The following is a 57,671-nucleotide window of genomic DNA, read 5'->3' on the forward strand; positions in this document are numbered from 1 at the left end:
GGATCTTCGACAGCCCGAGCATCGCGGTGCCCGCCAACCAGAACGGCGGGAAGATCCCGCCGAACAGCAGGGCCCGGCCGGCGACCTCGAAGCCACGCTGCGCTTTGATGATCCGGCGGATATAGGTGGCGTCACGCTCGCCCAGATCGGCGATGACGCGCTCCTTCAGCGCGTCGAGTTCGCGACCGAAGGCCTCGGCCTGCTCGGCGGTCAGGGTCACCTTGCGGCCCGCGACGGTCTTCTCGAGGGTGGGCTTTTCGGTGCTCTGCGGTGCTGAAGTCAGGACAGTCATGTCAAACTCCTTCGCTCTCAGAGCGCGAGGTCGACGTCACCGACCGGCACGGACACGCAGATCTGCACGTCCTCCGCATCGGGACCCGACACCGCGCCGGTGGTCAGGTTCTTCACCACGCCGCGGGTCTTGCGGCGCGTACAGCTGTGGCAGATGCCCATACGGCAGCCGCTCTCCGGAGTGAGCCCGGCAGCCTCCGCCTGGTCGAGCAGCGGACGGCCGTCGTCGGTGACGGTGAGGCCGCTGTCGGCGAAGGCGACGATGCCCCCGGATGCCGCCGTCGGCGTGCTGAACGTCGGTGGCACGAAGCTCTCCGACGTGACAGTGGGATGGTGGCGCCGCACCGCGTCAGCGAGTTCCGGTGGGCCGCAGACATAGACGGGCGTGTCGGCGTCCAGTCCGGGCATCGCCGCGGCGAGGTGCGCGGGATTGAACCGGCCGTCGAGGTCCGAGCCTGCCGTCGACCGCGTGTAGCCGTGCAGCACCTGCACACCGGACATCGTGGCGAGTTCGTCGCGGTAACAGGCGTCCTCCACGCAGCGGGCGTAGTGGATGAAGGCGACCTCGCCGTCGAAGCGCTCGGCTCGCAGAGTGCGCAGCATCGACATCACCGGGGTGATGCCGGAGCCGCCGGAGACGAACACGATGCGCCGTGGCCGGTCGGCGGGCAGGACGAACTCTCCGCCGACGTTGTCCAGCCCGACGGTCATGCCGGGATGGGCGTGGTCGTACAGGTAGTTCGACACCAGGCCGCCGTCGTGCCGTCCCACGGTGAGCTCGAGGATCCGGGTGCCCTCGGCATTGGCGGGCGAGTACGGGCGGACGCGGCGGCGGCCGTCGATCTCGACGGCGAGGTTGATGTGCTGGCCGGCCCGGAAGCCGGCGAAGGCGCGATTGGGTAGGAGGCCGAGCGTGACGCTGCGCGGCGTCTGGCGCCGTACGGCGACGATCTCGGCGCGTGCTTCGCCCTGCGTCCACGTCGGGTCGATGAGCTCGGTGTAACGGTCCACCCCGTGCGGACCGGTCAGCAGGTCGACCAGCGGGGACCGTAGCACCCGGCGAGTCAACGTTTCAGTGAACATATGTACACCGTGCGCCGCGTCAGACCGTTCGTCAATGCATAAATCACCGTTTGTGGTGGGCTTCACATCAGTGAACGGTTGTATCGGTTTCTTCACACCGGCGCCTACCGCCGCCCATGACTGACCCCCGGCTTGGTTTGCCAGCGCCGCTCAGGAGCATTGCGGTTGCAAGGAACCGCTAGCGGGCTCAGTGAGCGGCCGATGGATGGTGGCAAAGCGGGCGCCGCTGTCGGCGCGCGGCACATAACGGCAGCGCCGGTTTCCTCTGGTCGCGGGCCTGAGCAGCGGCGGCGCAGCTAGTCCGACAGTTCATGCCCGGGCGGCGGACTCACGGAAGGCGTCCGGATATGGACACGGAAGCAAATATATGCTCTACTAATTAACGAGATCGTAAAATTTGCTGGCTCGTTCCTTGAGCAACAACGATACGAGTGTACCGGGAATAGCCGCCAGCTGAGTGCAGAACCGCCCCGGGGGCGTCGAGCGGTGGGAGAGACACCTTGACCCGTGTGACTGGACCTCGTCCCGACCGCACCGTGGCGCGTCACCGAAAGAGCAAGACCCTCCCCCAGGCGACATATCCGGCCTTCACACTCGGTGCGGACGGCCGCGTGCCGGGAGTGTTCGAGCCCGCCACCGCGACGAACTACTCGCGATACGTCGGACGGGTCGGTGCGCTGGCCGTGGCGCTCGGCATCGGTGCCGTGGTGAGCACCGGCCACGGGCTGGGGGTCGCGCACGCCGAGACCGACACCACGTCCGACAACGCGACGTCGCCAGACAATGCGTCCACGACCGCCGAGTCGACGGACCCGACCGACCCGACCGACCCGCCGGCGCCGGCGTCGTCACAGCCGAGCGGCTCGACCACCACGACCTCCGGGGCTGACGAGCCCACCGACAACGACACCGGCGGCATGCAGGTCGGCAGCTCCGGCGGACTGAACAACTCGACCAACGATGCCGGACAGGCCACCGATCAGACCGACACGGCGGAAACTTCGTCGCCGACAACCGAACCGGAACCTGAGACCACGCCACCGACGGACCCGGTCGCCGGCGCCGGAGTGCCGGAGACGCCCCCGACCCCACCGGCACCGTCGGCAACGGACCCAACGAACCCAACGGAAGCCGCGGACACCGTCGCGCCCCCACCGCGACGGGCCGACAACGAATCGCCGTCGACCGAATCCGATTCACCGGCAGACGAACTGGCGTCGACGATCACGACCGTCGACACGACCTCGATCACCGTCGAGTCGGCAGCCGACCTGGACAACCCGCTGGTCGATTCGTCCGCGCACCGGCATGCCACCTCCAGCGCCGCGCCCACCAGGGTGGTCAACCCCCTGCAGGCTGTCCTGGCGGCCCCGAAAGCCATCGTCGACCTGGCGCACAACTTCGTCGCGAGCCTGCTGGCGCCGATCTTCAGCCACGGCCCCTCCGCCCCCGCCCAGCCGCCACTGCTGTGGGCGATTCTCGACTTCGTCCGCCGCGAGGTGCAGCGCACGTTCTTCAACCGCACTCCCATCGTGGTGCCGCAGGAGATCACCCTCGTCCTGCCACCCGGCGAAGAGAGCGGGCCGATCACTTTCCATGTGCACGACTTCGACGGCGACGGACTGAAGTACTACGTGCCGACCCAGGGTGTACCCGGTGGCCCGTCGCACGGATCGGTGACGGTGGACCAGGCGACCGGCACCTTCACCTACACCCCCGATGAGGGCTTCACAGGTGTCGACGAGTTCCGCCTGACCGCCAGCGATGGCCACACCCGTCCCCACCTGCACGGGCTTCTCGGGTTCCTCCGCCCGAACTGGGGCCACACCGACTCCGCGTTGATCCGGATCAATGTGGTTGCCGCGGCCCAACCGCCGACGGCGGCCAACGACTCCTACATCACCGATCAGGGCGGTCCCATCACCGGGAACGTCCTGGCGAACGACGTCGACCCCAACGGCGGAAACCTGGTCACGACCGTCGTTCGAGGACCTCAGCACGGGCGCCTGATGTTGGCGACCGACGGTTCGTTCAGCTACGAGCCCGACCCCGACTATCACGGTGCGGACGAGTTCGTCTACACGGCCTTCAACGGCGAGCACAGCAGCACCGCCCTGGTGACGATCACCATCAACCCGGTCAACCGCGCACCGGTCGGCGTCGATGACGCCTACACCACAGCCGAGGACACGGCCGTCAGCGGGAACGTGCTGACCAACGACAGCGACCCCGACGGCGACAGTTTCAGCGCAGTGCTCGACACACCGGCGAGCCACGGCGACGTCCAGCTCAACGCTGACGGCTCGTTCACCTACACGCCACATGCGAATTACTCTGGCAGAGACGAGTTTTCATACGTCGCCTCGGACGGGAACGCGACGGGCGCGCCGACGGTGGTAACGATCACGGTGACGGCGGTTCAAGACGCGCCGGTAGCGACCCCCGACGCGTACACCATCAACGAGGACTCCAAGCTCACCGGCAACGTCCTGTTCAACGACACCGACGCTGATGGCGACGCCCTCTCCGCCACACTGGGTTCCGGTCCCGCCAACGGCACGCTGCACCTGAATGCGGACGGGTCGTTCTCGTACACCCCGAACCCTGACTTCAGCGGGTCGGACTCGTTCTCCTACACCGTCTCTGACGGTAACGGCAACAGCGCCACCGGCACAGTGTCGATCACCGTCACCCCGGTCAACGACGCACCTGTCGCCGCCAACCACACCTTCGAGACGGCCGAGGACGGCACGCTCAACGGCGACGTCCTGCCCGGCGCCACCGATGCTGACGGCAACTCGCTGAGCGCAGCGGTGTTCTCCGAACCCACCCACGGCACGCTGCAGCTGAACGCGGACGGCACCTTCACCTACACGCCGGCGGCGAACTTCTACGGCACCGACAGCTTCAGTTACACCCTGTCGGATGGACAGGCCAGCAGCGCGCCCGCGCTCGTCGTCATCTCGGTCACCCCGGTCAACGATGCCCCTGTCGCCCACGACGACGCGTACTCCATCGTCGAAGACAGCATCCTTACCGGCAATGTCTTGTCCAATGACGTTGACATCGACCGTGATTCGCTGACCGCCTCGCTGGTTTCCGGTCCGGCCAGCGGCACCCTGGTCCTCAATCCGGACGGCACGTTCACCTACACGCCGGTTCCGAACTACTCGGGAACCGTCTCGTTCACCTACGAAGCCTCCGACGGCTCGACCACCCGCAGCACCGGGGTCGTCACCATCACCGTGACCGCGGTCAACGATGCGCCGGTCGCCGGGGAAGATTTCTTCACAACCCCCGAGGACACTGCCTACACGGGCAACGTCCTGAACAACGACAGCGATGCGGAAGGCGACAAGCTGACCGTCAGCCTGGTCGACCAACCCGCCCACGGCACTGTGACGTTGGCCGAAGACGGCACCTTCACCTATACCCCTGCACCGAACTTCAGTGGCCTGGACCACTTCACCTACACCACGTTCGACGGAACGACCACCACCGCACCCACGATCGTTCTCATCTCGGTGACACCGGTGAACGACCCGCCCACCGCCAACCCCGACTCTTACACGATCAACGAGGACAGCGTCCTGGCCGGCAATGTGTTGTCCAACGACGCGGACCCGGACAAGAACAACCTCACCGCGCACCTGGTGGACGGCCCGGACAACGGCACCCTGACGCTCAATTCCGACGGCACCTTCACCTACACGCCGAACACCGGGTACAACGGTACGGATTCGTTCACCTACACCGCTTCCGACGGCTCCCTCTCCAGCGGAGAGGCTACGGTGACCATCACCATCAGGCCTGTCAACCACGCGCCGGTCGCGGTAAACGACGCGTTCACCACCGACGAGGACACGGCCGCGACCGGCAATGTCCTACTCAACGACACCGATTCCGACGGTGATCCCCGTACCGCGCAACTGGTTTCAGGACCGGCGAACGGCATACTGACCCTCAACGCCGACGGAACCTTCACCTACACCCCGAACGCGAACTTCCACGGTACGGACTCGTTCACCTACAAGGCATCCGACACCTTCGCGACGAGCAACACCGCCACCGTCACGATCACGGTGAACCCGGTCAATGACCTTCCGGTCGCCGGCGGCGACTCCTACACCATCGGCGAAGACACCGTGCTGACCGGCAACGTGCGCACGAATGACACTGACGCGGACGGTGATCCGCTCACGGTTGAACTGCTCTCCAACCCCGCGAGCGGCACGCTCACTCTCAGCGAAGACGGGTCTTTCACGTATACGCCGACGCGCGATTTCCACGGCATAGATTCGTTCACCTACACCGTCTCCGACGGCAAGGGCGGCACGGCGGTCGGCACCGTTTCGATCACTATCAACCCGGCCAACGATGCGCCGGTGGCCGACAACGGCACGGTCACCGTCGACGAGGACAGCAGCTATACCGGTGCGCTTCCCGTTTCTGACGTCGACAGCGACGACGTCACCACCAGCGTGGTGGTCGGACCAGCCCACGGCGAGCTTGTCCTGCACGATGACGGCACCTACACCTACACCCCCGACGCCGACTTCAACGGCACCGACTCGTTCACCTACCGCGCCACCGACGGCGATGGCGCGATCAGCACGGTCGCCACGATCAGCATCACGGTCGACCCCGTCAACGATGCCCCGGTTGCCGGCGACGGCGCCTTCGCCACCGATGAGGACACGCCGCACAGCGGTTCGGTCCCCGCGAGCGACATCGACGCCGGCGACACCGTCACGACGATCGTTGTCGACGAGCCATTGCATGGCACTGTGGAGCTCAACACCGACGGCACCTACACCTACACACCAGACGAAAACTGGCACGGCACCGACTCATTCACTTACCGCGCCACCGACTCTGGCGGAGCCAGCACGGTGGGCATGATCACCATCACCGTCAACTCCGTCAACGACGCACCCGTCACCACCGACACCTCAGTCACCATCGACGAAGACCACGACGGCTACAGCGGAACCATCCCGGTCTCCGACGTCGATGCCGGCGACACCTACACCGTCGTCGTCGACCGAGACGTCGCCAACGGCACCCTGGTCCTCAACACCGACGGCACCTACACCTACACCCCGACCGAAAACTTCAACGGCGACGACAGCTTCACCTACACCGTCACCGACAGCCACGGCGACACCACCAGCGGCACCGTCTCGATCACCGTCAACGCCGTCAACGACGCACCCGTCACCACCGACACCTCAGTCACCATCGACGAAGACCACGACGGCTACAGCGGAACCATCCCGGTCTCCGACGTCGACGCCGGCGACACCTACACCGTCGTCGTCGACCGAGACGTCGCCAACGGCACCCTGGTCCTCAACACCGACGGCACCTACACCTACACCCCGACCGAAAACTTCAACGGCGACGACAGTTTCACCTACACCGTCACCGACAGCCACGGCGACACCACCAGCGGCACCGTCTCGATCACCGTCAACGCCGTCAACGACGCACCCGTCGCCGACGACCACACCTTCACCATCGACGAGGACATGCACCTCGAAGGCAGCGTCCCCGTGACCGACGTGGACGACGATCCGACGGTGACACTGGTCAGCGGGCCCGCACACGGCACTCTGACCCTCAATCCCGACGGCACCTTCACCTACACGCCGAACGCCAACTACAACGGCACCGACAGCTTCACCTACACCGCCTCCGACGACAGTGTGACAACTGAAGTGGCGACCATCACGATCGAGATCAATCCGGTCGACGACGCGCCGATCGCCATGAACGACGGCTTCACCACTGACGAGGACAGCACGCTCGACGGCAATGTCGCCCTGAACGACAAGGAGTTCGACGGTCAGACCGTCACGACGACGCTCATCACCGGGCCGGCGAACGGCACGCTGACACTCAACCCCGACGGCAGCTTCACCTACACCCCCAATGCCAACTTCAGTGGCACCGACAGCTTCACGTACCGGACGTCAGACGGCACGCTGACCAGCAACACAGCCCTGGTCACCATCGCCGTGATCGCGGTCAACGACGCCCCGGTGGCGAATGACGACGCGTTCACCACCAACGAGGACACCCAGCTTTCCGGCAACGTTCTCGTCAACGACACCGATCCTGACCGCAATTCGCTTGGAGCAGTGTTGGTTTCCGGGCCGAGCCACGGCACCCTGACCCTCAACGCCGACGGCACGTTCACCTACACCCCGAACGCGAACTACAGCGGCACCGACAGCTTCACCTACACCGCCGGTGACGGCAGCCTCAGCGACGAAGCGGTCGTGACCATCTCCGTCACGGCGGTCAACGACACGCCGGTCGCCGTCAACGACAACTACACCGTCGACGAGGACACCCCACTGACCGGCAATGTCATCGGCAACGACGTTGACGCCGACAACGACACCCTGACCGCCGTGGTCGTCTCCGGGCCGGCACACGGCACGCTCAACCTCAATCCCGACGGCACCTTCACCTACACCCCGACCGCGAACTACAGCGGCACCGACAGCTTCACCTACACCGTCACCGACCCGAGCACCGCCACCAGCAACATCGCCACGGTCAGCATCACCGTCAACGCGGTCAACGATCCCCCGGTGGCCAACAACGACTCGTACACCACCAACGAGAACACGCCGCTGACGGGCAACGTCGTGAACAACGACACCGATGCCGACGGCAACACCGTGACCGCCGTGCTGGCCGGCGGCCCGTCGCACGGCACGGTGACGCTCAACGCGGACGGTTCCTTCACGTACACGCCGACGGCGAACTACAGCGGCACCGACAGCTTCACCTACACCGCCAGCGACGGTCAGGGCGGCACCGCAACCGGCACCGTCAACATCACCATCAACGCGGTCAACAACGCCCCGGTGGCCAGCAACGATTCGTTCACCACCAACGAGGACACCCCGGCGACGGGCAACGTCCTGACCAACGACACCGACGCGGACGGCGATTCGCTTGAGGCGGTTCTGGTTTCCGGGCCCGACCACGGCACGCTGACCCTCAACGCCGACGGCAGCTTCACCTACACCCCGAACGCGAACTACCACGGCACGGACAAGTTCTACTACCGCGCTGACGACGGCACGGCCACCAGCGCCACCAAGGTCGTCACGATCACCATCGAGCCGGTCAACGACCCGCCAGTGGCCAACAACGACTCGTTCACCGTCAACGAGGACACCACCTACAACGGCAATGTGTTGAGCAACGACACCGATGTCGACGGCGATTCCGTCACCGTCACAGTGGGTTCGGGACCCAGCCACGGCAACCTCACCCTCAACGCCAACGGCACGTTCACCTACACCCCGAGCGCTGACTACAACGGTCCGGACAGCTTCACCTACACCGCCTCAGATGACAAGGGCGGCACTGCAACCGGCACCGTCACGATCACGGTCACCCCGGTCAACGACGCCCCGGTGGCCAACAACGACACCTTCAGCGGCGACGAGGACACCCAGGTGACGGGCAACGTCCTGACCAACGACACCGACCCCGACGGCAAAGCGACGATCCAGTCGGCGTCCGTGGTCACCGGACCCGCCAACGGCACGTTGACCTTCAACCCGCAGACCGGTGCCTTCACCTACACGCCGAACGCGAATTACCACGGCACCGACAGCTTCACCTACACCATCAGCGACGGCGCCGTGACGAGTGACACTGCGACAGTGACGATCACGATCAACGCGGTCAACGATGCTCCGGTCGCCAACAATGACACCGTCAGCACCAAAGAGGACACCGCGGTGAACGGGAACGTGCTGACCAACGACACCGATGTCGACGGCAACCCGCTCACCGCTCACCTTGTCAACGGACCGAGCAACGGGGTTGTGACGTTGAATCCCAACGGGACGTTCACCTACACGCCGGCGGCCAACCACAACGGCCCCGACAGCTTCACTTACAACGTCACCGACGGCCAGGGCGGTACCAGCAACACCGCGACGGTCACCATCGCCGTCACCGCCGTCAATGACCCTGTCCAAGCTGTGAACGACGTGATCACGGGCGCCGAGGATGGCGGCGCCATCACCGGCAATGTGCTCACCAACGACAACGCCGCCAACGTCGACGTCGGCGAGACGCTAACCGTCGTCCCGGCGACCGGCACCACCGCCAACGGAGGCACCTGGACTGTCAATGCCTCCGGCCAGTACTCCTATACTCCCAAAGCCGATTTCAATGGCACTGATACCTTCAACTACACGGTGAGCGACGGCACCTCCACTTCGACGGGCACCGTCACCATCAACGTCACGCCCGTCAACGACAGGCCTGTCGTTAGCAGTCCTACGCTCACCTACAGGGCTTCAGGGCTACTCGGCGGCGGACATGCGTCCGGAAACCTGCTATCGAACATCCACGATGTCGACAGTGACGACGTCGTACGGATACGGATCACTTCGCAGCCGGTAGCAGTCCAGAACGGTGTGGTCAATCTCAACTTGCTGAGTTCCTTCACGGTCGACGAGAACACCGGTGTGTTCGAGACTCGGACCCTGCTGACTCTGGCGGGATTCAAAGTCGAATTCAAGTACGTCGCGTACGACCAGCATGGAGCTGAAAGCGATGAGGTCACTGTCACCGTCAACGTTCCTTCCTCGCTCGTGTTGTTGTAATCGCTAGTTAGCAGCTTGGTGAACGGTTGTACGCTGGTTACGTGGACAAACGACCGAGCGCGCGTTCCAGCCGGTCGCGGTCCAAACCCGCCCGCGAGACGCTGACCCGCGAGCAGCGCAAAGAAGCCACCCGTCAAGCCATCATCGCCGCGGGCCTCAAACTCCTCGAGGAGCGCAGCTTCTCCGCTCTCAGCCTGCGCGAGGTCACCCGCGAGGCCGGCATCGTCCCCGCCGCGTTCTACCGCCACTTCGAGAGCATGGAGGCCCTCGGCCTCGTGCTGATCGACGAGTCGTTCCGCAGCCTGCGCGACATGCTGCGCAGCGCCCGAGCAGGCAAGCTCGACCCCAAGCGCGTCATCGAGTCCAGCGTCGACATCCTCATCGACGGCGTCAACGAACGCCGCGAACACTGGCGCTTCATCGGCCGCGAACGCAACAGCGGGGTTTCGGTGCTGCGGTACGCGATTCGCACCGAGATCCGCTTGATCACTTCCGAACTCGCCATCGACCTCGCCCGCTTCCCCGGGCTGAACACCTGGAGCGGTGAGGATCTCAACATCCTGGCCACCCTGTTCGTCAACGCGATGATCGTCATCGCCGAAGCCATCGAGGACGCCCACGACCAGGCCGCCCTCGACGAGATCAAACGGGTGGCGGTCAAGCAGCTGCGCATGATTGCCGTCGGCGTGGCCGGGTGGCGCAGCACCGTCTGAAAACGCGGCGGTTAGCGTGTTTCCATGTCCGATCTGGAACTGAACCACCCGCGCCCCGACATCGCCGTGCTGACCCTCAATCGGCCCGCCAAACTCAACGCGCTGTCCTACGATCTGGTCCGCGACCTGCACACCGCACTCGACCAGATCCGCGCCGACAACGACTGCCGCGTCGTCGTCCTCACCGGTGCAGGCCGTGGCTTCTGCTCCGGACTGGACCTCACCGACCCCAACCCCAACAAAGCGGGCGAAGGCGTCGAGTCCCCCCGCGCAGGGATGCGCTGGCAGGAGCTCATCGCCGATCTGACCACCAAACTCCAGCGGCTTCGCCAACCGGTCATCGCGGCCGTCAACGGCGTGGCCTACGGCGGCGGGCTGGGAATCGCGGCCGCCTGCGACATCCGCATCGCCGCCGAATCCGCCCGCTTCTGTACGCAATTCATCAAACTGGGCCTCGGCGGCTGCGACATCGGCGTCAGCTACACCCTGCCGCGCATCGTCGGCGCCGGACCGGCATTCGACCTCATCCTGACCGCCCGCGCCATCGATGCGCAGGAGGCCTTGCGAATCGGGCTGGTGAGCCGGATATCAACTGGCGGCGACGTCGTCGGCGACGCACTTCAGATCGCTGAAACACTATGCGGCTATGGCAAGTTCGGCGTCGAGTCCACCAAGCAGGTGTTGTGGGCCAACCTCGAGGCGTCCAGCCTGGAGGCCGCGCTGCAGGTGGAGAATCGCAGCCAGATCCTCGCGTCGACGAGCGGTGAGATGCGCGCGGCTAGCGAGGCGTTCCGCCGCCGTCCACGATCATGACCGTGCCGGTGATGTAACTTCCCGCGTCGGACGCCAACAGCAGTGCGGTACCGACGAGTTCGTCCGGCGACGCCAGCCGCTTCATGAGCGTGCTGTCGGCCATTGCGTCGATGGCCTCCTGCGGGTTGTTGCGCATCATGTCGGTGTCGACGGGCCCCGGCGCGATCGCGTTGACCCGGATTCCCGATGGCGCGAACTCGGCGGCCATCGACCGGGTGAACGACAGCAGCGCCGCCTTGTTCGACGAGTAGATCGCGGTGAACGGCGCGAAGTTGAACGCCCCGACCGAGATCATGTTGATCACCGCCGCATTCGCGCTGGCCTTCAGGTGCGGCAGCGCCGCCTGCACGAGGAACACCGGCCCGCGCAGGTTGACCTCGTACGACTTGGTGAACGCGTCGGCCGTCATCTGACCGAACGGTTGCGCCAACGCGTTCGCGGCGTTGTTGACCACCACATCGACGCCGCCGAACTCGTCGGCGGTCCGCTGCACCAACGCCTCGAGGTCGTCCACCTCACCCAGATGGGTCGGCACTCCGAGCGCCTGACCGCCGAGGTCACGCAGACGCTGCGCCGTCTGTTCGCACGCATCGGCTTTGCGGCTGGCGACGACGACCCGCGCGCCGGCGAGCACGAAACCCTCCGCCAGCGCGCGGCCGATGCCCCGGGTGCCGCCCGTGACGATCACGGTGCGGTCGGTCATGTCGAACAGGCGATCAAACGAGGAACGGTCCACGGCCGTCAGTCAAGCAGATCGCTCAGCCGTGCTCAGATGCAGCCGCTGACGCTGACCCGTCGCCCGACGCTGGCGCACACGTTCACATTCGGCGCCGGCGGGACGTACACCGGCGGCGGCGGGGGCGGCGGGGGCGGCGGCGCCTCGCCAGGCGGCGGTGGTGGCGGTGGTGGCGGCGGCGGGGTCAACGCGTCGTTGAGATACGACAGCGGATCGGCGCAGCCGCTCACGTCGACGTGCCTGCCACCGACCGAGCCGCAGAGGGTCGCCTCCGCGGTCGGCGGGTCCAGGTTCACCACGGTCCCGACCATCAGCGCCGCAGCCGCACACAGCAGAACCTTGCGCACGTCTCCTCCTTCGCCTTGACGTATGGGTCAATTCTGACAGCCGAACCCGCCTTCCGAGGTCGAACAGCGCGCCGTAACGATGTGCGGCAGCGGGTCGATGAGATGGGCGATGCCTTCCTCAGCACGCCTTCCCCAGATCCTCGCCGTCGGCCGTAGCTCATGCTGACCGACATAGTGAGCACATTTAGATTCAATTTGCTCCGCTCAGAAACACCCGGTCTGTTCACCGTCCGGCCGTGGTCGGTGCGGCGCCCCGGCAGGCTCCTACCGGTGGCGCGCGTCTCGTGGCGTTCGGCGTAGCGAGGTGTTAGGCTCGCCAAGCACTCAATCCCGGTATCCGCGCAGCAATATCGTCATGCTGCCATCACGAAGCGACACCTGTTGGCGCCGCTCCGAATTCGCCGATGGCAACGTGCAGACGACAGGTCGCCGCCACCGTACCGAAGTGTAGGGAAATGCCTGATTCCTTTGTGGATCGCTGCTGCCTAAGTTTGCTGTGGAGATGCCGTGCGCCGCGCGCAACCGTTAGTCGAAGTTTCCAGCAGGGGGGACTGAACATGGCCGAAGACACGCCGAACCACCACGTCCGCGTCGCGAGAACGAGGTGGACGACGCTGCGGCGGACGGCCACCGTCGCGCTCGCTATGGTCGCAGCGATGACGTTCGTCAACGCGCCGGCGCACGCCGCCGAGGCGTGGCAACGACAGAGCCCTCCCCTGGCGACCCCGTGGACCCATCTGGTGGGCCCGAACAACGCGCTGCCGGAGTATCCGCGTCCGCAGATGGCACGCGCTCGGTGGATGAACCTCAACGGTGTGTGGGCCTATACCGGCCGGTCCGCCGACGAGGCGTTGACGTCGGCGCCGGCGCTGCGCGACTACGACGAGAAGATCCTGGTGCCCTATCCGACGGAGTCGGCGCTGTCGGGCGTCAAGCGCCACGACGATCAGATGTGGTACCGCAAGTCCTTCCAGTTGCCCGGCACCTGGCGCGGCCAGCGGGTGCTTCTGCACTTCGGCGCGGTCGACCAGACCGCCACCGTGTGGGTGAACAACCGGCGGGTGGCCCACCACGAGGGCGGCTACACGGCGTTCAGCGCCGACATCACCGACGCGCTGCGCTGGTCGGGACCGCAGGAGATCGTGGTCCGCGCCGAGGATCGCAACGAGGCCAACCCGTTCGCGGTCGGCAAGCAACGCAACGAACCGGAGGGGCTGTTCTATACGGGAGCCTCGGGCATCTGGCAGACCGTGTGGATCGAACCGGTGCGCGCGGCCCACATCGACAAACTCGACATCACCCCGGACCTGACCGGTTTCACCGTCACCCCGCGGGTCACCGGGACCACCGACGAACGCGCCGAGGTGATCGTGTCGGCGCCGGACGGCAAAACGCTGGCACGGTCCTCGGGTGAACCCGGCACGCCGGTGCGCGTGCAGGTACCCGAGCCGCGACTGTGGACGCCGGAAGACCCGTACCTCTACGACCTCGAGGTCAAACTGGTCAGCCCCGAAGGCAAGGTGGTCGACGAGGTCGCCAGCTACGGCGGACTGCGCACGATCAGCACCGTCCGCGATCCGCAGGGCCGACCGCGAATCGCGTTGAACAACAAGATCACTTTCCTGCACGGCCCGCTGGATCAGGGCTACTGGCCCGACGGCATCTACACCGCGCCGACCGACGACGCGCTGCGCTTCGACCTCGAGCGGACCAAGGCGCTCGGGATGAACTTCGTGCGCAAGCACGCCAAGGTCGAACCCGCGCGCTGGTACTACTGGGCCGACAAGCTCGGGCTGATGGTGTGGCAGGACATGCCGTCGCTGGACGTCTCCCTCGACATCCCCGTCGGCCCCGCGCCGGATCCGTCGCCCGCCGCGAAGGCGAACTTCGAACGCGAGATGGTCGCGATGATCGACCAATTGCGCAGCGTCACCTCGATCGTCGGCTGGGTGCCGTTCAACGAGGGCTGGGGTGAGTTCGACACCGCACGCATCGCCGGTGTCGCGAAGAAGGCCGACCCGACGCGCATGGTCAACGCCAACAGCGGGGTCAACTGCTGCAAGTCGCGACCGGACACCCGCGCCGGCGACGTCTACGACGACCACACCTACGTCGGGCCGGGCCGCCCGGTGCTGCACGACAATCCGGCGACCCCGCGCGACGAGCGCCTCGCGCTCGGCGACCGTCCGGTGCCGCTCGAACATCGCGTCGTGGTCGACGGTGAGTACGGCGGTCTCGGGCTGATCCCGCACGGCAACCGCTGGCCGGGCAAGCCCCAGGCCTACGAAATGACAAACAGCCGAGTACGTTTGACCGAACGTTACGTCGAGGTCAGTCGTGATCTCGAGGACGCGGTGCGCCGCGGCGGCCTGTCCGGCGCCATCTACACCCAGACCACCGATGTCGAGAACGAGGTCAACGGCTACATGACCTACGACCGCTGGCTGGTCAAGGTCACCCTCAAGACGGTGGCCGACCGCAACCGCGCCGTGATCGCGGCCGGTTCGGTGGTCGACGAGCCGGAGCGGCGCCGCTGAGCCCTCGTGCGGCAATCCGCCACATCGGCAGCGGCGCCGCACTAGGCTCCATCGGAGCCGAGCTCAACCGGGGGGCTGCTGCGGTTCAGACGGCGCACCTCCTCCACCGCCGCCTGATCACCCACGGAGCGACACGTGACCTACCCGACACCCGGGCCGATCCCGCCGGGCCATGATTACCCGGGCTATCACCCTGGCCCGCAACGCCGCACACCATGGCTGTGGATCGCGCTCGCCGTCGCGGTCGTGATCATCGTGGTGTTGTCCGCGGTGTTGATCGCGCAGAGCAAGGACGACGCGCCGACAGCCGCGCCACCCGCAGCGCCCGCACCGTCGTCGGCGATCCAGCCCGGCCCGTCGGATTCCATCCAGCCGCCGCAGAGCACCAACGCCGGTCCGTCGATGACCTGCGACGGCTACACCGCCTCGGTCGACGAGACGTCGCAACCCGGCTGGCACGCGACGATCAACCGGTACGGCCTGGCGTATGCCGCGCCACCGGACTGGACCGTCGCGGCGTGCGGCGTGCGCACCGGCTGGGCGCAGCCGTGCCCACAGGGCCAGTGCGTGATCCGTGAACTCGGCGCGGTGGCGACGGTCCCGAATCCAGCCTGCACCAAGCAAAACCTCGCGATCGCCGGCGTCACCGGGTCGAAGAACCCCGACATCCGGGCCGCGCTCGACGAGGAGATGCAGACGGTGGCGCCGATCTACACTCGCGACCAGAAGACGCCGAACATCGAGTACGCGCCGATACGGGAATTCGCCATCGGACCCCACGCCGCGGTGCAGACCGTCGCCACCGTCACCGGCATCGCCACCAGCGAGTGCACCGGCCCCTCGGCGTTCCACAGCATCGTCGTCACGACGGTCCCCAACGTCGAAGGTTCCGTCGTCTTCGTCATCTCGCTGCGCGAAGGGTCCACTGCCAGCCCCAATTCGAACATCATCAACGAGATGGTCGACACCCTGCGCAGCCCCGCTTGAGCCCTACAACGAACGCGCGCTGACGAGCACGCGCGGCCGACCGCTGAGCGGGTCGACGAACTCCAGCCGCTGCGCCAACAGCTGCAGCGGCCGCGAGAAGTCGTCCGGCGCGACGTCGATCACCTCCGGATACAGCGGGTCGTTGTCGATCGGCAGTCCGAGCGAGTTCATGTGCACCCGCAGCTGATGGGTCCGGCCCGTCGACGGCGTCAGCCGGTACAACCCGTCGCCGAGGTGCTCGACCACCGTCTCGGCATTCGGCCGCCCGTGGCTCTCGACCGCCTGTAAACATCCGCGTCGCTTGACGATTCGGCTCCACACCACGCGCGGGAACCGCAGCGTCGGATCCACCGCGGCCCGCGCCACATACGTCTTGCGCACCTCCCCGCGCGCGAACATCGTCTGATACGCCCCGCGGATCTGCGCTCGCGTCGTGAACACCAGCACCCCGGCCGTCAACCGGTCCAACCGGTGCGCCGGCGACAACTCCGGCAGCTCCAACTCGCGGCGCAACCGCACCAGCGCCGTCTGCGCGACGTGCCTGCCGCGCGGCATCGTCGCCAGGAAGTGCGGCTTGTCCACCACGACGATGTCGTCGTCGCGGTACAGCACCGGGACCTCGAACGGCACCGGCACCTCGTCACGCAGCTCCCGGTAGAGGTAGACAAACGCCCCCGGCGGCAGCACCGTCCCCGGCGTCACCACTGTGCCGTCGGCGCAGACCACCTCACCGGCAAAGACTTTCGCCGCCGCCGCTTCACCGAACCGCGAAGCCAGCTCGACCAGCACCGCACCGCCGCGCAGCCGCACCCGGGCGGGTCCCAGCCCGTCGCGCACCGGGAGCGGCGCCGGCCGGGACCGCCTCAATTCAACGGCACCGGCTCGAGGATCTCGGCGCGGGCCTCCGGCGCGGCCGCACGCAGCGCGTCGGCGGACTCGTCGTCGGGCTCCTGCTGCGACCGGATCTCGGCGTCCACCCGGGCCAAATAGGTCGTCACTTCCCGGTCGATGTCCTCGGCGCTCCAACCCAGCACGGGCGCAACGGTTTCGGCGACCTCGCGGGCGCAGTCCACGCCGCGGTGCGGATACTCGATCGAGATCCGCATCCGGCGGGCCAGGATGTCCTCGAGGTGCAGGGCGCCCTCGGCGGCCGCGGCGTACCAGGCCTCGACCTTGAGATAGACCGGCGCCTCGGTGATCGGAGTGAGCAGTTCGGGCCGTCCCTCGGCCATCTGCAGCACCTCGCCGATCAGCGACCCGTAGCGGTCCAGCAGATGGCGCACCCGGTACGGGTGCAGGTCGTAATGCTTTCCGACACTTTGGGTCTGGTTGATCAGCGCGAAGTATCCGTCGGCCCCCATCAGCGGCACCTTCTCGGTGATCGACGGCGCCACCCGGGCGGGGATGTACTCGGCGGCCGCGTCGATCGCGTCCTCCCCCATCACCCGGTACGTCGTGTACTTACCGCCGGCGATCGCCACCAGCCCGGGTGCGGGCACCGCGACCGCGTGCTCGCGCGACAGCTTCGAGGTCTCCTCGCTCTCGCCGGCCAGCAGCGGGCGCAGCCCGGCGTACACGCCGTCGATGTCGTCGTGCGTCAGGGGCGTGGCGAGCACGGTGTTGACCGTTTCGAGGATGTAGTCGATGTCGGCCTTGGTCGCGGCCGGGTGTGCCAGGTCGAGATTCCAGTCGGTGTCGGTGGTTCCGATGATCCAGTGCGTGCCCCACGGGATGACGAACAGCACCGACTTCTCGGTGCGCAGGATGATGGCCACCTCGCTGACGATCCGGTCGCGCGGCACCACGATGTGCACACCTTTGGAGGCGCGCACCCGAAACCGGCCGCGCTGCTTGGACAGCGCCTGGATCTCGTCGGTCCACACACCGGTGGCGTTGACCACGACGTGCCCGCGCACCTCGGTGACCGCACCGTCCTCGGAGTCGCGCACCTGCACACCGATCACCCGGTCGCCCTCCCGCAGCAGCGACACCACCTGCGTCGAGGTGCGCACCACGGCCCCGTAGTGCGCGGCCGTGCGCGCGACCGTCATGGTGTGCCGCGCGTCGTCGACCACCGTGTCGTAGTACCGGATCCCGCCGATCAGCGAGGACCGCTTCAGCCCGGGCGCCAGCCGCAGCGCACCCGACTTCGTCAAATGTTTCTGCGCCGGAACCGATTTCGCGCCGCCGAGCTGATCGTAGAGGAAGATGCCCGCCGCCACGTAGGGACGCTCCCACCACCGGTTGGTCAGCGGGAACAGAAACTGCAACGGCTTGACCAGGTGCGGCGCCAACGTCGTCAACGACAGTTCGCGCTCGTGCAGCGCCTCGCGCACGAGGCCGAACTCCAACTGCTCGAGGTAGCGCAGCCCGCCGTGGAACATCTTCGACGAGCGGCTCGAGGTGCCCGACGCGAAGTCGCGGGCCTCGACCAGCGCCACCTTCAGACCGCGGGTCGACGCGTCCAGCGCGGCCCCGGCACCGACGACTCCCCCGCCGATCACCACGACGTCGAACTGTTCGCTGCCCAACCGCTGCCAGGCGTCTGCCCGCTGTTGAGGTCCCAGCAGGGTCTGTCCGTTCGCGGGGATCGGGTCACTCACCGGGATGGACTCCTCGTCACTCGTCGGTACCCTGCCCAATTCCCCAGGCTACGGGCAATCAATCCAAATCGTCGCGCGCCATCAGCTGCCGGCCCGCTTCGGTGATCGAACCCGACAGCGACGGATACACCGAGAACGTCTGCGCCAGGTCCTCCACGTCGTTGCCGTTCTGCACCGCCAGCGCGATCGGCATGATCAGCTCCGAGGCGATCGGCGCGACGACCACCCCGCCGATCACCACGCCGGTGGCCGGGCGGCAGAAGATCTTGACGAAGCCGCGGCGCAGGCCCGACATCTTGGCCCGGGCGTTGGTGTTCAGCGGCAGCATGACCGTGCGGGCCGCCACCGAACCGTCGTCGATCTTGGACTGCGGCACCCCGACCGCGGCGATCTCGGGGCGGGTGAACACCGCGGCGGCCACCGTGCGCAGCCGGATCGGTTCGAGCCCCTCGCCGAGCACGTGATACATCGCGATCCGGCCCTGCATCGCCGCGACGGACGCCAGCAGCATCAGCCCGGTGCAGTCGCCGGCGGCGTAGATCCCCGGCACCGGGGTCCGCGAGACCCGGTCGACCTTCAGATAGGCGCCCGGTTCCAGTTCGATGCCGACGCGCTCGAGACCGAGGCCGCTGGTGTTGGGCACCGATCCGACCGTCATCAGCGCGTGGCTGCCCTCGACGGTGCGCCCGTCGGTCATCGTGACCAGGACGCCGTCACCGTGGCGGGTCACCGACTGGGCGCGGGCGTTCTTGACCAGCGTCACGCCGCGCGAGGCCAACGCCTCCTCCAGCACCCCGGCCGCGTCGGAGTCCTCGTGCGGCAGGATCTGGTCGCGGCTGGCCACTACCGTCACCTTGACCCCGAGTTCGGTGTAGGCGTTGACGAACTCCGCGCCGGTCACACCGGAACCGACGACCACCAGGTGCTCGGGCAGTTTCTCCAGGTCGTAGAGCTGGCGCCAGTTCAGGATGCGCTCGCCGTCGGGTTCGGCGCCGCGCAGCACCCGCGGGCTGGCGCCGGTCGCGATCAGCACGACGTCGGCCCGCAGCGTGGTCGTGGTGCCGTCGTGGCAGGTCACCTTGACGCTGTGGGTGGCCATTCCGGGCTGGTCGTCGATGAGTTCGCCGCGCCCGGCGATCAGCGTCACGCCTTCGTTGCGCAGCCGCTCGGCGATGTCGGCGGACTGCGCGGCGGCCAGCTTCTTGACGCGGTCGTTGATCTTGGGCAGCGAGATCTCGGCGTCGGAGAACTCCAGCGCGTAGCCGAGGTCGGGCGCGCGACGCAGTTCGGTGCGCACACCGGTCGACGCGATGAAGGTCTTCGACGGCACGCAGTCCCAGAGCACGCACGCGCCGCCCAGACCGTCGGAATCGACGACGGTGACCTCGGCGACCTCCGGTCCACGGGCCGCGGCGACCAACGCCGCCTCATAGCCGGCGGGCCCGCCGCCGATGATCACGATGCGGGTTGCCACGTCCCCCAACCTAACGCCACTTCACTCGTCGAACCGGCTGGCGGGCCGATTAAGCTCACCTCGTGCCGATCTACGCCGCCTACGGGTCGAACATGCATCCCGAGCAGATGATGGAGCGCGCACCGCACTCGCCGATGGCGGGCACCGGGTGGCTGCACGGCTGGCGGCTGACCTTCGGCGGCGAGGACATCGGCTGGGAGGGCGCGCTCGCCACCATCGTCGAAGACCCCGCGTCGAGCGTGTTCGTCGTGCTCTACGACGTGACCCGCGAGGACGAGGAGAACCTCGACCGCTGGGAAGGCTCGGAGCTGGGCTTCCACAAGAAGATCCGCTGCCGGGTGCACCGCACCGCTTCCGACACCGACTTCGAACCCGTGCTGGCGTGGCTCTACGTCGTCGACGCCTGGGAAGGTGGGCTGCCGTCGGCGCGCTACCTCGGCGTGGTGGCCGACGCCGCCGAGATCGCCGGTGCCCCAGCCGAATACGTGCACGACCTGCGGACCCGGCCGGCGCGCAACATCGGCCCGGGCACCAGCGACTGACTCACCCCCGGGTCCGCACAGCAGGCTAGATCGCGGCCGCCTGGTCGATGATGTTGACCAGCACCCGCACCCCGACCGCCAGCGCCCGCTCGTCGAGGTCGAACGTCGGCTGGTGCAGATCCAGCTGCGGGCCGCGCCCGGTCCACACGCCCAGCCGCGCCATCGCGCCGGGCACCTCCTCGAGGTACCACGAAAAATCCTCGCCGCCACCGGATTGGCGGGTATCGGCCAGCACGTCGGGCCCGACGGTCTCGATGGCGTGGGTCAGGATCCGCGTCGAGATCTCCTCGTTGACCACCGGCGGCACCCCGCGCCGATATTGCACTGTGTGCTCGATGGCCAGCGGCGCCAACAGCGACGAAATGATCTCGCGCATGATCGATTCCAGCGTCACCCAGGTGTCGCGGCTCGCGGTGCGGATGGTGCCGGCCAGGGTGCCGGTCTGCGGGATCGCGTTGGCGGCGACGCCGGCGTTGACCGCGCCCCACACCATCACGGTGCTGTTGCGCGGGTCGATGCGCCGCGACAGCACGCCCGGCACCCCGGTGATCAGTGTGCCGAGCCCGTACACCAGGTCTCCGGTCAGATGGGGCCGCGACGTGTGACCGCCCGGCGAGTGCAGCGTCACCTCGAGCTGGTCGGCCGCCGAGGTGATCGGCCCGGCGCGCACCGCCACCTTGCCGACGGCCAACCGCGGATCGCAGTGCAGCGCGAAGATCCGCGACACCCCGGTCAGCGCGCCCGCGGCGATCGCGTCGATCGCGCCGCCGGGCATCAGCTCCTCGGCGGCCTGGAAGATCAGCCGCACCCCGACCGGCAGTTCGGGCACCGACGCCAGCGCCAGCGCCGTACCCAGCAGGATCGCGGTGTGCGCGTCGTGCCCGCAGGCGTGCGCGACGTTGGGCACCAGCGAGGCGTACGGCGCGCCACTGCGGTCGTCCATCGGCAGCGCGTCCATGTCGGCGCGCAACGCGATGCGCGGACCGTGCTCGGGGCCGAAATCGCAGGTCAGCCCGGTGCCGCCGGGCAGCACCTTCGGGTTGAGGCCCGCGTCGGCCAGCCGCGAGGCCACGAACTGGGTGGTGGCGAACTCCTGGCGCCCGAGTTCGGGGTGCATGTGGATGTGGCGGCGCCATTCGACGAGATCGTCGAAGTGGGCCGACAGCCACCGGGCGGCGGCGTGGGGCAGCACGCTCATGACGCCCGCCTCGCCTGCAGGTCCAGCACGCGGTCGCGTTCGGCAGGCGTCTCGGCCAACCGCGCGACCGTGCGGCCCAGCATGATCGCGCCCTCGACGACGGCCCGGTCCGCGCTGGGTCCCGCGGCCGCCTCGGCGAACGCCGGCTGATGCACCGACGCACCGCCCGCGTCGATCCCGACGATCGGATGGATGCCGGGCATCACCTGCGTGACGTTGCCCATGTCGGTGCTGCCCAGCGGCAGCGCGGCTTCCAGGTCGGCGCCCACCGGCGCGCGCCCGACCCGCTGCATCTCTTCGCGGAACGCCTCGGCCAGCCACCGGTCGGGGGTCAGCTCGTGATAGCTCGGTTCGGTCTCGCTCACCTCGTGACCGCAGCCGGTGGCCACCGCACCCGCCAGGAAACAGTCCGCCATCCGCTTCTCGAGTTCACGCAGCGACGCCGCGTCGTTGGCGCGCATCGTGTACTGCATCTCGGCGCGCGCGGGAATCACGTTGGTGGCCTGGCCGCCGTCGGTGACGATGCCGTGCGCCATCTGCCCCGGCGCCATCTGCTGGCGCAGCAGACCGATCGCCACCTGCGCCACCGTGATCGCGTCGACGGCGTTGACGCCGAGATACGGCGCGACGGCCGCGTGCGCCTCCCGGCCCTCGTAGCGCACGGCCACCTGCGACAGCGCCAGCGACCGCGCGGCGGCGATGTCGAGCGGGCCGGGATGCAGCATCACCGAGACGGCGATGTCGTCGAACGTTCCGGCGTTGAGCAGCAACACCTTTCCGCCGCCGGCCTCCTCGGCCGGGGTGCCGAGCAGCACGACGGTCAGCCCCAACTCGTCGGCGACGTCGGCCAGCGCCAAGGCGGCGCCGACCGCGGAGGCCGCGATGATGTTGTGCCCGCACGCGTGCCCGAGGCCGGGCAGCGCGTCGTACTCGGCGCACACCCCGACGACGAGCGGGCCGCTGCCGTAGACCGCGCGGAACGCGGTGTCCAGCCCGCCGGGCGCCGCGGTGATCTCGAACCCGTACTCGGCGGCCAGCTTCTGGGTCTTGGCGCAGCTGCGGTGTTCGGCGAAGGCGAGTTCGGGTTCGGCGTGGATCGAATGCGACAGCTCGACCAGGTCACCGCGGCGTCGGTGCACGGCGGCCTCGACGGCCTCCGGCGCGGTGAGTGTGGGCATCTTCGCAGTATCTCACTGTGCTCGGGCGCCGGTTCCGACCGCTAGGCTCGCGCACTGTGACCGCTCCGGAGATCAGCGCAGCCGCGCAGGCGATCGCCGAGCGCACCGGCACCGACCGGCACGACGTCGCGGTCGTCCTCGGCTCGGGATGGGCGCCGGCCGTCGACCGGTTGGGTGACGCGGTCGCGGTGGTCCCGGTCGCGGAGTTGCCCGGCTTCTCCCCGCCGTCCGCGCAGGGACACGGCGGTCAGCTGGTCTCGATGCGCATCGCCGAGCACCGGGTGCTGGTGTTCGTCGGCCGCATCCACGCCTATGAGGGGCACGACCTGGCCCACGTCGTGCATTCCGTGCGCGCGGCCTGCGCAACCGGCGTGCACACGGTGGTGCTGACCAACGCGGCCGGTGGGCTGCGGGAGGACTACACGGTCGGCCAACCGGTGCTGATCAGCGATCAGCTCAACCTGACAGGCCGCTCACCGCTGGTCGGGCCACGGTTCGTCGACATGGTCGACGCCTACGCCCCGCGGCTGCGCGACCTGGCCCGCGAGATCGACCCGGCGCTGGCCGACGGTGTGTACGCCGGGCTGCCCGGGCCGCAGTACGAGACACCCGCCGAGATCCGGATGCTGCGCACGCTGGGCGCGGATCTGGTCGGGATGTCGACGGTGCACGAGGCGATCGCCGCGCGCGAGGCAGGAGCGCAGGTGCTGGGGATCTCGCTGGTGACCAATCTCGCGGCGGGCATGACCGGGCAGCCGCTGAACCACGAAGAGGTGCTGGAGGCGGGCCGTCAGTCGGCGACCCGGATGGGCTCCCTGCTCGCCGGCGTCATCGGGCGGCTCTGACGGTCGCGCCGGCGGGCCAGCCGGATCATCGTGCGCGCCAGCAGCGGCGCCGCGAACAACATCAGCAGGATGCGCACCGCCTGGGCGGCGATGACGAACGTGACGTTGGAGCCGGTCTCGACGGCGGTGGCCAGCACCGCGTACACCCCGCCGGGGCTGGTCGCCAGGTAGCCCTCGAGCGGGGTCAGCCCGGCGATGCGTGCGAGCGCCACGCCCAGCCCGGCGGTCACCACACCGAGGACGACGATCAACGCGATCGCCGTCGGCAGCATGCGCCCGACCGCACGCAGCGAGTCGCGGGTGAACGCCAGCCCGGCCTGCCAACCGATCACCGCGTAGCCGACCTGCACCAGCACCACCGGCACGGTCAGCCCGAACGACAGTCCGGTCAACTCCAGCACGACGGTCAGCGCCAGCGGGCCGAGCAGGCCCGCGCCGGGCAGCCGGACCAGCTTGCCGACGGCCGCGCCGACGACCACGAGCGCGATCAGCATGCCGACGCTGAGATACCAAGGTGCGGAATCGGTTTGCGTCCCAGCGGTTTGGGTCACGGTGGCGGGTCGCGACCGGTCGGCGTGGTAGACGAGCGTGACCACCACCGGCATCGACGCGGTCACCAGCGCCACCCGCAGGTACTGCACGACGGAGACGACGCGGTCGTCGCCGCCGAGTTCACGCGCGATCGCGACCAGGCCCGAGGCGCCGCCCGCGACGAGCGCCAGCGATCCGGTCAGCGGGGTGACGTCGCGGTGCATCGCCAGCAGCGCTCCGCACACGACGCTCAGCAACAGCGTCGCCACCGCGACGGCGATGACGATCAGCCAGTGCGGCCCGAGCGCGTCGACCGCGTCCTGGTGCACCATCGTGCCGATGTAGACACCCAGCACGCCCTGCGACCCGAGCCCGGCCACTCTCGGCACCGGGCCGGGTGACCACGCCGTCAGTGCCAGCGCTATTCCGACCACCAGCGCGGCGAACAGTGCCGCCGAGGGCACGCCGAGCAGGGTGAGCGGGTAGGTGACGGCGACCGTCACCACCGCCAACAGCGACCACTTCAGCGCTTTCCTGACCATCGATGACAAGCATGCTCTTGATAAATCACGATCGTAACCAGGCAGTTCATTGGTGACATTGGGGATTTACCAAGGTATAACTTGGTTATGGAGCGTGCTGTGAACTCGAGGTCGGCCGCCACCGAACTGCGGGAGTCGATGATGGCGGTGACCCGTCAGATGCGACGGCACCGGCCCGACCACGGCCTGACCCTGAGCCAGATGGAACTGCTCGGCGAGATCAGCCGCGCCGGAACCACCACCCCGGCCGAACTCGGCGCGCGGCTGCAGGTGCGGGTCCAGTCGCTCACCGACGGGATCAACGAACTGCTCGGCCGCGACCTGATCGTGCGCAGGCCCGACGAAACCGACCGGCGCCGCCAGCTCATCGAACTCACCGCCGCCGGCCGCGACCTGCTCGACGCCGACCGCGCCGAGCGTGACGCCTGGCTGCACGCGACGATGCGCGACAACCTGTCCCAGCTCGAATTCGACCTGCTGATGCTCGTCGCTCCGGTCTTACGCAAGCTGGCTTATGCGGAGTCGAAAGTGGGCACACTGACGGCATGACTGTGTCGCGAGCCACAACGACTGCACAGGAGTGGATCTCACACGACCCCGATCCCAAAACCGCCGCCGAACTGCTCGAGTGCTCCGAAGAGGAACTCGAGGCACGGTTCGCCCAGCCGCTGACATTCGGCACTGCCGGATTGCGCGGGCCGCTGCGGGGCGGGCCCAGCGGCATGAACTTGGCAGTCGTGTTGCGGGCGACCTGGGCGGTGGCCAAGGTGCTCAAGGACCGCGGCCTCGACGGCCAGGACGTCGTGGTCGGCCGCGACGCCCGCCACGGGTCCGACGACTTCGCGTTGGCGGCCGCCGAAGTGCTTGCTGCGCAGGGCTTCCCGGTGACACTGTTCTTGACGGCCGTGCCGACGCCGGTCGTCGCCTTCGCGGTGCGCAATGTGCCCGCGGCAGCGGGGATCCAGATCACCGCCTCGCACAACCCGCCGTCGGACAACGGGTTCAAGGTGTACTTCGGCGGCGGCTTCCCGATCATCTCGCCCACCGACCGCGAGATCGAACAGGCGATGGCCGACGCGCCACCCGCTGACGAGATCCCGCGCCACCCGGTGCAACCCGGCGGTGTCGGCGAGATACAGCGCTACGTCGAACGCGCCGCCACCATCCGGCACACCCACGGCGCGGTGCGCGTGGCGCTGACCCCGCTGCACGGCGTCGGCGGTGAGTTCGCGCTCGACGCCCTGGTGCGCGCCGGCTTCAACGACGTGCACGTCGTCGAGGACCAGTTCGCTCCGGACGCCGACTTCCCCACGGTCGAGTCGCCGAACCCGGAGGATCCCGCCGCGGTCGAGGCGGTGCTCAAACTCGCGGCCGAGGTGGACGCCGAGGTCGCGATCGCGCTGGACCCCGACGCCGACCGGTGCGCGGTCGGCGTCCCGACCTCCGACGGCTGGCGCATGCTGACCGGCGACGAAACCGGTTGGCTGCTGGGCGATTACATCCTGTCGCAGTTCGAGCCGGGCCCGGTCACCGAGCACACGGTGGTGTCCAGTTCGCTGGTGTCCTCACGCATGCTGGCCGCGATCGCCGCGGAACACGGCGCGCGGCACGTCGAGACCCCCACCGGCTTCAAGTGGCTGTCACGCGCGGACACCGACCTGCCCGGGTGCACGCTGGTGTACGCCTACGAGGAGGCGATCGGTCACTGCGTCGACCCGTCGGCCGTGCGCGACAAGGACGGCATCAGCGCCGCGGTGCTGGTGTGCGACCTGATCGCGGCGCTGCGCGACCGCGGGCACACACTGCTCGACGCGCTCGACGACCTGGCCCGCCGCCACGGTGTGCACGACACGACGGTGGTGTCACGCACCGTCGAGGACGCCCACGAGGCGACCGCGGTGATGACGCGGCTGCGCGAGACACCGCCGGACACGCTGGCCGGATATTCGGTGACGGCGACGGATCTGCTGGGCGACGGGACCGACGCGGTGGTGCTGTCGGGCGGCGACGACGGCGTCTCGGTGCGGGTCGTGGTGCGCCCGTCGGGAACCGAGCCGAAGGTGAAGTCTTACATCGAAGTTCACTGCGCCGACGTCAACGACCTCGACGGCGCGCGGGCCAAGGCGCGTCAGGTCCGCACCGAACTCGCCGACGTCGCCGCCCGGCTCTAACGCGGGCCGAACTGGCGGTCGCCGGCGTCGCCGAGACCCGGCACGATGTAGGCGGCCTCGTTGAGGTGGTCGTCGATGGTCGCGGTGATGAGCCGGATGTCGGGCGCCGCCTGCTCCAGCGCGGCCAGCCCCTCCGGTGCGACGACGACGCAGATCGCGGTGATGTCGACGGCCTTGCGGCAGTGCAGCAATTCGATGGTGTGCGCCATCGAGCCGCCCGTCGCCAGCATCGGGTCGAGCACGAAGACCGGCTGCGTGCTCAAGTCGTCGGGCAACGATTCGAGGTAGGGGGTCGGCTCGTGGGTCTCCTCGTTGCGGGCCACCCCGACGAACCCGACGCGCGCCTCGGGGATCAGCGCGTGGGCCTGGTCGACCATGCCGAGCCCGGCGCGCAGCACCGGCACCAACAGCGGCGGGTTGCCCAGCCGGCAGCCGTCGGTCTCGGCCAGCGGGGTGCGCACGCGGGTGGTCTCGACGGCGGCGTCGCGGGTGGCCTCGTACACCAGCATCAGCGTCAGGTCGCGCAGCGCGGCGCGGAACGCCGCGTTGTCGGTGCTCGCGTCGCGCAGCGTGGTCAGTCGTGCGGCCGCCAGCGGGTGATCGACGACGCGCACATCCATGGGGCAGACCTTAACGGGAACCGGACGCCGTCGCGGCGCGTCCTACCGACATGCACGCCGACACCGATGCGATCCGAGCCCTGGCCACGGCGAACGCCGCGCACGCCGACGAACTGGCCGCCATCGCCTCGCGGCTGTCCGACATGCCCTATGCCGCGGCCTCGTTCGGCCCCGTCGGGCGGTCGTTCGTCGCGGCGCTGACGGCCGCGCTCGATCAGGAAGCCCGAGCGCTGGCCGCGCTGCAGGCCCGCGCGCGGCGAACACAAGCGGCCGCCGCACGCACGGCGTCGGCCTACGACGACGCCGACGGCCGCGCCGGCGCCCGGGTCGGCGGCCTCTGAGAATGCCCGGCGGTCTTGCGGACGCGTTGGCGGCGCCGCTGCGCGAGATGGCAGCACTCGTCGGTCCCGGTCCGGACGGTGAGCTGGCCGCCGCGCTGCACAGCGTGCGCACCGCGCTCTACGGGGTGTCGGACTCCGCGGGCCGCGCGTGGCGCGACACCGCCGAGCGCTGGTCGGGGTCGGGCGCCGACGCAGCGGCGGAGTTCCTCACCGCGACGGTCACCGAGGCCGAGGCGCTCGCCGAGCGGATGGGCCGACTCGGCGGCTCGGCGGATGCGGCGGGCACGGCGGTGGGTCGGGCGCATCGACGGCTGCGCGACATCGTCTCGGGGTTCGAGTCCCGCGCGGCGGCACTCGAGCCGTTCCTCGACTCGCCAGAGGTGGTCGAAGAGTTGATCGCCGACGCACGCCGGTCGCTGGCCGAGGCAATCGCCGTGCTCGACGAATTGCGCGCGGAGCTCGACGGCCACGCGGCCGACGTGGCCGCGACCTCCGGCCCGCCACCGGGCGCCTCAGCGCCGGCGGCCACGACCCCGGCGGGTGCATCGTCACCGTTCACCGGCGTTACCGGCGGGCTGAGCCCTTCGTCAGGTGGCGGCTCCGGTGCCGGGGCGCTCGGCACGCTGGTGCGGGACCTCGCCGAGTCGGCCAGACCCGAGCCGCCGGACGCGGCGATGTTCGGCGACGGGGTGGCGGTGCGCCTGCCCGACGGCAGCACCGCGACGGCGCCGAACGCGGTCGCCGCCGACGCGGTCCGGTACGCGCTGACGCAGCTCGGGGTGCCGTACCGGTGGGGCGGCACCACGCCGGGCGTCGGGCTGGACTGCAGCGGCCTGACCCAGTGGGCGTATTCGGAGGCCGGCCTCGGGCTGCCGCGGCTGGCCCAGGAGCAGGACGTCGGTGCGCCCGTCGGCGCCGGCGACCTGCGGCCGGGTGATCTCGCGGTCTGGGACGGTCACGTCGCGATGGTCGTCGGCAACGGCCAGATGATCGAGGCCGGCGATCCGGTCAAACTGTCCGCGATCCGGACCAGCAACGCCGGTCAGGGCTTCCAGGGGTTCTGGCGACCGACCGCCTGACGCCACACGGCCCTGTGCCAGCTTGACCGCGGGGCCCGGTGGTTAGGCTGTGCGCCATGGCTGCTGACCTCGTGCCGATCCGGCTCGGCTTGACCAAGGGCGACCTGTACACGTTGTGGGCTCCACGCTGGCGCGATGGGGGCGACGAATGGGAGGCCCTGCTCGGCAAGGACGAGGACCTCTATGTCTTCGAGTCGGTCGCCGACCTCGTCGCCTTCGTCCGGACCAACACCGACAACGACCTCGTCGACCACCCGGCGTGGGAGAAGCTGACGCAGGCCAACGCGCACCGGCTCGACCCGGCCGAGGACCATCTTTACGACGTCGTCGGCGTGCCCGACATCGTCGCCGAGAAGGTCAACGAGGAGCGGGTCACGCAGCTGCACCGCACCCTGGTGATCGTCTCGTCGATCGGGTCGGTCTGCGAGCTGCCCGCGGTCGCCCGGTTCTTCAACGGCAACCCCGTGCTCGGCACACTCGGCGGCGGGATCGACGCGTTCTCGGGCCGCAGCGGCCGCAAGCGGTGGGCCGAGATCGAGGCCGTCATCGCGCGGGCGTGGGACTCGGTCGTCGACGCGATCGACGAAGTGGTGACCACCCCCGACGTCGACGCCGGCGCGTCGAAGAAGGCCGAGGCCGAACTCGCCGAGCCCGCGCCCGAACCCGAGCCCGAGGACGAGATCGCCGTGGGCGCAGCGGAAGCCGAGGAGACCGAGAGCGGCGAGGACGACGAGGAGACCGACGATGCGCTCGTCTCCCAGGCGCAGAACCAGGTGCTCGGCAGCGACGAGGACTTCTGGCTCAAGGTCGGCATCGACCCGGTCCGGATGATGACCAGCGCCGGCACCTACTACACGCTGCGCTGCTACCTCGACGATCAGCCGGTCTTCCTCGGCCGCAACGGCCGCATCAGCGTGTTCACCTCCGAGCGGGCGCTGGCGCGGTATCTGGCCGACGAGCACGACCACGATCTGTCCGACCTGGCCACCTACGACGACATCCGCACCGCGGCCACCGACGGCTCCCTGCAGGTCGAGGTGACCGAGGACAACGTCTACGTGCTCACCGGCATCGTCGACGATCTGGCCGACGGCCCCGACGCGCTCGATCACGACCAGCTGGAACTGGCCGTCGAACTGCTCAAGGACATCGGCGACTACTCCGAGGACACCACCGTCGACCGCGCCCTGGACGCGGACAAGCCGCTGGGCCGGCTCATCGCCTCGGTGCTCGAGCCCGACACGGCGAGTCGGCCGAGCCCGCCGTACGCCGAGGCGGTTGCGCAGTGGGAGGCGTTGGAGGCGTTCGTCGAATCCCGCCTGCGCCCCGAATAGAGGCCCCCACTCTTCCGGCGAGCAGACGCGAACTGTCCCGAAATCGCCTGTTTCTTGGGCAATTTGCGTCTGCTCGCGCAGAAAAAGGGGGCTAGCCGATCAGGACCGCGTAGCGCGGCTTGATCACGTCGTCGATGATCGACAGCCGCTCGTCGAACGAGATGAACGCCGACTTCATCGCGTTGATCGTGAACCGCTGCAGATCGCTCCAGCCGTAGCCGAACGTCTCGACCAGGCGCAGCATCTCGTGGCTCATCGTGGTGTCGCTCATCAGCCGGTTGTCGGTGTTGACGGTGACGCGAAACCGCAACCGCGCCAACAGGTCGAACGGATGGTCGGCGATGCTGGCGACGGCGCCGGTCTGCACGTTCGACGACGGGCACATCTCGAACGGAACCCGCTTGTCGCGCAACAGCGCCGCCAGCCGGCCCAGCCGCGCGCTGCCGTCGGGCGCGACGGTGATGTCGTCGACGATGCGCACACCGTGGCCCAGCCGGTCGGCGCCGCAGAACGCGATCGCCTCGTGGATGGACGGCAGGCCGAACGCCTCACCCGCGTGAATCGTGAAGCGCGCGTTGTTGCCTCGCATGTACTCGAAGGCGTCGAGGTGCCGGGTCGGCGGGTAGCCCGCCTCGGCGCCGGCGATGTCGAAGCCGACGACGCCCTTGTCGCGGAACCGGATCGCCAGCTCGGCGATCTCGCGGGACCGCGCGGCGTGCCGCATCGCGGTGACCAGGCAGCGCACCGTGATCGACTTCCCCTCGGCGCTGGCGGCCTTCTCCCCGTCGGCGAACCCGGCCAGCACCGCGTCCACGACCGCGTCCAGCGACAGCCCCGCATCGATGTGCAGCTCTGGAGCGAACCGGATCTCGGCGTAGACGACGTTGTCGTCGGCCAGGTCCTCGACGCATTCGTAGGCCACCCGGTGCAGCGCCTCGGCGGTCTGCATCACCCCGACGGTGTGCGCGAACGGCTCCAGGTAGCGCACCAGCGACCCGCTGTGCGCGGCGGTGCGGAAGAACGTGGCGAGTTCGTCGACGTCGGAGGCGGGTAGGTCGTCGTAGCCGCTGATGTCGGCCAGTTCGAGGACGGTCGACGGGCGCAGCCCGCCGTCGAGGTGGTCGTGCAGCAGCGCCTTGGGCGCTTGTCTGATCGAGTCCAGCGTCAGCGGCGTCGTCATTTCGCTCTCCGGTTCAGTCTCCACTCGTGATTCGGTCGATGATCAAGGGACGCGGCGGCGATGCGGTGGCGCCGACGACCCAGCCGCCGTCCAGTTCGGCCATCGCGGGCTCGAACCGCTCGGGCGTCTCGGTGTACAGCGTGAACAGCGGCTCGCCGGCGCTGACCGGCTCGCCGATTCGCCGGTGGATGTGCAGCCCGGCGCCGGACTGCACCCGCTCACCGGGAAGCGAGCGGCCCGCCCCGAGCCGCCACACCGCCAGACCCACCGCCATCGCGTCGATACTCTCCATCGTGCCATCGCGCGGCGCGGTGATGGTTTCGGTGTGGGGACCGACCGGCAACCGCTCGGCCAACTTCGCGTCCCAGTCGCCGCCCTGGGCCGTGACCAGCGCGCCGAATGCGTCCATCGCCGAACCGTCGCGCAGGGTCTGCGCGGGGTCGACGCCGTCGAGACCCGCGGCGTCGAGCATCTCGGCGGCCAGCGCCAGCGTCAGCTCCACCACGTCGGGCGGCCCTCCCCCGGCCAGCACCTCCAGCGACTCGACCACTTCGACGGCGTTGCCGACCGCGCGCCCCAGCGGGGCCGACATGTCGGTCAGCAGCGCGCGGGTGGCCAGCCCGTGCTCGGCGCCGAGGTCGACCATCGTGCGGGCCAGGTCACGTGCTTCCTGTTCGGTTTTGAGGAACGCCCCCGAGCCGACCTTGGTGTCGAGCACCAGCGCGCGGGCGCCCTCGGCGATCTTCTTGCTCATCACCGAGCTCGCGATCAGTGGCAGCGATTCGGTGGTGGCGGTGACGTCGCGCAGCGCGTAGATCTTGCGGTCCGCGGGCGCCAGCTCACCCGCGGCGAAGATCGCCGCGCCGATGCCGGAAAGCTGTTGGCGGATCTGTCCTTTCGGCAGTTCCGCGGTGAACCCGGGGATCGACTCCAGCTTGTCGAGCGTGCCGCCGGTGTGACCGAGGCCACGGCCGGCGGCCTGGGGCACCGCGCCGCCGCAGGCCATCACCACCGGCACCAGCGGGATGGTGATCTTGTCGCCGACCCCACCGGTGGAATGCTTGTCCACCAATGCCAGTGGCTTACCGTCGCGCCGCAGGTCGGTGAAGTCGAGTCGCTCGCCGGAGTTCACCATGGCCGCGGTCCAGCGCGCGATCTCCGGCGTCGTCATCCCCCGCAGGAAGATCGCCATCAGCAGCGCCGACATCTGCTCGTCGGCGACCGCGCCGCGGGTGTAGGCGTCGATGACCCAGTCTATCGCCGCATCCGGCAGCGCTGCGCCGTCGCGCTTGATCCGGATCACCGTGGGCGCGTCGAAGGAGCTCACGGCGTCCCGCCGTCGCGGCGGGCCAGATCCTGCGGCCCGAACGCGTCGGGCAGCAGATCGTCCAGGGGTACGGGTCCGCCGGGATGGTCGATGAGCAGCTGCGGTCCGCCGTGCTCCAGCAACACCTGCCGGCACCGGCCGCACGGCATCAGCACCCGCCCGGCGCCGTCCACACACGCCAGCGCGACCAGCCGTCCGCCCCCGCCGGCGAACAGGTTGCCGGTCACGACGCACTCGGCACAGAGACCTAGGCCATATGAGACATTTTCCACATTGCAACCGGTGACCACTCGACCGTCGTCGACCAGCGCTGCGGCCCCCACCGGGAACCTCGAGTATGGGGCGTACGCATGCGTGGCGGCCTCAATCGCCTTGTACCGCAACAGTTCCCAATCGATATCGGACATCGCCTCACCCTCACCAGGCCGACTCTGAATCCATTCTGAAGTCGCCTGTACCACACCGAGATGCGGAATAAGGCAACCCTAACTTCGGCGTTTTTACAGACACCGACTCCTCGACCGTAGTTCGTTTAGCAGTACAACTGGGATTAGAGTCGCCCCGAGGTTTGGGTGAAGTGCACGAACCGGACCGATCCTCACCGCCCGGTGCCAGCCCGACACCCCAAACGTCCACCGAAGGCGTTGGAGGCCAGATGAGTACTCAAGTATCCGAGGGACCGGCGGTACCGGCACCTCGATCCGGACCGGCGCGCAGACGGACGCTGTATCGCGGCGATCCCGCGATGTGGTCGTGGGTGCTGCACCGCATCACCGGTGCGACGATCTTCTTCTTCTTGTTCGTCCATGTCCTCGACACCGCGCTCGTGCGCGTCAGCCCGCAGGCCTACAACGAGGTCATCGAGACCTACAAGACGCCGATCATCGGATTGCTGGAGATCGGTCTGGTCGTCGCCGTGCTCTATCACGCCCTCAACGGCATCCGCATCATCCTGATCGACTTCTGGCAGCACGGCGCCCGCTACCAGCGAACGATGCTGTGGATCGTGATCGGCGTGTTCCTGGCGATCTTCATACCGTCTTTGGGAGTGATCGGAATGCACATGGCGGAGCGGTTCCTGTGAGCGCGCCGGAGAACAGCGGCGCCGGCGCGGCCTGGACCCCGCACCACCGCGAGGGCCGCATCGCCCCGGTGATGGAGAAGGAACACGACCGCCCGGCCGGTCTGGACCATCCGCGGGCGCCGCGCCGCCCCCGCGGCATCCCGTACTTCGAGAAGTACGCCTGGTTGTTCATGCGCTTCTCCGGTGTCGCGCTGGTGTTCCTCGCGCTCGGGCACCTGTTCGTGATGCTGATGTGGCAGGACGGCGTCTACCGCATCGACTTCAACTACGTCGCCGAACGCTGGGCGTCACCGTTCTGGCAGATCTGGGACATGGCGCTGCTGTGGCTGGCGATGCTGCACGGCGGCAACGGGCTGCGCATCATCATCGGCGACTACGCCCGCAAGAACACCACGAAGTTCTGGCTGAACTCGGTGCTGCTGCTGGCGACGGGCTTCACGCTGGTGCTCGGCAGCTACGTGCTGGTCACCTTCGACGCGAACATCTCATAGAGGACGACTGATGATTCAGGAACATCGCTACGACGTCGTGATCGTCGGCGCAGGCGGCGCAGGCATGCGCGCCGCGGTCGAGGCGGGCCCGCGCGCCCGCACCGCGGTGCTGACAAAGCTGTACCCGACGCGCAGCCACACCGGTGCGGCACAGGGCGGCATGTGCGCCGCGCTGGCCAATGTCGAAGAGGACAACTGGGAGTGGCACACCTTCGACACCGTCAAGGGCGGCGACTACCTCGCCGACCAGGACGCCGTCGAGATCATGTGCAAGGAAGCCATCGACGCGGTGCTCGACCTCGAGAAGATGGGGATGCCGTTCAACCGCACCCCCGAGGGCCGCATCGACCAGCGCCGCTTCGGCGGGCACACCCGAGACCACGGCAAGGCGCCCGTGCGCCGGGCCTGCTACGCCGCCGACCGCACCGGCCACATGATTCTGCAGACGCTGTACCAGAACTGCGTCAAGCACGACGTCGAGTTCTTCAACGAGTTCTACGCGCTCGACGTCGCGATCACCGAGACGCAGTCCGGCCCGGTGGCCACCGGCGTCATCGCCTACGAGCTGGCGACCGGTGACATCCACGTGTTCCACGCCAAGGCGATCGTGTTCGCCACCGGCGGTTCGGGCCGCATGTACAAGACCACCTCCAACGCCCACACCCTGACCGGCGACGGTCTGGGCATCGTGTTCCGCAAGGGACTGCCGTTGGAGGACATGGAGTTTCACCAGTTCCATCCGACCGGCCTGGCCGGGCTGGGCATCCTGATCTCCGAGGCCGTGCGCGGCGAGGGCGGTCGACTGCTCAACGGCGAGGGCGAGCGCTTCATGGAGCGCTACGCGCCGACGATCGTCGACCTGGCCCCGCGTGACATCGTGGCGCGCTCGATGGTGCTCGAGGTGCTCGAAGGCCGCGGCGCCGGACCGAACAAGGACTACGTCTACATCGACGTGCGCCATCTCGGCGAGGACGTGCTCGAGGCCAAGCTGCCCGACATCACCGAGTTCGCCCGCACCTACCTCGGTGTCGACCCGGTCAAGGAACTCGTGCCGGTGTACCCGACGTGTCACTACGTGATGGGCGGCATCCCGACCAACGTCAACGGTCAGGTGTTGCGAGACAACACGACTCCGCTGCCCGGCCTCTACGCCGCGGGCGAGTGCGCGTGCGTGTCCGTGCACGGCGCCAACCGGTTGGGCACCAACTCGCTGCTCGACATCAACGTGTTCGGCCGTCGCGCCGGCATCGCCGCCGCGAACTACGCGCTGGGCCACGACTTCGTCGACATGCCGGAGAACCCGGCGGGCATGGTGGTCGACTGGGTCGGCGACATCCTCTCCGAGCACGGCAACGAGCGCGTCGCCGACATCCGCGGTGCGCTGCAGCAGTCGATGGACAACAACGCCGCGGTGTTCCGCACCGAGGAGACGCTCAAGCAGGCGTTAACCGACATCCATGCCCTCAAGGAGCGCTACGCGCGAATCACCGTGCACGACAAGGGCAAGCGCTACAACAGCGATCTGCTCGAGGCGATCGAGCTGGGCTTTCTGCTCGAGCTCGCCGAGGTCACCGTCGTCGGCGCGCTCAACCGCAAGGAGTCCCGCGGCGGGCATGCCCGTGAGGACTACCCGAACCGCGACGACACCAACTACATGCGCCACACCATGGCCTACAAGGAAGGTTCGGACCTTCTGTCCGACATCCGGCTGGACTACAAGCCCGTGGTCCAGACGCGCTATGAGCCGATGGAACGGAAGTACTGACGACATGACTATCGCGCCTGAGGTCGAGACCAAGGATCCCGAACTGCCGCCCGTGCCCGAGGGCGCGGTGATGGTGACGCTCAAGATCGCCCGGTTCAACCCGGAGGATCCCGACGCCGCCGGCTGGCAGAGCTTCCGGGTGCCGTGCCTGCCCACCGACCGGCTGCTCAACCTGCTGCACTACGTGAAGTGGTACCTCGACGGCACGTTGACGTTCCGCCGGTCGTGCGCGCACGGGGTGTGCGGTTCGGATGCCATGCGCATCAACGGCGTCAACCGGTTGGCGTGCAAGGTGTTGATGCGCGACATGCTGCCGAAGAACCCGCGCAAACAGCTGACCATCACGATCGAGCCGATCCGCGGGCTGCCCGTGGAGAAGGATCTGGTGGTCAACATGGAGCCGTTCTTCGACGCTTACCGTGCGATCAAGCCGTACCTGATCACCAGCGGCAATCCGCCGACCCGCGAACGCATTCAGAGCCAGACCGACCGGGCTCGCTACGACGACACCACCAAGTGCATCCTGTGCGCGTGCTGCACGACCAGCTGCCCGATCTACTGGAGCGAGGGGTCGTACTTCGGCCCGGCCGCGATCGTCAACGCGCACCGGTTCATCTTCGACAGCCGCGATGAGGCCGCCGCCGAGCGGTTGGACATCCTCAACGAGGTCGACGGGGTGTGGCGCTGCCGCACGACGTTCAACTGCACTGAGTCCTGCCCGCGCGGCATCCAGGTGACCCAGGCGATCCAGGAGGTCAAGCGCGCGCTGATGTTCGCGCGCTGACGGCGATTTCGGTGCGCTAACAGTCGCTGAGTGGGTGTTGCGATTTGTGAGCGGTGAGCCGGTGATGGTGGGGATGTCGCCGGGTGCAACGGTGATGCCGGAGTTATCCGGCGGTGGCTGTGTGGAGTTTAGTGAGGTTCAGTGCTGCGGCGGCCAGATGCAGTTCGGCGCTGACGGCTGCCAGGCCGCGGCGGGCGAAGCGGCGTAGGCCGATGCGGTCTTTGAGGTGTCCGATTACCGGTTCCACGGTTGCCGAACGGCGTTTGTATCGTTGGGCCTGCTCGGGGTCGCGCAGGGTGTGACGCATCGCATCGCGCGGTGACAGATCCGGTGGTGGCGGGCCTTGAATGGATTGGTGTTTAGCGTCGTGATGAACGGCTCGACCCCGGCCCGGGGCTATGAGCCGCTCGGGCCCGGGGCTGGTGATGTTGTCTTCGGTGAAGTAGCCGTTGTCGGCTAGGACCAATTCGATCGTCTTGTTGAGGGCATCCATGTGGGTCGTGGCCGCAGCCAAAGCTGGTGTCCAGCAATGTAGATCGTTGGCGTCTTGGGAGATGTGCAACCCGATCACGAAGTGGTCATCAGAGCACACGATCTGGCTGTTGTAGCCCTGAACCGATCCGCCGCCGGCGCCCTCGACCATCAATCGAGCCTGCGGATCGGTCAGATTGACCACAGGCCCGCGTGCCTGGCCACGCTGAACGCCGAGGCGGACGCGTCGGCGTTCAGACGCGCCCCGCCGGTCAGCCAGCCCGGCGGCCTGCTCTTGCTGAGCCCGGGCCAATCCGGCTTGGGCCTTCTTGAGGATCTTGCGAATCGCGGCACGCTGGTTGGCCTCTGCGGTCCCGCGCACATTCAGCAACGGGGCCAGACGCCGCTGTTCACGGGCAATCCTGGCCTGATACAGGCGCACCTGATCCACTCCAGCCGGTGGTCGACTCGACACGACTTCACCGGCCTCCACGCGCTGCAGGTAGTGCTCTTGACGGGCCTCATCGGCAGCGTCGGCCTCGGCGTTGGCGGCGTCTTGACGGGCGATCTCTTCCTTGGCCCTCTTGATCGCCGCCGCGCGCCCGGCAGGGGTAGCCAATTCGGCCGGCGGGCGCTGCGCCGGGCCGGCTTGGGCTTCTGCGGCGTCTTCGGCGGCATCGACCGCGGCGGCTTGACTGACCACATCCTCGGCGATCCGGCGAGCTTGCTCAGCCACCCACCGCTGAGACCGGTTCGCTGATTTCGAGGCGTTGGCTGCGATCTTGGTGCCATCAATAGAAACCACCCCGACCTGAACCATCCCGGCTTGGGCGCACAAGCGCAGCACCTGGGCGAACAGGTCGGTGAACGCCTCATCGTGAGCCGCGCGGAATCGCGCGATCGTGGTGTGATCCGGCCGGTCCTGAGCACACACCACCCGATAGGCGACATGGTCGGTGCACAACCGTTCAATCTGGCGCGATGACCGCTGCCCTGTCGCATAGGCATAGATCAACAACGCCAACAACATATCCGGGTCATAACCCGCCCGCCCGACGCCACCAGTGCGCCGCTGTGCGTGCAACCTCGAAGTGTCGAGTTGCTCGACCACATCAAGGACAAACCACACCAGATGATCTGCAGGCAGCCAGTCCGCCATATTCGGCGGCAACAAGAACTCCTGATCACGCACCACAGGACGATACGAACGAGCCATAACTCATCGTGTCGCGCTCAGTCCCGAACGCCAAACACCTCACTCGGCATTTCGCAACACCCACTGAGCGACCGGTAGCGCACCGAAATCACCCGGCGTCAGTCGTCGCTGTCCGAGTCCGCCTTGTCAGCACCGGTGTCGGCAGCGGCGGTTCCGGCTCCGGTCGGCTCGACGCCCGTATCGGTCGCTGCCGCTTCGTCGGCGACATCGTCGGCCCCGTCGGATTCGGTGACGTCCGCGCTGGTGCTGCCCGGCGAGAACGCCAACCCATTGCGCACCTTCGGCCGGACCGGCTTCTCGACGTCTTCCTCGACATCCACGTCGACATCCACGTCGGCGTCCTTGACGACGTCGATCGACTCGCTCACCGAGACCTGCTGTGCCACCGCGTTGCGTTGCGCCGTGACATCAGGTTGCGAGTCCTGCTGCGGGACATCAATACTCAGCGATGGCGCCTCCGGATCGGGCAGCGCGGTCGGGGCGACGGTGGGCAGCCCCGGCGGCGGATCGATGTCGCGCAGCACCTTGGCGATGACTGCGCTGGCTCCCATCCAGCCCTGCAGGGGTGCGGCCACCAGGCCCAGCGCGGTCGCCGGAATCACGGCCAGCCCGGTCAGCAGCGCGTTGACCGTACGATCGAAGTCCAGGGCCTTGATGCCGCGCCAGACGTCGTCGGCGGTGCCGGCGACCGACATGATGTACGTGCTGCCGGCGACCATGATGGCGTCCACGATCGGGCTGATCACGGCCGGCAGTGCGGTGGCGAGACCCAGCAACCGGTCGATCGGACGCACCAGGATCGGGAACGCTTCGCGGGCCAACCATGCCGTCATGTCGAGCGGGGCCCTCAGTGTCGCGACCAGCTGCTGCACGGCCGCATTGACGTTGCCTGCCTGCAGATCAGCAAGGATCTCCAGAACGTCGGCCGGCAGGTTCCAGGCCGACGTGCCGAGCGACGACACATAGGTCGTGCCGAGGAAGGCGAGTTCGGTGATGCTCTGCGCTTGATTGCGCGCGATCTGCGTCAGGATCGGCGCCGGGTCGGCGAGGTACTCCTCGACGAGCGCTTGCAGACCGCCGACGGCCTGCTGGGTGATCGCCTCCCACAGCGGGAATGGATTGTCGATCGCGGTCAGCTGCACCGACGGCGCGGCGGCGGTCACCCGCTCGACGGCGTCGGGCAGGGGAACCGTCACCGGCGACAGGGCGATCACCGCGGCGCCGGCCAGCGCGATTCCGGTGGCGAACTTCGGACGTGATACTGCGTGCATTTCTTCCTTTGGTCTTCGAATTGGTTTCTCTTGCAGCCGCCCTGCACACATCCAGCGGGCTCTCTGATGAACCTGGTGCGAACGGGCGTCGGTGGGTTTCGGCGGGAAGGTGCTTACATCGGCCTCCAAGCGGCCCGGCGGCACCGGCCCGGGCCGGCGGCGCTTCGCACGGTGCGCTCACGCGCGTCCGCAAACTCGATCGCGGCCCCTGGGGGCCACCTTCGCCCGGTCCCGCTCCCGACCTGGGCGAGGCGGTATGGCATCACCGGGCGGCCGATTCGACAGGGCGCCTGTTGTGCTCGATCCGCATGGCAGATGGTCGACTGAAGTGGCTTGGGCAGCCTTTCGCGCCGTGCCGCAACCGAATCAGTGGCGAATCGCCGTACAGCCGCGCAGCGGACGCCACCGCCCCTCCCCCCTGTCAAGTATCTAACGATAACGTTAATAATGTGCTTGCGATCGCAAATACACAAATCGTGGCGCGCCGCCCGGCAAACATCTCTTCGCCCCGCAAGCGTCCCCAGACCCGGCAGCTGTCACACTTCGGCCGGCCGTCTCGTCTATCGGATATGACCGAAAACGCACAGAAGCCCCGCATCGAACCGCTCCCCCCGCAGCGCGCCTCACTGCTGACGAAGGTCTTCTACCGGGTGGCCAAGCGCCGGTTCGGTGAGGTGCCCGAACCCTTCGCCGTCGCCGCCCACCACCCCCGGCTGATGATGGCCAACGTCGTGCACGAAGGCATGCTGCAGTCGGCGTCGAAGAAGCTGCCCAAGAACGTCCTCGAAATCGCGGTGTTCTGGACGGCCCGCACCGTCGGCTGCTCATGGTGCGTGGATTTCGGTTCGATGTTGCAGCGCCTCGACGGCCTCGACGTCGACCGGCTCAAGCACATCGACGATTACGCGACCCCGCCGTTGTTCTCCGACGACGAGCGCGCCGCCATCGCCTACGCCGACGCGGTGACCTCCGACCCGCACACCATCACCGACGAGCAGGTCGACGACCTCAAACGCCGCTTCGGCGACGACGGCGTCATCGAGCTGACCTACCAGATCGGCGTCGAGAACATGCGCGCGCGGATGTACTCGGCGCTCGGGATCACCGAGCAGGGTTTCAATTCCGGTGACGCGTGCCGGGTTCCGTGGGCTACTGCCGAGCCGAACTGACGCCGGCTGCGCCACCGTCAGCGCAGGCATCGGGCGGGCCCGTGGGTTTCATGCCGCGGGCCCGCCTCTTGAGCCGCACGCTGCGCAGGATCTGCAGGCTCATGTTCACCGAAGTGATCATCGGGAACACGCCGAGGAACGTGCGTTCGGACGGCGTTCGCCCGTGCAGCTCCTCGAGGCTGCCGAACACGTAGAAGCAGCCCAGGAAGAACAGCGTGGCCGGAATCGCAAGTGCCAGGGGATTGCCGCGGTCGTTGAGAACCTGACGGGCGAGATGGAGCTCGTCGGTGGTCATCGGCGCGCGCTTGCCCACCCTGCGCACCGCGGCGGTCGCGGCACCGACCCGCAGCGTCGCGGTGACGTGCGCGCGCCGCCTGACCCGACTGGTGAAGATGAACGCTCCGGCGGCGGCCACCCAGATCAGGGAGAACGAGACGATCGCGAGGATGCCGTACAGCGTGAACGGGGTCATGTGATCTCCTGCCGTGTCATGCCCTCCGACGCGGGCGTTGCGGGATGAAAGTGGGCCACCAGAACCAGGAGCCGAGCAGGCGCAGCAGGCAGGGCACCACCAGCGAACGGACGATCATGGTGTCGAGGAGCAGGCCGATACACACGGTCGTGCCCAACTGGCCGATCGTGCGCAGATCGCTCACGAGCATCGACAGCATGGTGAATGCGAACACCAGGCCGGCCGAGGTCACCACGGCGCCCGTACTTCCCAACGCGCGGATCAGGCCGGTGTTGAGTCCGGCTCCGGTCTCCTCCTTCACGCGGGAGATCAACAGCAGGTTGTAGTCAGACCCGACGGCGACGAGGATGATGAAGCTCAGCGGCAGTATCAACCAGTGCAACGGCAGCCCGATCAGGTGCTGCCACACCAACACTGACAGCCCGAACGCGCCGGCGAAGGAGAACGCGACGGTACCGGGAATGACCAAGGCGGCCACCAGGCTTCGGGTCAAATACAACATGATCAGGAAGATCAACACGAGCGCCGCGATCGCCACGATGAGCAGATCCGATGCGGCATAGGTCTTGATGTCCAGGTTGTTCGACGCCGCACCGCCGATGTAGATCCTGGCGCCGGCCAGCGATGTCTCCTTGAGCGCCTTCTTGATCGCGTCGGGGAACTGCTCGACGTGCTCGATGCCTTCCGGAGCCATGGCGTTGCCCTCGTGGGTGATGATGAAGCGGGCGGCCTTGCCGTCCGGTGACATCAGCAGCTTCATTCCCGTCTTGACGTCGTCGTTGTCGAACGCCTCGTGCGGGATGTAGAAGAAGTCGTCGCTGCGCGCCGCATCGAAGTCGTTGCCGACATTGATCTGGTCGTAGTAGGTCTGATCGGTCTGGGTGGATTGCAGATGCGCGGGGCCGTAGTTGTTGGTGATGACGCCCAGCAGGGCCTGGCTGTCGGCGATCATCCGCTCCAACTGCGAGATCATCTGTGGCAGCAGGCGATCGATGGCTTCGAACGAGACGACGGCATTGCCGATCTGCTCATCGAGTCTGTCGATGCCGTCGAGTGAGTCGAACAACGAACGCATGGCGAAGCACACAGGAATGTTGAAACAGTGCGGCTCCCAGTAGAAGTAGTTCTTGAGCGGACGAAGGAAATCATCGAGGTTGGAGATCCCCTCGTTCACGTCGTCCGTCACCTGCTTGAGGTTCTCGAACGTCACAGTGGTCGAGTGCAGTTCGGCCGACATCTGCTGGGTGATCGTGATCACCTGCTGCAGCACCTCGACCGACCGTGCCTGGATCTCGGCTTGCTTGTCGGTGTTCTCGTTCTGCTGTTCGTTGAACGGCAGCTGCTGGCCACTTACGCTGCCCTGCGTGGTGAACAGGTAGGGAATGGTCGCGTGCTCCAGGGGCCGGCCCAGCGGTCTGGTGATGCTCTGCACCATGGCGACGCCGGGCAACTCGATCAGGGCCTTGGCAACGCGGTCCAGGGAGATGAAGTCCGCCGAGTTGCGCATGTCGTGGTCGGATTCGATCATCAGCATCTCGGAGAACAGCTTGCTCTGGTTGAAATGCCGGTCGGCGGCCTGGAAACCGAGATTGGCAGACGCATCGTCGGGTTGGTACGCGCGGTCGTCGTAGTTGACCCGGTACGTCGGGACGAACACCGCACCCACCATGACGATCGCCGTGCTCGCGACGAGGACGGGTTTCGGCCAGCGCACCACGCTCGTGGCGATGCGCCGGTACAGCCGTCCACTATTCGGGCGGGTCGGATCGAACAGTGCCAGCAGGCTGCCGAGGGTGAGCAGGGCGGGGGCAAGTGTCAACGCCGCCGCGATGGTGAACAGCATGCTGATGGCCACGGCCGGGCCCATGGTGTGGAAGTAGTCGAGACGCGCAAAGCTCAGGCACAAGCAGGCGCCCGCGATGGTGAGCCCCGATCCGATGATGATCGGGGCCACGCTTCGGTAGGCGGTGAAGTACGCGTCCTCGCGGGATTCGCCGGCCTGGCGCGCCTCGTGGTAACGGCCGAGCAGGAAGATGCCGTAATCCGTTCCGGCGCCTAATGTCAGCGCGACCACCACGTTCACCGCGAAGGACGACAGCGGGATGAAGCCGAAGTGCCCGAGGGTCGCGATGACGCCCTTGGCGACGAGCATCTCGATGAGCACCGCCGGTAGTGGAACCAACAGGCACGATACCGACCGGTAGACCAGCAGCAACATCACGACGATGAGGATGATCGTGAAGATCGTGATGTTGTTGAGGCTGGAGTTCGCGACCGAGAGGGTGTCCGAGGTCAGTGGCGCTGCCCCGCTGACGTGGACGCTCAGGCCGGGAGGCGGCGCGGTGGCGGCGACAATGTCGCGGACTGCGTCGACGGACTCGTTGGCCTCGAGCTGACCGATGTTGCCCGCGAGACGCAGGAGCACGAATGAGGCTTTGCCGTCGACACTTTGGGCTCCGGCGGCGGTGATGGGCTCGCCCCACAGGTTCATCACGTACTGCACGTGCTCGGTGTCGGCCTGCAGGCGGCGGATCAGATCGTCGTAATACCTGTGGTCGCCCTCGTCGAGTGGACGGTCGGCCTCGAGGACCAGCATGGTCAGGTTGGTCGAATCGGACTCCTGAAACTTCTCCCCGATATGCAGCAGTGCGACCTGCGATGGGGCGTACGTCGGGATCATCGGGCCGGCGAGTTCGTCGGCGACGCGCTCCACCTGCGGGATGAAGGTGTTGGTAATGACCGCGAGCAGGGCCCAGAACACCACGATCGGCACCGCCAACACGCGTACGGCACGCGCGGCGAACGGCCTGCCTGCGCGGTGCGAGCTCATGCGGACTTGACTCGGCACGTGACGTCGGCGTTGGCGTGTGTCGACGAACGCTCATCGCGGACAACGTCGTTCACGAGGATCCGGCAGCCGACCTCGCCGCCCTCGACCTGGGCGGAGATGCTGCCGGACACCACGGTCAGTGTCGTGGTCTCGGTATGTGACCAGGGAAGTTCACTGATGTCGACACGATGCGGGTTGCCGTCGAGGTCGATGTAGGTCAGCATGCCGCCGTCGCCGGGCGACCCGAACAACTCGTACGTCATGGTTTTCGGCGTGAACTGTTCCGGCGCCTGTGCGGGCAGCACCGACGGCACCGGTCCGGGTGCCGACATCTCGTGCACCTTCCACACCGCCACGGACCCGACGGCCAGTGCGAAGACGGTGACGGCAGGCAGCCAGCCCCTCTGCAGGGCCCTGGGCACGACGGTGTGGCGCGTCGTCGTGCGCCGACGCATCGTTCTCGCGGGTGGTTCCTCGGCCACGGGAGTCATATGTATATCACCTATGTGATTCGACGCTGCACGGATCGATTGCCTCGCAGTGTCTGAACTTCCACCCGCCGCCGTAATATTCCCGACTGCACCGTCATCTTGAGATTGACATGCGTCAACTGCCGCTGGAGCGATCGCTTCACACCTCGTTGGATACATCCTGTAGGTGATATGAATGGCCTGTGAGCGTCGTGGTCGATCCCCGCGGAATGGAAGCCATCTCAGAGATGGTCGTGACGAGCGCTGACCTGCTGTGGCGCCACCTCGTCGACCGTGCCTCCTTGAGTGCCAGCGCGACGCTCGTGCTCAACCGGCTCGATCGTCAGGGCCCGATGCGGCTGACGGCCCTGGCCGAAGCCGAGGGTGCGAGCCAATCGGGCATGACGCAGCTGGTTCAGCGGTTGGAGCAGCAGGGCTTGCTCGAGCGCTGCAGCGATCCGGAGGACGGTCGCGCCCGCCTGGTGACGATCAGTGAGGCAGGACGCAAACAATGGGACATCCGCAAGGGAATCCGCCGGCAACGCATCGCCGAACTCATCGCGCAGCTGCCGCCCGACGATCAGGTGGCGCTGGCGCTGGCGGCTCAGGTCGGGGCACGGGTGCTCAGCCAGATCCGCGATGTCGCCGACGGCCCTACCGCTGCGCCAGGGTCCGCAGCGGCGAACCGGTGAACTTGTCGGGGTTGGCGATGTCCCAGATTGCGCAGACCCTGTTGTCGCGCACCGTCATCGCGGTGACCCGCGGCATCACCGCCGGGCGGCCCTCGTTCGGTGTGGAGCCGAACGTGTATAGACCGAGCTGACCGTTGACCATCGCCGGCTGGTTCTGGTCCAGCCAGCCGGGTCCGTAGCGGCGGGCCAGGCCGAACAGAAAGCGCGCCACCTTCTCCGGGCCGACGATGACACGCGGCGCGGTCGGCGCCCGGCGGTTCGAGTCGCCCGTGAAGGTGGCCTCGGGATGCAGAAGGCGCACAACGGCTTCCATGTCACCGGCGGCCAGCGCCATCATCAGCGCGCCGGCGACTTCGTTGTGGACGTCGTCGGGTACGGGCGGCGGTGCCGTCGACACCGCCCGCCGTGCCCGCGTCGCCAGTTGCCGCGCCGAGGCCGCGCTGACCCCGAGCACGTCGGCGATCTCACCGAACGGCACCGAGAACCCGTCGTGCAGCACGAACGCCACCCGCTGATCGGGCGTGAGCTTCTCGAGCACGACCATCGCCGCGAACCGCGCGTCCTCACCGGCCACCACCGCGGCCAGCGGATCGTCGGCGTCCACCGCGGTGACCACCGGCTCCGGAAGCCATTCGCCCACATAGGTTTCCCGCCGATGCGCCGCCGACCGCAGCCGGTCCAGGCCGAGCCGGCTCACCACTGTCGTCAGCCACGCGCGCAGGTCCGCGATGGAGTCCTGATCGGCGGTGCTCCACCGCAGCCAGGCGTCCTGCACGATGTCCTCGGCGTCGGCCACCGTTCCGGTCAGCCGATAGGCCACGGACATCAGATGCGGGCGCAGGTCCTCGAACTCGTCGACACGCGCGCTGGCGGTCATACGACGAAGTGTAGTGCGCTGCCTCGTCTGTGCCGGCGCCCGCGTCGCCACCGGCGCCCTCAGCGTTTCGCGAACACCGTCCGGTGCCACTCCTTGTCGGCGACCCCGGTGATATCGCTCATCACGTGCTTGACGGTGAGGTACTCCTCGAGCGAGTAGTCGCTCATGTCCTTGCCGAAGCCGGACGCGCCGACGCCGCCGTGCGGCATCTCGCTGATGATCGGGATGTGGTCGTTGATCCAGACGCAGCCGGCCTTGATCTCGCGCGACGCCCGCTGCGCGCGGTACACGTCGCGGGTCCACGCCGAGGCGGCCAGACCGTAGTCGGTGTCGTTGGCCTGCCGCAGCGCGTCGTCGTCGTCGGTGAACGCGCGCACGGTCAGCACCGGGCCGAAGATCTCGTCGCGGTACACCTCCGACTGTTCGGCCACATCGGCGATGACCGTCGGCAGGTAGAACGACCCCGGCCGGTCCGGCGCCGCCCCTCCGCACACGATCCGCCCGCCCTGCCCCGGTGCCCGCTCGACCATCCCGGCCACCTTCGCCCGGTGCGCCATCGAGATCAGCGGGCCCAGATCGGTGTCGGGGTCGTGCGGATCCCCGACGACGACCTTGCCGAACACCTCGGCGACGCCGGCGACGAAGTCGTCGTACACCTCGCGGGCGACGATCGCCCGGGTGGCCGCCGTGCAGTCCTGGCCGGTGTTGATCAACGCACCGGCCGCCGCGCCCTGGATCGCCGCGTCGAGGTCGGCGTCGTCGAACACCACGAACGGCGCCTTGCCGCCGAGTTCGAGCTGCACCCGGTGCCCGTGCACCGCGGCGGCGGCCATCACCTTGCGGCCGACCGGCGTCGACCCGGTGAACGTCACCACATCGACGTCACGGTGCCCGGCCAGCGCCGTGCCGACGTCGGCACCCATCCCCGTGACCACGTTGAGCACCCCGTCGGGCAGGCCCGCGTCCTTGGCCAGCCGCGCCAGCGTCAGCGTGGTCAGCGGCGTCAGCTCGCACGGTTTGATCACCACCGAGCAGCCGGCCGCCAACGCGGGCAACACTTTCCACACCGCCATCTGCAGCGGATAGTTCCACGGCGTGATGGTCGCGACGACGCCGACCGCCTCGCGGCGGATGCTGGAGGTGTGGTCGCCGGAGTACTCGGCGCTGGCCTTGCCCTCCAGGTGGCGGGCCGCGCCGGCGAAGAAGTCGATGTTGTCGACGCTGCCGGGCACGTCGAACTCGGCTGCCAGCCGCACCGGCTTGCCGGTCTGGCTCACCTCCTCGGCGACCAGCGCATCGGTGGCGTCGCCGGCCAGTTGCGCCAGCTTGAACAGCACCGCCGACCGCTCGGCAGGCGTCGCGCCCGACCAGTCGGCCAGCGCGGCGCGTGCCGATGCCACCGCGGTGTCGACGTCGGCCGGCGTGGCCACCGCGTAATCGGCCACCGGCTGCCCGGTCGCCGGGTTGATGACCTGGTGAGCGGCGCCGCCGGTGGTGACCGGCGCCCCGTCGATCCAGCTGCCTGCCACGCTGGTGGAAACAGATGTCGCAGTCATGGGCCCAACCTAACCGACTCGGCGTCCTACAGCTACGCAATCCCGCTGCCGAAGGGCCTTCAAACGAGGGATTTCATGGCGATGGTTGCCTGTTACGACGGATTCCGTGCACAATCATCGGCATGCCACCTACCCCGGGTGCTGCGCACAGCATCGGGTCCCTGTCATTCCGCGTCAACCAGTCCCGACCTGGCGCGGCGTTTCAGCTGGACGACCTGAGCAAGCAGATCATCGAGAAGCTGCAGCAGGACGGCCGCCGCTCCTATGCCGGCATCGGCAAGGCCGTCGGCCTGTCCGAGGCCGCTGTCCGCCAGCGCGTGCAGCGCATGGTCGACGCCGGCGTCATGCAGATCGTCGCGGTCACCGATCCGATGCAACTGGGCTTCGCCCGCCAGGCCATGATCGGCATCCGCTGCACCGGTGACACCACCAAGGTCGCCGAGAAGCTGGCCGAGCTCGAGTCGGTGGACTACGTCGTGCTCACCGCCGGTTCGTTCGACGCCATCGTCGAGGTCGTGTGCGAGGACGACGACAGCCTGCTCGACCTGCTCAACACCCAGATCCGCGCCCTGCCGGGAGTGATATCCACCGAAACTCTTGTTTATTTGAAACTTGTTAAACAGCAATACAATTGGGGCACCAGATGACTATCACCGAAAGTCTCACGAGCGATCTCGAAGCCAAGGCCAACCGCCACCTGTGGGGCCATTTCGCCCGGCACGGCGCGGGCATCACGCCGCCGATCATCACCCGCGGCGAGGGCGTCACGATCTGGGACAGCAAGGGCAAGAGCTACATCGACGGGCTGTCGGGCCTGTTCGTCGTGCAGGTGGGCCACGGCAGGCAGGAACTCGCCGAGGCGGCGGCCAAGCAGGCCGAGCAGTTGGCGTTCTTCCCGCTGTGGTCCTACGCCACGCCGACCGCGATCGAACTCGCCGAGCGGGTCGCGAACTACGCGCCGGGCGATCTGAACCGCGTGTTCTTCACCACCGGCGGCGGCGAGGCCGTCGAGTCGGCGTGGAAGCTGGCCAAGAACTACTTCAAGCTGACCGGCAAACCCGGTAAGCACAAGGTGGTTTCGCGCGCGATCGCCTATCACGGCACGCCGCAGGGCGCGTTGGCGATCACCGGCCTTCCGGTGTTCAAGGCGCCGTTCGAACCGTTGACCCCCGGCGGCTTCCGCGCGCCGAACACCAACTTCTACCGCGCACCCGAGCCCTACGCGCACGACGAGAAGGCATTCGGCGAATACTGCGCCAACCGCATCGCCGAGGCCATCGAGTTCGAGGGTCCCGACACGGTCGCGGCGGTGTTCTTGGAGCCGGTGCAGAACGCCGGCGGCTGCTTCCCCCCTCCCCCAGGCTATTTCGAGCGGGTTCGGGAGATCTGCGACGAGTACGACGTGCTGCTGGTGTCCGACGAGGTGATCTGCGCCTACGGGCGGATCGGCTCGATGTTCGCCTGCGACGACTTCGGCTACGTTCCCGACATCATCACCTGCGCAAAGGGTTTGACGTCCGGCTACTCGCCGATCGGCGCGATGGTGGCCAGCGACCGGCTGTTCGAGCCGTTCGACGACGGCAAGACCACGTTCGCGCACGGCTACACGTTCGGCGGGCATCCGGTGTCGTCGGCGGTGGCGCTGGCCAACCTCGACATCTTCGAGCGTGAGGGGCTCAACGACCACGTCAAGGAGAACGCGCCGAAGTTCCGCGCGACCCTCGAACAGCTCTACGATCTGCCGATCGTCGGCGACGTCCGCGGCGAGGGCTACTTCTACGGCATCGAGCTGGTCAAGGACAAGGCCACCAAGGAGACGTTCAACGACGAGGAGTCCGAGCGGCTGCTGCGCGGCTTCCTCACCCCGGCGTTGTTCGAGGCGGGGCTGTACTGCCGCGCCGACGACCGCGGTGACCCGGTCGTGCAGCTGGCTCCCCCGCTGATCAGCGGCGAGAAGGAGTTCGACGCGATCTACCAGATCCTGCGCGGCGTCCTCGAGGAAGCAGGCCGCCTGCTCTGAGTCGGGCGCTGCTTTGAATCCGGCGTAGCGTCGGCGCCATGAGTGCGACCGATTCGAAGAAGCCGCCGATCGACCCCGTCCGCTGGCAGCCGCCGCCGGTCGACCCGCTGCCCGACCTGCCGTCGGCCGAGTTGACCATCGTGCCGTTGCCCGGCGACGCGCCCGAGGACGTCGTCGTCGACGGCGCCGGGCACCTGTGGACGGGCCTGGTCGACGGCCGCATCCTGCGCGTCTCCCCGGAGGGCGACGCGCGCGTCGTCGCCACCGTCGAGGGCAGGCCGCTCGGCATGCACGTCGCCCACGACGGCCGAATCCTGGTGTGCGCCAGTCCCGGTGGGCTGTTCGCACTGGACCCGGACAGTGGCGCGCTGGAGACGCTCGTCGCCGAGGTGGACGACCGGCGGCTGATGTTCTGCTCGAACGTCACCCAATCAGCCGACGGCACAATCTATTTCACCGAATCGACGAGCGCGTTCAGCTACGCGCACTTCAAGGGCGCGGCGTTCGAGGCCCGCCCGCGTGGCAGCCTGTTCCGGCGCGACGCCGACGGCAGCGTGCTCACCGTGGTGGCCGGCCTGTATTTCGCCAATGGCGTCACCCCGACCGCGGACGGATCGGCGCTGGTGTTCGCCGAGACGCTGGGCCGCCGGCTGTCCAAGTACTGGCTCACCGGTGAGCGCGCCGGCTCGGTGACGCGGCTGGCCGAGCATCTGCCCTGCATGCCCGACAACTTGTCGACCGGCGCCGACGGGCGGATCTGGTGCGCGATGGTCTCGGGGCCGAGCGCCGCCGCCGAATGGCTCGCGCCGCGGTCGCCGGCGCTGCGCAAGCTGCTGTGGAAGCTGCCCGACCGGTTTCAGCCCCAGCTCGCGCCCGAGGTGTGGGCGGTGGCGTTCGACCCGGACAGCGGCGAGGTCGTCGCAGGCATCCGCACCGAGCATCCGCAGTTCGGTTTGGTGACGGGTCTGGTCGAGTCCGGCGGCCGGCTCTGGATGGGCACCATCGGCTTTCCCGCGCTCGCCCACTGCCCGATCCCCTGACGCCGAGCGCACGGTTTCGTACGCAAAGCCCGAGTAGCGCCGCAAAAAAGCGTGCGCTCGGCGCAACCCGGAAGTCACAAGCGAAACTCAAGTCACACCAGTAACAGCGCGCCTCCGCGGGATCGCGTCGCCGACGGCCTAATCTGCGCTCACGATGGCGAAGATCCGAAAGTCGTCCCAGCGCGTCGCCGCGCTGGTGGCAGCCCTGTTCGTGGTGGCCGGGCCCGCGGTGGCAAGCGCGCAGCCGCCCGCGGCGCCGGAGGCCACCGCCTGCCCGTACCGCGAGGTGACGCCGCCCGCCGTCGACGCCTCCGAGGAACCCAAGCCCGGGGAGGCGCCGCCGGCGCCGCTGCCGGTGCCCGCCAAGCCGATGGGCGGCGACGCGCTCAGCGGGTGCGGCGTGATCACCGCGCCCGGCACACCGCCGGTGCCTGGCGACGTGTCGGCCGAGGCGTGGGTGGTCGCCGACCTGGACAGCGGTGACGTCATCGCGGCGAAGGACCCGCACGGTAGGCACCGCCCGGCCAGCATCGTCAAGGTGCTGGTGGCGATGCAGGCGATCAAGGAGTTGCCGATCCACAAGGTCGTTCCCGGGACCGCCGAGGACTCCGCCCAGGAGGGCACGAAGGTCGGGGTCGGCGAGAACGGTCACTACTCGATCAACGACCTGCTACACGGGCTGCTGATGTACTCGGGCAACGACGCCGCGTTCGCGCTGGCTCGTCAGCTCGGCGGCTGGGACGCCACGCTGACCAAGCTCAACGATCTGGCCCGCAAGCTCGGCGGCCTCGACACCCGGGTCGCGACGCCCTCGGGTCTGGACGGGCCGGGCATGAGCACGTCGGCCTACGACATGGCGCTGTTCTACCGCTACGCCTGGCAGAACCCGATCTTCACCGATATCGTGGCCACCAGGTCGTTCGACTTCCCGGGCCGCGGGGACGTCGGCTACCCGATCGAGAACGACAACAAGCTGCTGCTGAACTATCCGGGCGCGATGGGCGGCAAGACCGGTTACACCGACGACGCCGGCCAGACGTTCGTCGGCGCCGCCGAACGCGACGGCCGCCGGCTGGTGGCGGTGCTGCTCAAGGGCACCCGTCAGCCGATCGCGCCGTGGGAGCAGGCGGCGCATCTGCTCGACTACGGGTTCGCGACGCCGCCCGGCACCAAGGTAGGCACGCTGATCGAGCCCGATCCGGGGCTGCTCGGCCAGAAGCCGACCGCCGACGGTGCGAACCCGGCGGTCAACGCCGCGCCGCTGCTGCCGGAGGTCGACGCGATGCCGGTGCGGGTGGGAGTCGCGGTCGTGGGCAGCGTGATCGTGTTCTTGCTCATCATGGGCGCCCGCTCGCTGAACCGGCGCTCAGCGTAAGTCCTCGGCCCACCGGCGCAGCAGCTGTTCGGCGCCCGCGCACAGCGCGTCGATCACGTCGGCCGCCGACCGGGGTTCGCGGAGCATGCCGACGCCCTGCCCGGCATTGACGGGTGCGACGCGGTAGTCGCCCGCCTCGACCGCGTCGGCGAGGGCCGCGCGCGCGTCCGCGCCGATCGCGTCCTCGCGGCCGTCGTAGCGGTCGACGAATTCGTTGCGCAACACCCGCTCGGGAAGCGTTGCGGGCCACGGGTATTGCAGCGCGACGTCGAACGCGCGGGTGGTCGTGGTCGCGTCACCGGGCGCGGCCAGCAGCTCGTACCGCGCCGCCGCCGACGTCAACGCCTCCGGGCATGCGGTGAACGCGGTGCCCAGCCACGCGCCCGCTGCTCCGGCGGCCAGCACCGCGGCCAGCCCGCGCGCCGACGCGATACCGCCCGCCGCCAACACCGGCACGTCCACGGAGTCGAGCACCTCGGCCAGCAGCGGCAGGGTCGCCATCCGGGGCCGGCCGTGGCCGCCGCCCTCGGCACCGCGCGCCACCACCACGTCCGCACCGGCGTCGGCCGCCCGCCGCGCTTCGGCCACGTCGGCGATCTGCGCGGCCACCGCCACTCCGGCGTCGTGCGCCCGGCGGACCCAGGACCAGTCGTCGCCGAAGCTGACCGACAGCAGCGCGGGCCCGGCCGACAGCGCGAGATCGAGCAGGTCGGGATGGTTCACCGCCACCCAGTGCACGAGACCGATGCCGAACGGCCGCTCGAGCCCGGCCACGTGCGGGAGCTCGGCGGCCAGCGCTGCGGCGGTGGCCGAGCTGCCCATGCCGATCATGCCGAGGCCGCCCGCGCGTGACACCGCCGCAGCCAGCCGCCCGCCGGCCGCACCACCCATGGGGGCGTTGACGATCGGCGCGGACAGCCCCATCTGCGACGACCACGACGTGTTCAACGGCACAGGGCGCGACGTTACGCCTTTGTTAACGTGGATGGTGATCGCCTGTGGTTCCGGCGATCCGGACGAGGCGCACCGTACCCGGCCAGCGACAAGACGGTTGCGATGGAGGCGTCTGATGGCTTGGCTGATTCTGATCATCTCGGGGGCGTTCGAGGCGGTCTGGGCGGTCGCGTTGAGCAAGTCCGAAGGCTTCACCCGCCCGGTCCCGATCGTGGTCTTCGTGGTGGCGGCGGTGATCTCGATGGCCGGGTTGGGCATCGCGCTGCGCGACCTGCCCGTCGGCACCGGCTACGCGGTGTGGGTAGGCATCGGTGCGGCGCTGACGGTGCTCTACTCGCTGGCGACCGGCGCGGAGACCGTGTCGCTGATCAAGGTCGTGCTGATGCTCGGCATCGTCGGCTGCGTCGTCGGCCTGCAAGTGAGCAGCTAGCGACGGCGCAGTCGTGAAAGACCCAGTGCGCCAACGGCACCGACGGTCGCGGCGGTCAACGCACCGGCCACGCCCAGACCTTCGCGGACCTCGACGCGCGGGGTGATCGTGGCCGCGTTCGGCGGCAGCACCGGCGCAGCTTCCATGTTCTCGATCGTCGTCGCGGCCCACGCGGTGGCGAACAGGATGAGGCGCGCGGTGATGTAGGCGAACACCATCAGGCCCAGCACCGGGCCGAACGTCGCCCCCGCGGGGCCGGTCACCACCGACCGCAGGTAGATCGACGCGACCTGTTTGAACACCTCGAACGCGACCGCCGCGAGCAGCCCGGCGCGGATCGCCGACCGGAAGCTGATCGACTCGCGGGGCAGGCGCGCAATGATCCAGGTGAACAGCACCCACGACACCGCGACCGACATCGCCAGCGAGATCATCCGCAGCACGATGCTCACACCCGGAACTTCGCCCAGCCCAACCCATTCGACGACGCTTCGGGCCAGCCCGGAACTGCTCAGCACGGTCAGCGCGATGGTCGCCGCGATCGCGAGGAGCAGGCCGACGATCGCGGTGAGGTCCGAGAGCTTGGTGCGCACGAACCCCGCCGTCTCGCGCCGCTGCAGACCCCACATCTGGCTGAGCGCCTCGCGCAGGTTGGCCATCCAGCCCAGCCCGGCCCATCCGGCGGTGAGCAGCCCGATGACGCCGACGGAAGTGCGTGACTCGATCGCCGAGTCCATCAGCTCGACGAGCTGGGTGGCGAAGTCGCCGGACACCGCCGCCCGGATCCGCTCCTGCAGTTCGGCGAGCAGGTCGGGCTGGCTGGCCAGCACGAAGCCGGCGACCGCGAAGCCGACCATCAGCAGCGGGAACAGCGCGAAGATCGTGAAGTAGGTGATGCCCGCGGCGTAGAAGTCGCCCTTGCTGTCGTTGTAGCGGCCCTGGGCGCGCATGACGTGGTCGAACCAGCCGTACCGCGCGCGCAGCCGGTCCACGAAACCCGGTTTGTCCGGCTCGGCCGGAGGTGTCATGCCTAGCCTCCCGAGGGTCAGCCGCGCGGCGGCAGGAATCCCATCCGGTCATATACCCGCTTCAACGTGCCGGCAGACACGTCGCGGGCGCGTTCGGCGCCGACCGCCAGCACCGACTCCAGTTCGGCCGTGTCGGCGAGCAGTTCGTCGACACGGGTCTTGATGGGGGTGACGAACTCGACGACGGCGTCGGCGGTGTCGGACTTCAGGTCGCCGTATCCGCGTCCGGCGTAGCCCTCGACGAGCTTGTCGATCGGCGTGCCGGTCACCGCCGACTGGATGGTCAGCAGGTTGGACACCCCGGGTTTGGCGTCGGGGTCGTAGCGCACTTCGCGCTCGCTGTCGGTGACCGCCGAACGGATCTTCTTGGCCGACACCTTCGGATCGTCGAGCAGGCTGATCAGTCCGGCCTCGGTGGCCGCCGACTTGCTCATCTTCGCCGTCGGGTCCTGCAGGTCGTAGATCTTGGCGGTGACCTTCGGGATCATCGGCTCCGGGACGACGAACGTGTCCGGGAACCGGGAGTTCACCCGCTGGGCGACGTCGCGGGCCAACTCGAGGTGCTGGCGCTGGTCCTCGCCGACCGGCACCACGTCGGTGTCGTAGAGCAGCACGTCGGCGGCCATCAGCACCGGATAGGTGAACAACCCGACCGTGGTGGCCTCGCTGCCCTCCTTCTGCGACTTGTCCTTGAACTGGGTCATCCGCGAGGCCTGGCCGAAACCGGTGAAACAGCCCAGCACCCAAGCGAGTTCGGTGTGCTCGGGGACGTGGCTCTGGACGAAGATGGTCGCCCGGCCGGGGTCGATGCCCAGCGCCAGGTACTGCGCGGCGGTGGCCAGCGTGCGACGCCGCAGTTGTTGGGGGTCCTGCGGGATCGTGATCGCGTGCAGGTCGACCACGCAGAAGAACGTCTCGTAGTCGTCCTGCAGGCCCACCCACTGGCTGATCGCGCCCAGCGCGTTGCCGAGGTGCAGGGAATCGGAAGTGGGCTGGACGCCGGAGAACACGGTCCTTCCGTGCGCGGCCGCGCGGTCATCACTCATGATGGATCGATCATTTCACGACCCGTATTCGACGGTGACCGGTGCATGGTCGGACCAGCGCAGCGCGTAGGCCGCCGCCCGCTCGACCCGCGCGCTGACCGCGCGCCCCGCCAGGCCGGCCGTCGCGAGCTGGTAGTCGATGCGCCAGCCGGCGTCGTTGTCGAAGGCACGGCCGCGCCATGACCACCACGCGTACGGGCCGGGCACGTCGGGATGCAGCGTCCGCACCACGTCGACCCAGCCGGAGGCGAGAAGCTCGGTCAGCCACTGCCTTTCGCTGGGCAGGAACCCCGATTTCTTGACGTTGCCCTTCCAGTTCTTGATGTCGTTCTCGGTGTGCGCGATGTTCCAGTCGCCGCACACCACGGCGTCGCGGCCGCCGGCGGCCAGCGCGGCCATCCGCTCGGCCAGCGCCGCCATGAACCGCTCCTTCTCCAGCTGGAACGGGGTGTCCGCCTCGCCGGTCGGCACGTACACGCTGGCCACCGTCACCCCGGCGGTGTCGACCTCGAGATAGCGGCCGTGCGAGCCGAATTCGGCGGAGTCCAGCAGCCGGGTCGCCTCGATCGGGTGCCGCGACAGCACGGCGACGCCGCTGCGCCCCTTGACGTGCGGCTCGGCCGACGCGAGCAGCCAGCCGTTTGCGGCCGCCGGCGCCAGCGCCTTGGCCACCTGTTCGTCGTCGGCCCGCGTCTCCTGCAGGCAGACCACGTCGGCGGTGGTCTCGGCCAGCCACGGCAGCAGCCCGAGATTCTCGGCGGATCGCTGCCGCACGGCCGCGCGGATGCCGTTGACGTTGATGGTGCTGACGACGAGCGGGCTCACAGCGGCAGACCTTAGCCGACCTACTTGCGGTACCGGCGGTATCACCTTACTGTCGGGCAGCATGACCGAGCGTGCCCCGATTCACGTCGGCTCCGGGGAGCCAATGTTGTTGCTACATCCGTTCATGATGTCGCAGAACGTGTGGAAACAGGTCGCACCGCTGATTGCTGACAAGGGTCGATACGAGGTGTTCGCGCCGACCATGCTCGGCCACAACGGCGACGGGCGCGGCCCGTTCTTCCTGGACACCAACTCGTTGGCCGACGACGTCGAGCGCCGGATGGACGCGCTGGGCTGGGACACCGCCCACATCGTCGGCAACTCCCTCGGCGGCTGGGTCGCGTTCGAACTCGAGCGGCGCGGCCGGGCCCGCACCCTGACCGGCATCGCACCCGCGGGCGGCTGGCGGCACTTCACGCCCGCCAAGTTCGAGATCGTCGGCAAGTTCCTCGCCGGGCTGCCGCTCTACATCGTGGTCAAACTGCTCGGCAACCGGGTGCTGAAACTGCCCGTCACGCCCTACCTGACCTATCCCGCCGTCAGCGCCACCCGGGCGGGTCTGAGCGACGAGGACGTCGCCGACATCATCGACGACGTCGCGCACTGCCCGGCCTACTACCAGCTGCTGGTCAAATCGCTGACCATGCCCGGACTGCTCGAGATCGCCGACGGCAAGGCACCGACGCAC

General features: G+C 68.2%; 48 protein-coding genes, 1 pseudogene and 1 riboswitch (2 of these 50 only partly in view). Of the genes and pseudogenes, 24 read left to right on the forward strand and 25 right to left on the reverse strand.

Going from position 1 to position 57,671, the window contains the following annotated elements; genetic code table 11:
* Nucleotides 1-292 carry the 5' portion of a fatty acid desaturase family protein gene (locus BLW81_RS27910; RefSeq protein WP_083410014.1) on the reverse strand. The gene continues 824 nt to the left of window position 1, outside the view, so only the first 292 of its 1,116 coding nucleotides appear in the window; the start codon lies at nucleotides 290-292; its stop codon lies beyond the left edge, outside the window.
* A gap of 17 nt (nucleotides 293-309) precedes the next feature.
* Nucleotides 310-1,374, reverse strand: a complete 1,065-nt coding sequence (locus tag BLW81_RS27915) for a ferredoxin reductase (protein WP_083410015.1) — start codon at nucleotides 1,372-1,374, stop codon at nucleotides 310-312.
* A 611-nt stretch (nucleotides 1,375-1,985) separates the two neighbouring features.
* On the opposite strand from BLW81_RS27915, the gene BLW81_RS27920 reads away from it, so the two are divergent.
* From BLW81_RS27920 to BLW81_RS27930, 3 genes are read left to right on the forward strand one after another with little or no spacing between them, the layout of a single operon-like run.
* On the forward strand, nucleotides 1,986-10,019 hold the full coding sequence (locus BLW81_RS27920; protein ID WP_157897860.1) for a cadherin-like domain-containing protein: 8,034 nt from the start codon (nucleotides 1,986-1,988) through the stop codon (nucleotides 10,017-10,019).
* 41 nt (nucleotides 10,020-10,060) lie between these two features.
* Nucleotides 10,061-10,732, forward strand: a complete 672-nt coding sequence (locus tag BLW81_RS27925) for a TetR family transcriptional regulator (protein ID WP_083410017.1) — start codon at nucleotides 10,061-10,063, stop codon at nucleotides 10,730-10,732.
* Nucleotides 10,733-10,756: 24 nt separating this feature from the next.
* Nucleotides 10,757-11,545, forward strand: coding sequence for an enoyl-CoA hydratase/isomerase family protein (locus tag BLW81_RS27930; protein WP_083410018.1), 789 nt, complete (start codon nucleotides 10,757-10,759; stop codon nucleotides 11,543-11,545).
* Here the strand turns inward: BLW81_RS27930 and BLW81_RS27935 are convergent.
* Both BLW81_RS27935 and BLW81_RS29555 read right to left on the reverse strand, forming a co-directional pair.
* Nucleotides 11,511-12,281: an SDR family NAD(P)-dependent oxidoreductase gene (locus BLW81_RS27935; RefSeq protein WP_083410019.1), complete on the reverse strand. Its 771-nt coding sequence runs from the start codon at nucleotides 12,279-12,281 to the stop codon at nucleotides 11,511-11,513. The two genes, BLW81_RS27930 and BLW81_RS27935, sit on opposite strands and share 35 nt — an antisense overlap.
* A 32-nt stretch (nucleotides 12,282-12,313) precedes the next feature.
* Nucleotides 12,314-12,628: an RNA-binding protein gene (locus BLW81_RS29555; RefSeq protein ID WP_083410020.1), complete on the reverse strand. Its 315-nt coding sequence runs from the start codon at nucleotides 12,626-12,628 to the stop codon at nucleotides 12,314-12,316.
* Nucleotides 12,629-13,284: 656 nt separating this feature from the next.
* Between BLW81_RS29555 and BLW81_RS27945 the strand changes: the two genes are divergently transcribed.
* Both BLW81_RS27945 and BLW81_RS27950 read left to right on the forward strand, forming a co-directional pair.
* The gene (locus tag BLW81_RS27945; protein ID WP_083410873.1) at nucleotides 13,285-15,165 is read left to right on the forward strand and encodes a glycoside hydrolase family 2 protein; all 1,881 of its coding nucleotides are present in this window, start codon (nucleotides 13,285-13,287) and stop codon (nucleotides 15,163-15,165) included.
* Between the two features lie 135 nt (nucleotides 15,166-15,300).
* The gene (locus BLW81_RS27950; RefSeq protein WP_083410021.1) at nucleotides 15,301-16,152 is read left to right on the forward strand and encodes a DUF8017 domain-containing protein; all 852 of its coding nucleotides are present in this window, start codon (nucleotides 15,301-15,303) and stop codon (nucleotides 16,150-16,152) included.
* Nucleotides 16,153-16,155: 3 nt separating this feature from the next.
* On the opposite strand, the gene BLW81_RS27955 is transcribed toward BLW81_RS27950, so the two are convergent.
* From BLW81_RS27955 to BLW81_RS27965, 3 genes are read right to left on the reverse strand one after another with little or no spacing between them, the layout of a single operon-like run.
* The gene (locus BLW81_RS27955) at nucleotides 16,156-17,019 is read right to left on the reverse strand and encodes a pseudouridine synthase (protein ID WP_083410022.1); all 864 of its coding nucleotides are present in this window, start codon (nucleotides 17,017-17,019) and stop codon (nucleotides 16,156-16,158) included.
* The gene (locus BLW81_RS27960) at nucleotides 17,016-18,755 is read right to left on the reverse strand and encodes a glycerol-3-phosphate dehydrogenase/oxidase (protein ID WP_083410023.1); all 1,740 of its coding nucleotides are present in this window, start codon (nucleotides 18,753-18,755) and stop codon (nucleotides 17,016-17,018) included. Before BLW81_RS27960 ends, BLW81_RS27955 begins: the two co-directional genes overlap by 4 nt.
* A 58-nt stretch (nucleotides 18,756-18,813) precedes the next feature.
* Nucleotides 18,814-20,229 carry an NAD(P)H-quinone dehydrogenase gene (locus tag BLW81_RS27965; RefSeq protein ID WP_083410024.1) on the reverse strand — a complete coding sequence of 472 codons (1,416 nt, stop codon included), beginning with the start codon at nucleotides 20,227-20,229 and terminating at the stop codon, nucleotides 18,814-18,816.
* Between the two features lie 62 nt (nucleotides 20,230-20,291).
* Here BLW81_RS27965 and BLW81_RS27970 point away from each other — a divergent pair, with 62 nt between their 5' ends.
* Nucleotides 20,292-20,771, forward strand: coding sequence for a gamma-glutamylcyclotransferase family protein (locus BLW81_RS27970; RefSeq protein ID WP_083410025.1), 480 nt, complete (start codon nucleotides 20,292-20,294; stop codon nucleotides 20,769-20,771).
* Between the two features lie 25 nt (nucleotides 20,772-20,796).
* Here BLW81_RS27970 and BLW81_RS27975 read toward each other — a convergent pair whose 3' ends face one another.
* Both BLW81_RS27975 and BLW81_RS27980 read right to left on the reverse strand, forming a co-directional pair.
* On the reverse strand, nucleotides 20,797-21,969 hold the full coding sequence (locus tag BLW81_RS27975) for an amidohydrolase (protein ID WP_083410026.1): 1,173 nt from the start codon (nucleotides 21,967-21,969) through the stop codon (nucleotides 20,797-20,799).
* On the reverse strand, nucleotides 21,966-23,147 hold the full coding sequence (locus tag BLW81_RS27980; RefSeq protein ID WP_083410027.1) for a M20 family metallopeptidase: 1,182 nt from the start codon (nucleotides 23,145-23,147) through the stop codon (nucleotides 21,966-21,968). Before BLW81_RS27980 ends, BLW81_RS27975 begins: the two co-directional genes overlap by 4 nt.
* A 56-nt stretch (nucleotides 23,148-23,203) precedes the next feature.
* Here BLW81_RS27980 and BLW81_RS27985 point away from each other — a divergent pair, with 56 nt between their 5' ends.
* Nucleotides 23,204-23,992: a purine-nucleoside phosphorylase gene (locus BLW81_RS27985; RefSeq protein ID WP_083410028.1), complete on the forward strand. Its 789-nt coding sequence runs from the start codon at nucleotides 23,204-23,206 to the stop codon at nucleotides 23,990-23,992.
* Here the strand turns inward: BLW81_RS27985 and BLW81_RS27990 are convergent.
* Complete coding sequence (locus BLW81_RS27990) at nucleotides 23,938-25,065, reverse strand: AbrB family protein (RefSeq protein WP_083410029.1); 1,128 nt, start codon at nucleotides 25,063-25,065, stop codon at nucleotides 23,938-23,940. The two genes, BLW81_RS27985 and BLW81_RS27990, sit on opposite strands and share 55 nt — an antisense overlap.
* A gap of 87 nt (nucleotides 25,066-25,152) precedes the next feature.
* Between BLW81_RS27990 and BLW81_RS27995 the strand changes: the two genes are divergently transcribed.
* The gene (locus BLW81_RS27995) at nucleotides 25,153-25,614 is read left to right on the forward strand and encodes a MarR family winged helix-turn-helix transcriptional regulator (protein WP_083410030.1); all 462 of its coding nucleotides are present in this window, start codon (nucleotides 25,153-25,155) and stop codon (nucleotides 25,612-25,614) included.
* Entirely contained in the window at nucleotides 25,611-27,236 is a 1,626-nt protein-coding gene (locus BLW81_RS28000; protein WP_083410031.1) for a phospho-sugar mutase, read from the forward strand. The genes BLW81_RS27995 and BLW81_RS28000 overlap by 4 nt, the downstream gene beginning before the upstream one ends.
* On the opposite strand, the gene upp is transcribed toward BLW81_RS28000, so the two are convergent.
* Nucleotides 27,233-27,856, reverse strand: a complete 624-nt coding sequence (gene upp / locus BLW81_RS28005; RefSeq protein ID WP_083410032.1) for a uracil phosphoribosyltransferase — start codon at nucleotides 27,854-27,856, stop codon at nucleotides 27,233-27,235. The genes BLW81_RS28000 and upp overlap by 4 nt on opposite strands.
* A 50-nt stretch (nucleotides 27,857-27,906) precedes the next feature.
* Here upp and BLW81_RS28010 point away from each other — a divergent pair, with 50 nt between their 5' ends.
* The 3 genes from BLW81_RS28010 to satS are packed head-to-tail and all read left to right on the forward strand — an operon-like array spanning nucleotide 27,907 to nucleotide 30,610.
* Nucleotides 27,907-28,197: a type VII secretion target gene (locus BLW81_RS28010; RefSeq protein ID WP_083410033.1), complete on the forward strand. Its 291-nt coding sequence runs from the start codon at nucleotides 27,907-27,909 to the stop codon at nucleotides 28,195-28,197.
* A 2-nt stretch (nucleotides 28,198-28,199) separates the two neighbouring features.
* Nucleotides 28,200-29,276 carry a C40 family peptidase gene (locus BLW81_RS28015; protein ID WP_083410034.1) on the forward strand — a complete coding sequence of 359 codons (1,077 nt, stop codon included), beginning with the start codon at nucleotides 28,200-28,202 and terminating at the stop codon, nucleotides 29,274-29,276.
* 56 nt (nucleotides 29,277-29,332) lie between these two features.
* Nucleotides 29,333-30,610: a protein export chaperone SatS gene (gene satS, locus BLW81_RS28020; protein WP_083410035.1), complete on the forward strand. Its 1,278-nt coding sequence runs from the start codon at nucleotides 29,333-29,335 to the stop codon at nucleotides 30,608-30,610.
* Nucleotides 30,611-30,701: 91 nt separating this feature from the next.
* Here satS and BLW81_RS28025 read toward each other — a convergent pair whose 3' ends face one another.
* From BLW81_RS28025 to BLW81_RS28035, 3 genes are read right to left on the reverse strand one after another with little or no spacing between them, the layout of a single operon-like run.
* Nucleotides 30,702-31,790, reverse strand: a complete 1,089-nt coding sequence (locus BLW81_RS28025; RefSeq protein ID WP_083410036.1) for an adenosine deaminase — start codon at nucleotides 31,788-31,790, stop codon at nucleotides 30,702-30,704.
* Between the two features lie 13 nt (nucleotides 31,791-31,803).
* Nucleotides 31,804-33,117, reverse strand: coding sequence for a thymidine phosphorylase (locus BLW81_RS28030; RefSeq protein WP_083410037.1), 1,314 nt, complete (start codon nucleotides 33,115-33,117; stop codon nucleotides 31,804-31,806).
* Nucleotides 33,114-33,524: a cytidine deaminase gene (locus BLW81_RS28035; RefSeq protein ID WP_083410038.1), complete on the reverse strand. Its 411-nt coding sequence runs from the start codon at nucleotides 33,522-33,524 to the stop codon at nucleotides 33,114-33,116. Before BLW81_RS28035 ends, BLW81_RS28030 begins: the two co-directional genes overlap by 4 nt.
* Nucleotides 33,525-33,772: 248 nt before the next feature.
* Between BLW81_RS28035 and sdhC the strand changes: the two genes are divergently transcribed.
* The 4 genes from sdhC to BLW81_RS28055 all read left to right on the forward strand — a co-directional run bounded on the left by sdhC (nucleotide 33,773) and on the right by BLW81_RS28055 (nucleotide 37,241).
* Nucleotides 33,773-34,201 (forward strand): succinate dehydrogenase, cytochrome b556 subunit, encoded by a 429-nt coding sequence (sdhC, locus tag BLW81_RS28040; protein ID WP_083410039.1) that lies wholly within the window; start codon nucleotides 33,773-33,775, stop codon nucleotides 34,199-34,201.
* 71 nt (nucleotides 34,202-34,272) lie between these two features.
* Entirely contained in the window at nucleotides 34,273-34,692 is a 420-nt protein-coding gene (locus tag BLW81_RS28045; protein WP_157898017.1) for a succinate dehydrogenase hydrophobic membrane anchor subunit, read from the forward strand.
* Nucleotides 34,693-34,702: 10 nt separating this feature from the next.
* Complete coding sequence (gene sdhA, locus BLW81_RS28050) at nucleotides 34,703-36,457, forward strand: succinate dehydrogenase flavoprotein subunit (protein ID WP_083410041.1); 1,755 nt, start codon at nucleotides 34,703-34,705, stop codon at nucleotides 36,455-36,457.
* 4 nt (nucleotides 36,458-36,461) lie between these two features.
* Nucleotides 36,462-37,241, forward strand: a complete 780-nt coding sequence (locus BLW81_RS28055) for a succinate dehydrogenase iron-sulfur subunit (RefSeq protein ID WP_083410042.1) — start codon at nucleotides 36,462-36,464, stop codon at nucleotides 37,239-37,241.
* A gap of 103 nt (nucleotides 37,242-37,344) precedes the next feature.
* On the opposite strand, the gene BLW81_RS28060 is transcribed toward BLW81_RS28055, so the two are convergent.
* Both BLW81_RS28060 and BLW81_RS28065 read right to left on the reverse strand, forming a co-directional pair.
* Nucleotides 37,345-38,904 carry a transposase gene (locus tag BLW81_RS28060; protein ID WP_235632108.1) on the reverse strand — a complete coding sequence of 520 codons (1,560 nt, stop codon included), beginning with the start codon at nucleotides 38,902-38,904 and terminating at the stop codon, nucleotides 37,345-37,347.
* Between the two features lie 122 nt (nucleotides 38,905-39,026).
* Nucleotides 39,027-40,199: a hypothetical protein gene (locus BLW81_RS28065; RefSeq protein WP_083410043.1), complete on the reverse strand. Its 1,173-nt coding sequence runs from the start codon at nucleotides 40,197-40,199 to the stop codon at nucleotides 39,027-39,029.
* 536 nt (nucleotides 40,200-40,735) lie between these two features.
* Here BLW81_RS28065 and BLW81_RS28070 point away from each other — a divergent pair.
* Nucleotides 40,736-41,368: pseudogene (locus tag BLW81_RS28070) on the forward strand (carboxymuconolactone decarboxylase family protein); the annotation flags it as partial.
* Here the strand turns inward: BLW81_RS28070 and BLW81_RS28075 are convergent.
* Genes BLW81_RS28075 through BLW81_RS28085 form a run of 3 tightly spaced genes read right to left on the reverse strand, consistent with a single transcriptional unit; the run spans nucleotide 41,349 to nucleotide 45,125 of the window.
* A complete protein-coding gene (locus tag BLW81_RS28075) occupies nucleotides 41,349-41,840 on the reverse strand; it encodes a hypothetical protein (protein WP_235632117.1) in 492 nt (163 codons plus the stop codon). The pseudogene BLW81_RS28070 and the gene BLW81_RS28075 sit on opposite strands and share 20 nt — an antisense overlap.
* A gap of 16 nt (nucleotides 41,841-41,856) precedes the next feature.
* The gene (locus BLW81_RS28080) at nucleotides 41,857-44,670 is read right to left on the reverse strand and encodes an MMPL/RND family transporter (protein WP_173839689.1); all 2,814 of its coding nucleotides are present in this window, start codon (nucleotides 44,668-44,670) and stop codon (nucleotides 41,857-41,859) included.
* Nucleotides 44,667-45,125 (reverse strand): MmpS family transport accessory protein, encoded by a 459-nt coding sequence (locus tag BLW81_RS28085; RefSeq protein WP_235632364.1) that lies wholly within the window; start codon nucleotides 45,123-45,125, stop codon nucleotides 44,667-44,669. The genes BLW81_RS28080 and BLW81_RS28085 overlap by 4 nt, the downstream gene beginning before the upstream one ends.
* Before the next feature lie 218 nt (nucleotides 45,126-45,343).
* Between BLW81_RS28085 and BLW81_RS28090 the strand changes: the two genes are divergently transcribed.
* The gene (locus BLW81_RS28090; protein WP_083410047.1) at nucleotides 45,344-45,832 is read left to right on the forward strand and encodes a MarR family winged helix-turn-helix transcriptional regulator; all 489 of its coding nucleotides are present in this window, start codon (nucleotides 45,344-45,346) and stop codon (nucleotides 45,830-45,832) included.
* Here BLW81_RS28090 and BLW81_RS28095 read toward each other — a convergent pair.
* Both BLW81_RS28095 and BLW81_RS28100 read right to left on the reverse strand, forming a co-directional pair.
* Nucleotides 45,795-46,709, reverse strand: a complete 915-nt coding sequence (locus BLW81_RS28095; protein WP_083410048.1) for a sigma-70 family RNA polymerase sigma factor — start codon at nucleotides 46,707-46,709, stop codon at nucleotides 45,795-45,797. The two genes, BLW81_RS28090 and BLW81_RS28095, sit on opposite strands and share 38 nt — an antisense overlap.
* A 59-nt stretch (nucleotides 46,710-46,768) precedes the next feature.
* The gene (locus tag BLW81_RS28100; protein ID WP_083410049.1) at nucleotides 46,769-48,265 is read right to left on the reverse strand and encodes a gamma-aminobutyraldehyde dehydrogenase; all 1,497 of its coding nucleotides are present in this window, start codon (nucleotides 48,263-48,265) and stop codon (nucleotides 46,769-46,771) included.
* A 122-nt stretch (nucleotides 48,266-48,387) separates the two neighbouring features.
* On the opposite strand from BLW81_RS28100, the gene BLW81_RS28105 reads away from it, so the two are divergent.
* The 4 genes from BLW81_RS28105 to BLW81_RS28120 all read left to right on the forward strand — a co-directional run bounded on the left by BLW81_RS28105 (nucleotide 48,388) and on the right by BLW81_RS28120 (nucleotide 52,700).
* A complete protein-coding gene (locus tag BLW81_RS28105) occupies nucleotides 48,388-48,912 on the forward strand; it encodes an Lrp/AsnC family transcriptional regulator (RefSeq protein WP_083410050.1) in 525 nt (174 codons plus the stop codon).
* Entirely contained in the window at nucleotides 48,909-50,285 is a 1,377-nt protein-coding gene (locus BLW81_RS28110; RefSeq protein ID WP_083410051.1) for an aspartate aminotransferase family protein, read from the forward strand. The genes BLW81_RS28105 and BLW81_RS28110 overlap by 4 nt, the downstream gene beginning before the upstream one ends.
* Nucleotides 50,286-50,323: 38 nt before the next feature.
* The gene (locus BLW81_RS28115) at nucleotides 50,324-51,325 is read left to right on the forward strand and encodes an SMP-30/gluconolactonase/LRE family protein (RefSeq protein ID WP_083410052.1); all 1,002 of its coding nucleotides are present in this window, start codon (nucleotides 50,324-50,326) and stop codon (nucleotides 51,323-51,325) included.
* Between the two features lie 154 nt (nucleotides 51,326-51,479).
* On the forward strand, nucleotides 51,480-52,700 hold the full coding sequence (locus BLW81_RS28120) for a D-alanyl-D-alanine carboxypeptidase family protein (RefSeq protein WP_083410053.1): 1,221 nt from the start codon (nucleotides 51,480-51,482) through the stop codon (nucleotides 52,698-52,700).
* Here the strand turns inward: BLW81_RS28120 and BLW81_RS28125 are convergent.
* A complete protein-coding gene (locus BLW81_RS28125) occupies nucleotides 52,692-53,654 on the reverse strand; it encodes an NAD(P)H-dependent flavin oxidoreductase (protein ID WP_083410054.1) in 963 nt (320 codons plus the stop codon). The genes BLW81_RS28120 and BLW81_RS28125 overlap by 9 nt on opposite strands.
* A gap of 35 nt (nucleotides 53,655-53,689) precedes the next feature.
* Nucleotides 53,690-53,758: riboswitch (guanidine-III (ykkC-III) riboswitch) on the forward strand.
* 11 nt (nucleotides 53,759-53,769) lie between these two features.
* On the opposite strand from BLW81_RS28125, the gene BLW81_RS28130 reads away from it, so the two are divergent.
* Nucleotides 53,770-54,084: a DMT family transporter gene (locus tag BLW81_RS28130; protein ID WP_083410055.1), complete on the forward strand. Its 315-nt coding sequence runs from the start codon at nucleotides 53,770-53,772 to the stop codon at nucleotides 54,082-54,084.
* On the opposite strand, the gene yhjD is transcribed toward BLW81_RS28130, so the two are convergent.
* From yhjD to BLW81_RS28145, 3 genes are read right to left on the reverse strand one after another with little or no spacing between them, the layout of a single operon-like run.
* The gene (yhjD, locus tag BLW81_RS28135; protein ID WP_083410056.1) at nucleotides 54,081-55,112 is read right to left on the reverse strand and encodes an inner membrane protein YhjD; all 1,032 of its coding nucleotides are present in this window, start codon (nucleotides 55,110-55,112) and stop codon (nucleotides 54,081-54,083) included. The genes BLW81_RS28130 and yhjD overlap by 4 nt on opposite strands.
* Nucleotides 55,113-55,129: 17 nt before the next feature.
* Nucleotides 55,130-56,158, reverse strand: a complete 1,029-nt coding sequence (gene trpS, locus BLW81_RS28140; RefSeq protein WP_083410057.1) for a tryptophan--tRNA ligase — start codon at nucleotides 56,156-56,158, stop codon at nucleotides 55,130-55,132.
* Nucleotides 56,159-56,173: 15 nt separating this feature from the next.
* Nucleotides 56,174-56,983 (reverse strand): exodeoxyribonuclease III, encoded by an 810-nt coding sequence (locus BLW81_RS28145; protein WP_235632118.1) that lies wholly within the window; start codon nucleotides 56,981-56,983, stop codon nucleotides 56,174-56,176.
* A 61-nt stretch (nucleotides 56,984-57,044) separates the two neighbouring features.
* On the opposite strand from BLW81_RS28145, the gene BLW81_RS28150 reads away from it, so the two are divergent.
* A protein-coding gene (locus BLW81_RS28150; protein ID WP_083410059.1) for an epoxide hydrolase EphH crosses the window boundary here: on the forward strand, nucleotides 57,045-57,671 show its 5' portion. The gene runs 210 nt beyond the window's last position; 627 of the gene's 837 nt are visible here — the first part of the coding sequence; it begins with the start codon at nucleotides 57,045-57,047; its stop codon lies beyond the right edge, outside the window.

The sequence above is a fragment of the Mycolicibacterium rutilum genome (genome assembly GCF_900108565.1).
Taxonomy (GTDB): Bacteria; Actinomycetota; Actinomycetes; order Mycobacteriales; family Mycobacteriaceae; genus Mycobacterium; species Mycobacterium rutilum.

Excerpts from the sequence above, each read along its gene's own strand:
- BLW81_RS28120 (WP_083410053.1), top strand. The coding sequence starts at position 51,480 with ATGGCGAAGATCCGAAAGTCGTCCCAGCGCGTCGCCGCGCTGGTGGCA.
- BLW81_RS27915 (WP_083410015.1), bottom strand. The coding sequence starts at position 1,374 with ATGTTCACTGAAACGTTGACTCGCCGGGTGCTACGGTCCCCGCTGGTC.
- BLW81_RS27975 (WP_083410026.1), bottom strand. The coding sequence starts at position 21,969 with ATGAGCGTGCTGCCCCACGCCGCCGCCCGGTGGCTGTCGGCCCACTTC.
- BLW81_RS28015 (WP_083410034.1), top strand. The coding sequence starts at position 28,200 with ATGCCCGGCGGTCTTGCGGACGCGTTGGCGGCGCCGCTGCGCGAGATG.
- BLW81_RS28065 (WP_083410043.1), bottom strand. The coding sequence starts at position 40,199 with ATGCACGCAGTATCACGTCCGAAGTTCGCCACCGGAATCGCGCTGGCC.
- BLW81_RS27995 (WP_083410030.1), top strand. The coding sequence starts at position 25,153 with ATGGAGCGTGCTGTGAACTCGAGGTCGGCCGCCACCGAACTGCGGGAG.
- BLW81_RS27980 (WP_083410027.1), bottom strand. The coding sequence starts at position 23,147 with ATGCCCACACTCACCGCGCCGGAGGCCGTCGAGGCCGCCGTGCACCGA.
- BLW81_RS28115 (WP_083410052.1), top strand. The coding sequence starts at position 50,324 with ATGAGTGCGACCGATTCGAAGAAGCCGCCGATCGACCCCGTCCGCTGG.
- BLW81_RS28085 (WP_235632364.1), bottom strand. The coding sequence starts at position 45,125 with ATGCGTCGGCGCACGACGACGCGCCACACCGTCGTGCCCAGGGCCCTG.
- upp (WP_083410032.1), bottom strand. The coding sequence starts at position 27,856 with ATGGATGTGCGCGTCGTCGATCACCCGCTGGCGGCCGCACGACTGACC.
- BLW81_RS28105 (WP_083410050.1), top strand. The coding sequence starts at position 48,388 with ATGCCACCTACCCCGGGTGCTGCGCACAGCATCGGGTCCCTGTCATTC.
- BLW81_RS28100 (WP_083410049.1), bottom strand. The coding sequence starts at position 48,265 with ATGACTGCGACATCTGTTTCCACCAGCGTGGCAGGCAGCTGGATCGAC.
- BLW81_RS28000 (WP_083410031.1), top strand. The coding sequence starts at position 25,611 with ATGACTGTGTCGCGAGCCACAACGACTGCACAGGAGTGGATCTCACAC.
- sdhA (WP_083410041.1), top strand. The coding sequence starts at position 34,703 with ATGATTCAGGAACATCGCTACGACGTCGTGATCGTCGGCGCAGGCGGC.
- trpS (WP_083410057.1), bottom strand. The coding sequence starts at position 56,158 with ATGAGTGATGACCGCGCGGCCGCGCACGGAAGGACCGTGTTCTCCGGC.
- BLW81_RS27930 (WP_083410018.1), top strand. The coding sequence starts at position 10,757 with ATGTCCGATCTGGAACTGAACCACCCGCGCCCCGACATCGCCGTGCTG.
- BLW81_RS28080 (WP_173839689.1), bottom strand. The coding sequence starts at position 44,670 with ATGAGCTCGCACCGCGCAGGCAGGCCGTTCGCCGCGCGTGCCGTACGC.
- BLW81_RS27990 (WP_083410029.1), bottom strand. The coding sequence starts at position 25,065 with ATGGTCAGGAAAGCGCTGAAGTGGTCGCTGTTGGCGGTGGTGACGGTC.
- BLW81_RS28045 (WP_157898017.1), top strand. The coding sequence starts at position 34,273 with ATGGAGAAGGAACACGACCGCCCGGCCGGTCTGGACCATCCGCGGGCG.
- BLW81_RS28055 (WP_083410042.1), top strand. The coding sequence starts at position 36,462 with ATGACTATCGCGCCTGAGGTCGAGACCAAGGATCCCGAACTGCCGCCC.
- BLW81_RS28035 (WP_083410038.1), bottom strand. The coding sequence starts at position 33,524 with ATGTCCGATATCGATTGGGAACTGTTGCGGTACAAGGCGATTGAGGCC.
- BLW81_RS28025 (WP_083410036.1), bottom strand. The coding sequence starts at position 31,790 with ATGACGACGCCGCTGACGCTGGACTCGATCAGACAAGCGCCCAAGGCG.
- yhjD (WP_083410056.1), bottom strand. The coding sequence starts at position 55,112 with ATGACACCTCCGGCCGAGCCGGACAAACCGGGTTTCGTGGACCGGCTG.
- sdhC (WP_083410039.1), top strand. The coding sequence starts at position 33,773 with ATGAGTACTCAAGTATCCGAGGGACCGGCGGTACCGGCACCTCGATCC.
- satS (WP_083410035.1), top strand. The coding sequence starts at position 29,333 with ATGGCTGCTGACCTCGTGCCGATCCGGCTCGGCTTGACCAAGGGCGAC.
- BLW81_RS27945 (WP_083410873.1), top strand. The coding sequence starts at position 13,285 with ATGACGTTCGTCAACGCGCCGGCGCACGCCGCCGAGGCGTGGCAACGA.
- BLW81_RS28110 (WP_083410051.1), top strand. The coding sequence starts at position 48,909 with ATGACTATCACCGAAAGTCTCACGAGCGATCTCGAAGCCAAGGCCAAC.
- BLW81_RS28010 (WP_083410033.1), top strand. The coding sequence starts at position 27,907 with ATGCACGCCGACACCGATGCGATCCGAGCCCTGGCCACGGCGAACGCC.
- BLW81_RS28130 (WP_083410055.1), top strand. The coding sequence starts at position 53,770 with ATGGCTTGGCTGATTCTGATCATCTCGGGGGCGTTCGAGGCGGTCTGG.
- BLW81_RS28075 (WP_235632117.1), bottom strand. The coding sequence starts at position 41,840 with ATGACCCCGTTCACGCTGTACGGCATCCTCGCGATCGTCTCGTTCTCC.
- BLW81_RS28095 (WP_083410048.1), bottom strand. The coding sequence starts at position 46,709 with ATGACCGCCAGCGCGCGTGTCGACGAGTTCGAGGACCTGCGCCCGCAT.